The following is a 57671-nucleotide window of genomic DNA, read 5'->3' as shown; positions in this document are numbered from 1 at the left end:
TGGGCCACCGCCGCCAGGCAGGTGTCCCAGATATGCAGCACGGCCAGGCCCAGCCCTTCGCCCTTGGGCAGCGCCTTGCCCCAGCCGGCCTCGGCGGCGGCCTTTTGCAGCACCGCCCGTGCGCGCGGATCGGTGATCTGCGCCAGGCGCCAGGCCAGCGGGTCTTGTCCGGCGGCCAGCGCCAATTCGTCGGCAAAGCTTTCGATCACGAAGGTATTGCGCAGGCCGCCCACGCCACGCCACCAGCCGGTGGGCATGGCGCTTTCCACCTGTTTGAACGTGACCAGCCGCGCTTTGGCCGGGTAGAGCGGGGCAATCGCGCCATCCACGGCGTCATCATCCACGCCGTTGAACTTGTCGCCCAGGAAGCGCGCCATCACCGCCGATCCGGCGATGCGATGCTCCCACGCGGTGACCTTGCCCGCCTGGTCCAGGCTGGCGCTGATGCGATCGGCATAGGCCGGGCGCACCATGTCGTGCTGGATATCCTCCTCGCGCGTCCACACCAGCTTGACCGGATAGGGCACCTTGGCCGCCAGGCTGACCGTGCGCTCCACCATGTCGGTTTCCAGCCGCCGGCCAAAGCCGCCACCCATCAGGAAGTTGTGCACCTGCACCTTATCTTCGGCCACGCCCGCCATGCGCGCTGCTGCCGCGCGGCAGTCGCTGGGCACTTGCGTTCCGGTCCACACCTGGACGCCCTGCGGCGTGACATGGGCGGTGCAATTGCCCGGCTCCATCGTGGCGTGGGCCAGGAACGGCTGGTGATAGAGCGCTTCCACGGTCTTGGCGGCGCCGGCACGGGCCTGGGCCAGATCGCCCTCGGCCTTGGCCGTCACGCCCGGCTTGGCCACGGCGGCATCGAGTGCCGCCACCACCTGGGCCTGGTCCAGCCCGGCATTGGCGCCCTCGTTCCAGGTCGGCGCGGCAGCCTCGAGGCCCTTCTTGGCCGTCCACAGGCTGTCAGCCGTCACGAACAGGCAGTCATCCAGCGCGATCACGTCTGCCACGCCGGGCACGGCCTTGGCCGCTGCGGCGTTGTGGCCGGCCAGCTTGCCGCCGAACACCGGCGATTGCGCCAGCGTGGCAATCTTCATGCCCGGCACTTTCACATCGATGCCAAACTGCGCGGTACCGCGCACCTTGTCCGCCGAATCGAGCCGACGGGTATCCTTGCCGATCACTTTCCAGGCCGCTCGCGGCGTGGGCGTGGCATCGGTGGGCACATGCGCGGCGGCATCGGCGACCAGCGCGGCAAAGCCCAGCCGCTTGCCCGATGCCGGGTTGACCACCGCGCCATCGGCCAGAGTCAGGCCATCGGGCATGACTTTCCACTGCCGCGCCGCCGCATCCACCAGCGCGGCGCGCGCATTGGCAGCGGCCTGGCGCAGCGGCTTCCACAGCTCGCGGATGGAGGTAGAGCCACCCGTGGTCGTATCGACCGGCGCAAAGCGGGCGCGGTCTGCCGGCGGGATCGACACCTTGACCGCGCTGGGCGCCAGGCCCAGTTCCTCGGCCACCAGCATGGTCAGCGCGGTCATGATGCCCTGGCCCATTTCGGTCTTGGGCAGCGCCAGCGACACGGCGCCATCAGGCAGCACCGCAAGATAGCCATTGGCCGCCAGCTGGGCGGCGGGCACGCTGCTCAACGCACGGTGCAGCGGCACCACCAGGGCGCTGGCCAGCACGGCCGATCCAGCCAGAAATGCGCGGCGCGAAGGGGTGGCGATCGGCGTGGTCATCGGTCTTCCCCCCTCAGGCCTTGATCGTGTCAGCGGCGCGGTGGATCGCGGCGCGGATGCGGTTATAGGTGCCGCAACGGCAGATATTGCCGCTCATCCCTTCATCGATGGCGGCATCGTCGGGCTTGGGATTGGCCTTGAGCAGCGCGGCGGCCGCCACGATCTGCCCCGGCTGGCAATAGCCGCACTGCACCACGTCCAGCTCTTCCCAGGCGGCCGCCAGGGCCTGGCCCAGCGGCTGGCCAGTCAGTCCCTCGATCGTGGTGACAGCCTTGCCGGCCACATCGGCCACGGGTGTCTGGCAGGCGAACAGGCGCTGCCCGTCCACCAGCACGCTGCACGCGCCACACAGGCCCACCCCACAACCGAATTTCACCCCGGTCACCCCGGCGATATCACGCAAGGCCCACAGCAGCGGCATGTCTTCCGCCACGGCCAGGGTGCGTTGCTTGCCATCGATTGTCAGCGAAACGGGCATATGCGGTGCTCCGGTCTAATGGGCGTGGTCTGGCGTTCGCTCCCTCGTCGTCATCCCGGACTTGATCCGGGATCCCGCTTTTTGCTCATCCAGCCCCAAAGGGCAGCGGGACCTCGGGTCAAGCCCGGGGTGACGATGATGGGGCGCATCTTACGCCATCGCGGGCATCAGTGCAGGGTCTTGAGATAGGCGATCACGTCAGCGCGCTTCTTGGCATCGGGAATGGCCACGACCATGCGCGTGCCCGGCACCAGCTTGCCCGGCGCGGTCAGGAAGGTGTCGAGCGTCTTGGGATCCCAGGTCTTGCCCGAATTCTTGAGCGCGGTGGAATAGGCAAACGCGGTGGAACCGGCCTGGCGCCCGACCACGCCCCACAGGTTGGGCGCGGCAAAGCCCTTGGCGCCGGCGGTGTTGACATGGCACATCTGGCACTGCTGCTTGAACATGGCGGCCCCGGCAGCGGCATTCTGGGCATGGGCCACAGGCGCCGTCACGGCTGCGGCCAGGCCCACCAGGGCAGAAACGAACAGAGGGATACGACGCATTATCGATCGTCCTTCAGGTGTTGATCGCGGATATCCCGGCCACGGTGTGGCAGCGGGATCGTAACGTGGGATCGAAGGCGCTCGGCCGGACAGGACCGCCACCAACCCGGCGATTGTGCACGATAGACCCGCAAAGGTCCATCGATTCAGCCATCGATTCAGGCATCAATTCAGGCGCAACGCCGGCCATATGCGCGGCTCACACCCCCAGCCGATCGCGCAGCGTGTACCACAGCGATCCCAGGGTAGAGAGCGGCGCACGAAAGCGCTGCCCGCCGGGAAAGGGCGGGTGCGGCAGGTTGGCAAACACGTCAAAGCGCGCATGCTGCCCGGCGATCGCCTCGCCCAGCAGGCGGCCCAGCAATTGCGTGGTCGTCACGCCGTGGCCGCTGTCACCATGCGAATAGAACACCTTGGGCGAAAGCCGGCCGATCTGCGGCATGCGGCTCAGCGTCATGGCAAAGGTGCCGCTCCAGGCAAACTCCAGCTTCACATCCTTGAGTTGCGGAAAGGTCTTGATCAGGCCGGGGCGGATCTTGGCTTCCACGCTGGCCGGGTCCTGCCCGCCATAGACGATGCCGCCGCCATAGAGCAGGCGCCCGTCGGCCGTGCGGCGGAAATAGTCGAGGATGTAGTTGGCATCCTCCACGCAGGCATTGCTGGGCAAGAGCTGCGCGGCCAGCTCGCCCAGCGGCTCGGTCGTCACCACCTGGCTCGACACCGGCATGATCTGCCCCGATAGCCAGGGCAGCGTCTTGCCGAGATAGGCATTGCCGCACACCACCAGGGTATCCGCGATCACTTCGCCTTGCGCGGTGACCACGCGCGGGCGCGGGCCGCTGTCATCCACTCGCGTCACGCGGCTGTGTTCGAACAGGCGGCCGCCCAGCTGCTCGAACGCGGCGGCTTCGCCCAACAGGTAGTTGAGCGGATGGAAATGCCCCCGCAGCGGATCGAGAATACCGCCGACATAGCGATCGCTCTGGACATGGGCGCGCAGGGCCTCGCGGTCGAGCACGGTGATCCCGGCATGGCCATGTGCGGCCCAGACCTGCTGCTCGTCCTCCAGCGCGCGCATCTGCCTTGCATTCAGCGCCACGCCCAGCCCGCCATCGACCAGATCGCAGGCAATGCCATAGCGCGCCACGCGGTCGCGGATGATCGCGGCGCCTTCCAACGCCACCGCGCCCAGTGCGCGCGCCACGGCTGGCCCGTGCCGCGCTTCCAGCACGTCAAGCCCGCGCGAATAGCCGTTGATCAGCTGGCCGCCATTGCGGCCCGATGCGCCCCAGCCCACGCGCTCGCTTTCGAGCACGATCACGTCGATGCCCTTTTCGGCCAGCTCCAGCGCCACCGAAAGGCCGGTGAACCCGGCCCCGATCACGCAGACCGTGGCACGCTGCGCGCCCTGCAGCACGGGGCGCTGCGGCGCCGGGTTGGCGCTGGCGGCATACCAGGTGGGCATCCCGGCATAGGGCGCCGCCTGGTGCAGGCCCGGCACCGCCATGTCCATCACAGCAATCCCAGGTAGGTATCGTATTCAAACCGGTCGATCTGGCCCAGGAACGCGGCGCGGTCCTGCTGCTTGCACGCCAGGAAGATATCGCGGAAGCGCGCGCCGAACATGCCGGCCGCGCGTTCAGAGGCGGCAAAGGCAGCCTGCGCGGCGCCCCATTCCACCGGCAGCGGCGCGCCGGCACCAGGATGCAGCGGGTCTTGCGCCGGAGGCGGCATCACCGCGTCCTCGATTCCCTGCAGCATCGCACCCAGCATCGCCGCCATGGCCACGTGTGGGTTCACGTCAGCCCCGGAAATGCGATGCTCGATCCGCGTGGCCTTGGCATCGCCCACGATCACCCGCACCGCGGCCGAGCGGTCATCGATGCCCCAGCTGGCCGAGACCGGCGCATGGGCATCGGGCCGGAAACGGCGGAACGAGTTGTAGTTGGGCGCAAACGCCAGCATCGTTTCGGGCATCGCCGCCAAGAGGCCGGCCACGGCGTGCAGCAGCATGTCGGCCGGGCCGCCCTCGGGCTTGGCCAGCACGTTCTTGCCCGCTGCATCGTTGAGGCTGGCATGGATATGCATGCCGCTGCCCGAACAATCGCCATAGGGCTTGGCCATGAACGTCGCGCCCAGCCCGTGGTGCGCCGCCAGCGCGCGCACGATGCGCTTCATCAGCACGGTATCGTCGGCCGCGGCCAGTGCATCGGCGCGGTGCAGCAGGTTCAGTTCGTATTGCCCCGGCCCCGCCTCGCTGATCACCGCGTCGGCGGGAATGCCCATGGCGTGGGCCAGCGCCATGATCTCGTCGAACAGTGCGGCATGGGCAGACAGCGCCGTGGTCGAGAGCGTGTCGTTGCGGCGCAGATTGCCATCGGGCGGCACCGGCACGCCGTTTTCCAGGCGATAGAGGTAGAACTCCAGTTCGGTCGCCACCACCGGGGTCAACCCCCGCGCGGCATAGCGCGCCAGCAGGGCCTGCAACATCCCGCGCGGATCGGCCACCACGGGGCCGCCATCCTTGTCGACCATGCCCAGGAACACCTGCGCGCTATCCTCGCCCAGCCACGGCGCCTTGCTCCAGCGCCCGGCCACCGGCCAGCACAGCCCATCGGGATCGCCCGTGCCAAACGCCAGGCCCGCGCCCGCCACGTCACAGCCCCAGGCATCAAGGGCAAAGACCGAAAGCGGCATCGGCAGGCCCTTGGCCGCCAGGGACACGGCCTTGTCGCGCACCAGCCATTTGCCCTTGGGCGCGCCGTTCACGTCGGTGAGAAAGGCTTCCACCCGGGTCACTTCAGGATGGGCGGCAAGCCAGGCGGCAAAGGACGAGGCGGTTTCTTGTGTCATGGTGTGATCACATATGAAAAGCCCGCCGCGCTGTCCAGCCCGGATCGTCGGATTGCCACGTGCTTTTCCGCCCACAACCGCTCTTTCGACGCCGGGAAATACACAGACGCCATGGCTGCCAGACCTTGCACCACGGGCCACAATGACTATTAGTGATCACACATTGCACCAGCCGGATGAACCATACGATGACCAGTGCCGCGCCCACCCTGCCCAGCCGCCTGCCGGCCCACCACGTGATCGGCGGCGCCAGCGTTGCGGCCATGTCGGGCGCCACGCTGGACACCGTCAACCCCGGCACTGGCCAGGTCATCGGCACCCTGCCGGCGGGCGATGCCAGCGATATCGACCGCGCCGTGGCCGCTGCCCGCCGCCGCTTTGAAAGCGGGCAATGGCGCGACATGAAGCCGGCCCAGCGCAAGAAGCTGATGCTGACGCTGGCCGACAAGCTGGAGGCTGCCGCCGAAGAATTTGCTGTTCTCGAAACCATCGATTCGGGCAAGCCGATCAGCGACACCCGCAATGTCGACGTGCCGCTCGCGCTCGGCACGCTGCGCTTCTATGCCGAGGCGATCGACAAGATTCATGGCGAGGTTGGTCCCACCGGCCCGGACAAGTTCAGCTATGCCGTGCACGATCCGCTGGGCGTGATCGGCGCCATCGTGCCGTGGAACTTTCCCCTGCTCATGGCCATGTGGAAAATCGCGCCGGCGATCGCCATGGGCAATTCTATGGTGGTCAAGCCATCGGAACTGTCCTCGCTCACCGCGCTGCGCTTTGCCGAACTGGCGCTCGAGGCCGGCATTCCCGAAGGCGTGCTCAATGTCGTCACCGGCACCGGCCAGGACGCGGGCGCGGCCCTCGCCCTCCACCGCGACGTGGACATGATCACGTTCACCGGCTCGGGCCCGGTCGGCCGCCAGCTCATGCGCTATTCGGCCGATAGCAATTTGAAGCGTGTCAGCCTGGAACTGGGCGGCAAGAGCCCGCATATCGTCTTTGCCGATTATCCCGACCTCGATCGCGCTGCGGCCGCTGCGGCCTGGGGCATCTTCTACAACCAGGGCCAGGTCTGCACCGCCGGATCGCGGCTTTTGGTGCAGCGTTCGATCCACGCCGAATTCGTCGAAAAGGTGCTGGCCGTGGCCCGCACCATCCGCCCCGGCGATCCGCTCGATCCGGCGACGCAACTGGGCGCGGTGATCAGTGAAAAGCAGCTGGAAGGCGTGCTCACCCGCATCGCCCGCGCACAGCAGGAAGGCGCCGCGCTGCGCCTGGGCGGCAGCCGTGCGCGCGCCGAAACCGGCGGGTTCTACCTCGATCCCACGGTGTTCGATGCGGTGAGCAACGCCAGCAGCCTGGCCCAGGAAGAGGTGTTCGGCCCAGTGCTGGCGGTGGTGCCGTTCGATACGCCCGAAGAGGCGCTCGCGCTCGCCAACGATACCGAATATGGCCTCGCCTCGGGCCTGTGGACCGGCTCGATCGATATCGCCCACGCCTTTGCCCGGCGCCTGCGCGCCGGCCTGGTCTGGGTCAACGGCTGGGACGCGTGCGACATCACCATGCCGTTTGGCGGGTTCAAGCAATCCGGCTTTGGCCGCGACCGCAGCCTGCACGCGCTGTTCAAGTATGCCGACATGAAGTCCGTCACCATTTCCACGCCCACGCTGTCCTCGCTCGGAGTGCTGCCGGCATGACGCGGCCGCTGCTGGGCGTATCGTGCTGCCTGCGAAGCGGCGGGCCAGAACCGGTGCATGGCGTAATCGACCGCTATCTGCGCGCGCCCGCCGCCCACGCCGATTGCGATGTGGTGCTGGTGCCGGCCCTGCCCGGCCTGACCGACTGGGCCGCGCTGGCAGGCCGGCTCGATGGCCTGCTGCTCACCGGCAGCCCGTCCAACATGGAGCCGTGGCGCTATGGCGCCAGCACCGGCGATGGTCCGTTCGATCCCGCGCGCGATACCACCACTCTGGCGCTGGGCGACGCCATGCTGCGCGCCGGAAAGCCGGTGTTCGGCATCTGTCGGGGCTTCCAGGAACTCAACGTGGCGTTCGGCGGCACGCTGCAAACCCTGCCCGGCGATGGCCCGGTCAGGCACCACGCCCCCGATGGCGCCAGCCTGGAAGAGATGTTTGCCCAGACCCACCCGGTCGACCTCACCCCCGGCGGCAGCCTCGCCACCGCGCTGGGCGATGCGATCACCGTCAATTCCGTGCATTACCAGGCCGTGGCCACGCTGGGCCAGGGCTTGACCGTGGAAGCGGTGGCGCCCGATGGACTGGTAGAGGCCTTTTCGGCGCAAGTCGGCGCGGCGCAGGTGCTGGCGGTGCAATGGCACCCGGAATGGGATGCCGATCGCAACCCGGCGTCGGCCTGGTTCTTTGCCCGGCTGGGCCAGGTGCTGCGCGGTGGTTGACGAAAGCCGGCGCGGGCGGGCACATTCGCGCCACAGCGATTTGCGATTGACCGGGCCGGTTCCCGCGCATAAGTGTGATCGCAGATAACGGGGTCACCCCGCAATAGCATAAACCCGACGCACACCAAAAACGGGCGTCACGCAGGCAGGCATGTTCAACCACCCGCTTCGGGCGCCGTCTTGGCGTGCGCCCGCGGCGCCCGGCGGCCCTTCGCGGGGCCGCGCAAACTGGGGAATTGCCACCGATGAGGCCAGGACGCATGAGGCCACGAACCATGGGAACCGCCCGGCGATGAGCAGCGCATCGAACACCAGCAGGCGCGCCTTCTGGGCCGTGCTGACCGCGCCGGCCGCCTGGATCACCCTGTTCTTCGTCGTACCACTCAGCGTGATCTGGGCCTACAGCTTTGGCCGCACCCTGGGGCTGACCGAAGTGGCCGTGACCGGCACGCTCGACAACTACGTGCGCGTGTTCGATCCGGTCTATCTGCTGATCTTTGCCAAGTCGCTGGTCTTTGCCGGGGTGACCACGGCGGTGTGCCTGATGATCGGCTTTCCCTATGCCCTGGCGATGACCTTTGCCAGCGATCGCGGCAAGATCCTGCTGCTGCTGGGCATCATGCTGCCGTTCTGGACCAACCTGCTGGTGCGCACCTATGCCCTGATGGCGGTGATGCGCACCGAGGGCTACATCAACGACATGTTCGGCCTGTTCGGGTTTGGCCCGGTCGAGATGCTGCACACCAACTTCGCGGTGATCGTCGGCCTGGTCTACGTGCACCTGCCCTTCATCATCCTGCCGCTCTATTCCACGCTCGATCGCATGGACCGCTCGCTGATCGAGGCCAGCCTCGATCTGGGCGCCGGGCACATCGCCACGATCTTCAAGGTGATCGTGCCGATCGCCAAGCCGGGCATCCTCTCGGCAATCATGCTCACGTTCATTCCCGCGCTCGGCTCCTACCTCACGCCCGATCTGCTCGGCGGGCCTGACAGCCAGATGATCGCCAGCGTGATCGAGCGGCAGTTCAAGCGTGCCAACGACTGGCCGTTCGGCGCTGCGCTGTCGTTCATGCTGATGTATCTCACGCTCCTGGCCATGGGCCTGCGCGCGATCCAGGATCGCCGCGCCGCTCGCGCCCGCCCGCAGGGAGACGCCTGATGGCCACTGCCTCCAAGCCGCTCGATAGCAAGCCTGGCCCGCTCGAATACAGTCGCCGCTGGCCGCTGCGCCTGTGGGTGGGCGCGGTGATCCTGTTCCTCTATCTGCCGCTGGCCAGCCTGGTGGTGTTCAGCTTCAACGACAGCCGCCGCACCATCCGCTGGGAGGGCTTCACGCTCGATTGGTACGGCACGATGTGGAACGATTCCGCGCTGATCGATGCCTTTACCAATTCGCTGACCATCGCGTTCATCTCGATGCTGTTCAGCGTGGTGCTCGGCGCGCTCACCGCGATCGCGCTGTGGCGCTTCCGCTTTCCCGGCAAGGGCCTGTTCGATGGCGCGGTAACCCTGCCGATCGTGGTGCCCGAAATCTGCATGGGCGTGGCGATGCTGGTGTTCTTCGGGCAGATCGTGCCCTGGCCGCGCGATCTGGTCTGGCCGTTCGATCTGGGCGCGATCATCATTGCCCATATCACGTTCAGCTTCCCCTTCGTGGCCGTGGTGGTCCGCGCCCGCCTCGCCAGCTTCAACCGCGAGATGGAAGAGGCCGCGCGCGATCTGGGCGCCAGCGAATTGCGCGCGCTGTGGGACGTGCTGCTGCCGCATGTGCGCCCGGCGCTGGTCTCGGGCGGGTTGCTCGCCTTCACGCTCAGCCTCGATGATTTCGTGATCACGTTCTTCACCTCGGGGCCAAACACGGTGACGTTCCCGGTCAAGATCTATTCGATGGTGCGCTTCTCCGTCACGCCAGAGGTCAACGCCGCCTCGACCGTGCTGATGCTCATCACCATCGCGCTCACCGCCATCGGCATGAAGCTGCAGGGCCGCGACCTGGCCCAGGGCCACTGATTTCACACAGGACTTTCCCATGACCCAGCCTCTCATCCAGTTCGAGAACGTGACCAAGCGGTTCGGCTCGTTCATCGCGGTGGACGATGTCAGCCTCGATATCCAACGCGGCGAATTCTTCTCGCTGCTCGGCCCCTCGGGCTGCGGCAAGACCACGCTGCTGCGCATGCTGGCGGGCCTGGAAACCCCCACCGAAGGACGCATCCTGATCGACGGCGTGGACATGAGCACCACCCCGCCCAACCGCCGCCCGGTCAACATGGTGTTCCAGTCCTACGCCGTGTTCCCGCACCTCACCGTGGCCGAAAACGTCGCCTATGGCCTCAAGATCGATCGCGTCGCCAAGGACGAGCGCGACGCCCGCGTGGCCGAGGCGCTGCGCCTGGTAAAGCTCGACGAGTTTGGCCACCGCAAGCCCGATCAGCTCTCGGGTGGGCAGCGTCAGCGCGTTGCCCTCGCCCGCGCCCTGGTGAAAAAGCCCAAGGTGCTGCTGCTGGACGAGCCGCTGTCCGCGCTCGATGCCAAGCTGCGCGATGCAATGCGCGCCGAACTGGCGCAGATCCAGCACGATGTCGGCGTCACGTTCGTGATGGTCACCCACGATCAGGACGAAGCGCTGGCCATGGCCAGCCGCTGCGCGCTGATGAACCGGGGCCGCCTGCAGCAGGTGGCCGTGCCGGGCGATCTCTATGAATATCCGGCCAATCGGTTCGTTGCCGATTTCATCGGCACGATCAACATGTTCGAAGGCCGCCTCAGCGTCGACGAGCGGGATCACGCCGCGGTGACTTCGCCCGAACTCAATGTGCCGATCTTCGTCAGCCACGGCGTGACCGGCGCGCCCGATACGCCGGTGTGGGCCGGCATCCGCCCGGAAAAGATCACGATGACCCCGGCCAGCGAAGGCCGCCCGGCCGGCCCCGACGCCTGCCCGCAAGCCAATGTCGTGGCCGGCACGATCGTGCGCTCCGCCTATCTCGGCAGCCAGACACTCTACGATGTGGAAACGTCCAGCGGCGCAACCTTCAAGGTGGCCCGCGCCAACGGCGAACGCTCGCTCGTCTCCGCCCTGCCCGTGGGCGAGGCCGTGTGGCTGAGCTGGAACACCAAGGCACCGGTCATACTGCTGGGCTGATTGCGGTATTTGGGCAGCGCGGGTAGATAGAGATTTATATTTCTATCAACGATATAGGAAAAATTGTTTCGCGCAGAGGCGCTGAGGCACAGAGATTTAAGAGCGCCTCTGCGCGAGCCAAATATGTCGGCAATCGCCCAATTTCGGCCATGCTGGCGTTTTGCACAAACAGAACAGCTGGACCCCGGATCAAGTCCGGGGTGACGAGGAATTTGAGAGAATATATGTACTTATCGTCACCCCGGACTTGATCCGGGGTCCAGCTTGATAACTTGCACCTTGGCTGCCGTCATCGCGCATGCAGCAGCTACCCACCCATCCTCGCCGCTTGCCAGCCCCCCATCGGGCCAAGCAGCGCTAGGCAACGAAGCGCGGCTGCCGTAACACCGGCGCACCATGTTGCAGCTTGCTCTCAAGGCCGCCATTTCCGGCGTGCTGATCGCCACCGCCTCCACCCTTGCCAAGCGCTATCCCGGTTTTGGCGCTCTGATCGCGTCGCTGCCGCTGGTGTCGGTGATCGGCATGATCTGGCTGTGGCACGATCGCCCCGATGCCGAAAACATGGCGGCCCACGCTGGGGCCACATTCTGGTATGTGCTGCCCTCGCTGCCGATGTTCCTGCTGATCCCGGCCCTGCTGCGCCACGGCGCCGGGTTCTGGCCGGCGCTGCTGGCTGGTTGCGCGCTGACCATTGCGCTCTACAGCCTGATGGTCTGGACCGGCCCCCGGCTGGGCCTGCCGCTGTAACGCCGTTTTCGTAAGGAGGGAGCCAACGATGCTACGCCATGCCCTGACCGCCGCCGGCCTGTTTGCCCTGCCGCTGGCCGCCGTGCCCCTGGCCGCTCTGCCAACGCCCGTGCACGCCCAGGAAGCGGTGGTAGCGGTGCCCGATCCCGAAAGCCTGTTCACCAGCCCCGATCCGGTGCTCAACCGCAACAAGCAGGCCGCACTCCATATCGTCAAAGACCTTTTGGAATGCGGGCATTGGGACAAGGCGGATCAATACCTTACCCCGGCCTATCACCAGCACAACCCGATGGTGCCCTCAGGCCGCGATACCGTGGTTCATTTCTTCACCCAGGTAGTCAAGGTCCAGCCCAAGGCATGCCCGGCGCACATGGCCACCCCGGTCGCCGCGGTCACGGCCGAGGGCGATCGCGTGGTCGTGAGCATGGTGCGCACGCTCAAGGACCCCAAGAACCCGGGCAAGACCTATACCACCACCTGGTTCGACATGTGGCGCTTTGTCGATGGCAAGGCCGATGAACACTGGGATGGCGCCACCCTGGCTGACGCAGCCCCCTGAATTCCACGCGCCAGGCCGGTGCATGGCATGCACCGGCCTGGCAGCCAAACCCCCAGTGCTTCGCTTGTCGCCCCTTGCCGCATGGGGTACAACCACAGGCAATGTTGACGCCTCGATCCATCGAGCGGGCAGGACCAACCGGCGAGGATGTGCGGGCCTATCCGCCGTCCTATTACGCCGCCACCGCGCCCATGGCCTTTGCCGGCACGGCGCTGGACCAGGATGTGCAGGCCGATGCCTGCATCATCGGCGGGGGCTACACAGGTCTGGGTGCCGCATTGCGGCTGGCAGAGGCCGGGCGATCGGTCGTTCTGCTGGAAAGCGGGCCTGTCGGCTGGGGCGCCTCGGGCCGCAATGGCGGCCAGGTCCACCTTGGCTGGAACAAGGACCAGCACTGGCTGGCACGCCACCTCGGCAGCGACGGTGCGCGCGAAATGTGGGCTATGGCCCGCCACGCGCGCGACCACCTCGATCATCTGATCGCGCACGATCCCGACCGTTGCGATTTTCGCGCCGGGCTGATCCACGCCGATCACAAGCCCGGCCTGGTGGCGCAGACCCATGCCGAGGTGCGCTTTCTGCAAGAGGCCTATGGCCACCACGCGCTCACCCCGCTCGGTCGTGACGACATTCGCGCCATGGTCGGCAGCCAGGCCTATCATGGCGGCAGCCTGGATATGGCCGGCGGCCATCTCCACCCGCTCAAGCTGGCGCTCGCCATGGCGCGCGCTGCCCGCGCGGCGGGGGCAGTGATCCATCCGCACAGCCGTTGCACCGGCATTGCGCCCGATGGCCCGCCGGGCACGGCCCAGGCCTGGCGCGTGACCACGCCCGGCGGCACGGTGCGCGCGGGTCAGGTGCTGGTGGCAACCGGCGGCTATGCCACGGGCCTGGTACCGGAGGTCGATGCCCATGTCCTGCCGATCAACAACTTCATCGCCACCACCGCGCCTCTCGGGCCAGAGCGGGCGGCTGCGCTGATCGCTGGCGGCCAGGCGGTGTCGGATTCGCGCTTCGTGGTCTATTACTTCCGCATCACGCCCGATCACCGCCTGCTGTTCGGCGGCGGGGAACGCTATTCCTGGCGGCTGCCGGCCGATATCGCCGCGTTCGTGCGGCCGCATATGCTGCGGGTCTTTCCGCAACTGGCCGATGTGGCGATCGACCATGCCTGGGGCGGCACGCTGTCGATCACCCCGCATCGCCTGCCCCATGCCGCGCAGGTTGCGGCCGGCCTGTGGTCGCTCAGCGGGTTTTCCGGGCTGGGCGTGGTGCTGGCGCCGTGGCTGGGTGGCGAAATCGGCGCGGCCATGGCCGGGCTGCCCTCGCCCGCGCTCGATCTGGTACGCCGCCTGCCCACGCCCCGCTTTCCCGGAGGCACCCTGCTGCGCTGGCCGAGCATGGCCGCCGCGATGACTTTCTTTGCCCTGCGCGACCGTCTCTGAACCCCATCTTCCAAGCGAGTGATCCCATGACTGAAGCCTTTGCCGAATGGATCCGCGAAAAACGCATCAGCGAGGTCGAGTGCCTCGTCCCCGATATCAACGGCGTGGTGCGCGGCAAGGTCTGGCCGGCCGACAAGTTCATCGCCTCGGTCGGCAATATGAGCCTGCGCCTGCCCTCCTCGGTGTTTTCCGTCACCATCACCGGTGACTACGCCGATACCGACGAGGACGATTTCCTCTACCGCGATCCCGACGTTACCCTGCTGCCCGATATCAATTCGATCTGCGTGGCCCCGGGCTTTCGCACCCCCACGGCCTTTGTCGTGGCCGATGCCCTGCACCGCGATGGCAGCGCGTTTGAAGTGGCGCCGCGCCACGTGCTCAAGCGCATGCTGGCCAAATATGCCGCGATGGGCTGGCAGATGGTCGTGGCGCCCGAACTGGAATTCTACCTTACCGAGGTCAATTCCGATCCCGATCTGCCGATCCAGCCGCCGCGCGGACGCTCGGGCCGCGCGGAAAGCTCGCCCCAGCCCTATGGCCTGGAATCGGTGACCGAATACGAAGACATCATCGAGGAAATCTACGACAATTCGGAAATCGCCTCGCTCCAGCTCGACACCATGATCCACGAAGGCGGCACGGCGCAGCTGGAAATCAATTTCAACCACGGCGATCCCGTGGCGCTGTGCGACCAGGTGGTGATCTTCAAGCGCATCGTGCGCCAGGTCGCGCTCAAGCACGGGGTCTATGCCACGTTCATGGCCAAGCCGATGGAAAGCCAGCCGGGCAGCGCCATGCACCTGCACATTTCGGCGGTGGACGCGGGCGGCAACAACCTGTTCGGCACGCAGGCCGGGCTCACGCCGGAATTCCGCTGGTTCGTCGGCGGGCTGCAACGCTACCTGCCGCAGGTCGTCCCGCTGTTTGCGCCCAACGTCAATTCCTTCCGCCGCATCCGCCCGGCCCACAGCGCGCCGATCAACGTGCAATGGGGCCTCGACAACCGCAGCTGCGGCCTGCGCATTCCCGTGAGTGGACCGCGCAGCACGCGCATCGAAAACCGCCTGCCCGGCGCCGATGCCAATCCCTATATCGCCATCGCCGCCACGCTGGCCTGCGGCTATATCGGCCTTCAGGAGCGGATCGAGCCGCTGCCGCTGATGACCCGCAACGCCTATGACGAGGAGCGGACCCTGCCGCGCAATCTCGATGCCGCGCTCAAGCAGATGATCGATTGCCAGCCGGTGATCGATCTGTTGGGCGAGCAGTTCATCAAGGCGTTCTACGAGATCAAGCTCAACGAACTGGCCGCCTATGACGAGGTGATCTCGTCATGGGAACGTGATCACCTCTTGCTCAAAGCGTGATCGGGCGCCATCCCCCCGCCGTGTCGTCACGTCGCATGGGAAATTGAACGAAGATGGTCCATTCGCGCCGCATGTTCCTGCGCCAGGCTGGCCTTGCCGGCATCGGGCTGTCGTTTACCGGCGCGCTGGGCGCCTGTTCGCGCGGCAAGCCAGCGCGGGCGCTCAATCTCTACACCTGGGATACCTACATCGGCAAAAACACCGTGGCCGATTTCACCAAGGCCGCCGGCGCTGGCGTGAACATCAGCCTGTTTGCCAACAACGACGAACTCTTTGCCAAGCTGCGCAGCGGCAACCAGGGCTATGACGTGATCGTGCCCTCGAACGACTTTGTCGAGCGCATGCACGCGGCCGGCATGTTGACCGAGCTGGACCACGCCAAAATCCCCAATCTCAAGAACATCGCGCCCCAGTTCCTCAACCCGCCGTTCGATCCCGGCCGCCGCGTATCGGTGCCCTATACCTGGATCGTTACCGGCATCGGCTATCGCAAGTCCAAGGTCGATGGCGTGCCCGACAGCTGGAAATGGGTGCTCGATTCCGATCGCTACAAGGGGCGCATCGCCCTGCTCGCCGAAGCGAGCGAGCTGTTCGAGATCGGCGCGAAATACCTGGGCCACCCGGCCAATACCAACGATCCCGCCGTGATTGCCCAGGTCAAGGCCATGCTGCTCAAGCAAAAACCCAACATCGCCGCGTTTCATGACGACAATGGCCAGGACCTGCTGCTGGCGGGCGACGTTGACCTGGTGATCGAGTACAATGGCGATATCGCCCAGGTGATGCGCGACGATCCCGACCTGGCCTTCGTCGTGCCGCGCGAAGGTGGCATCCTGGCGAGCGACGGGCTGTGCATTCCCCGCAATGCGCCCAATCCCGATCTGGCCTATGCCTTCATCGATTTCGTGCTGGGTGCCAAGGCCGGGGCCGACATTGCCCGCACCATCCGCTATCCCACGCCCAACCAGGCGGCGCTGGCGCTGATGCCCGATGATTACCGCAACAGCCAGGTGATCTTCCCGCCCGCCGCAGCGCTCGCGGCATGCGAATATTCGCGCTATCGCGGGCAAGAGATGAACAGCCGCTATGAGCAGGCGATGACCCAGGTGCGGGCGGGCTGATTAGGCCCGCCAAATCCCGCCTTTGGCCACGTTTCCCGCAAAGTTTTCCCCCAGCCGGCCAATTCCGGCGTTGCATTCCCGGCCGCTTGCCGCCACTCAGCGTGGGTTAAGCCGGGGCAATGCAGGCCCGGGATCGACGCACCATTTCGCATGCAGCCCAATTCGCATGTTGCCTGACAGGAAGTTCGGATCGCCATGAAGTCCATCACCCGGCTGCCCCAGTTCCAGATGCGCCGTGATATTCGTATGGGTCACTGGTGCGGCCGGGCCGCCCTGGCACTGGGCCTTGCCGCCACGGCCGCCCTGCCGGTGGCCGGCAGCGTAGCCCAGGCGCAAACCGCCGGCGGCGCGCCCGATGCCTCGGGCCAGCTCAACATTCCCGCCAACGTGCAGATCTTTGGCAAGAGCGATCCCAACGTGCGCCGCGCCACCGCGATCGTGAACGGCGAAATCCTCACCGGCACCGATATCGACCAGCGCCTGGCGCTGATCGTCAATGCCAACGGCGGCAAGGTTTCGGCCGAGGAACAGGAGCGCCTGCGCCTGCAGGTGCTGCGCAACCTGATCGACGAAACCCTGCAGATTCAAGAGGCCAAGTCGGCCGGCGTCGACGTTGACGATGACGAGGTCAACCAGACCTATGAGCGCGTGGCCCAGCAGAACTTCGGCCAGAACCCGGCCGCGCTCGACAAGTACCTGACCTCGATCGGCTCTTCGGCGGCCTCGCTCAAGCGGCAGATCCGTGGCGAACTGTCGTGGCAGCGCCTGCTGCGCCGCAACGTCCAGCCGTTCATCAACGTGTCTGACGGCGAAGTGCGCGAAATGATGGACCGTCTCAAGGCGGCCAAGGGCACCGAGGAATATCGCATCGGCGAAATCTATCTCTCGGCCAATGATACCAACCGCCAGCAGGTCATGGCCAACGCCAACCAGATCGTTGACCAGCTCAAGAAGGGCGGCAGCTTCGTCGCCTATGCGCGGCAGTATTCCGAAGCCTCCACCGCTGCGGTGGGTGGTGACCTTGGCTGGATTCGCCTGGCCCAGCTGCCGCAGGATCTGGCCAACGTCGCCACCTCGATGCAGCCGGGCCAGCTTGCCGGGCCGGTGGAAATTCCCGGCGGCTATTCGATCCTCTACCTGATCGACAAGCGCCAGGTGCTCACCGCCGATCCACGCGACGCGGTGCTCAGCCTCAAGCAGATGTCGCTCAGCTTCCCCAAGGGCACCACGGAAAAGGATGCTGCGGCCAAGGCCGCGACCTTTGCCGCCACCGTCAAGACCATCCACGGCTGCGGCCAGGTCGATGCGGCCGCAGCCGGCATCGGCGCCTCGGTCGTCACCAACGACCAGGTCAAGGCGCGCGACCTGCCCGCCGCGCTGCAGGATTCGATGCTCAAGCTCTCGATCGGCGAGGCGACCCCGCCGTTCGGATCGATCGAAGACGGCGTGCGCGTGCTGGTGCTGTGCGGCCGCGACGATCCCAAGGTGGCCGATGGCCCGAGCTTTGAAGAAATGCAGTCGCAGATGGAAGACGACCGCGTGAACAAGCGCGCCCAGACCTATCTGCGCGACCTGCGCCGCGATGCGGTGATTGAGTATAACTAAGGTGCTTGCCCCCACCACCCCCAACCCCCTCCTCTAAAGAGGAGGGGGCTCCGGCTCTCCCCCTCCTCTTTAGAGGAGGGGGTCGGGGGGTGGTGGAGGCCAAGTGAAACCCATAAGCCCCCCTCCCCTCCACCCGCAAAGCCCGATAGCGCAAGCCCATGAACCCCATCGCCATCTCCCAGGGTGATCCTGCCGGCATCGGCCCCGAACTGATCGCGGCCGCGTGGATCTTGCGCGGCATGGCGCAGCTGGAGCCGTTCGTGGCCGTGGGCAGCCGCCGCGTGCTGGACCAGGCCGCGCGCCATCGCGGGCTCGATGTGCCAGTGCGCGCCGTGGGCAGCCTGGAAGAGGCGGCCGCGACGTTCGGTTCCGCCCTGCCGGTGCTCGACCTGGGCGATGCTGGCTATACCCCTGGCCGGCCCACCGACGAGGGCGCGATGCTGGCGCTCGAGTCGCTCGACGCGGCCACGCAATTGACCGTGGCGGGCGAAACCTCGGCCCTGGTCACTGCACCGGTATCCAAGAGCCGGCTGGCCAGCGTTGGCTTCAACCACCCTGGGCAAACCGAATTCGTCGGCCAGGCCAGCGGCGTGGCGCCCGAAGACGCTGTGATGATGCTGGCCGGCCCTTCGCTGAAGGTGGTGCCGGTCACGGTGCATGTGCCGCTGCACGCCGTACCCGGCATGATCACTGCCGAGCTGATCACGCGGCGCAGCGCGATCACCGCGCGCGCGCTGGTGCGCGATTTCGGCATCGCCCAGCCCCGCCTCGCCGTGGCCGGGCTCAACCCCCACGCCGGCGAAGAAGGCCGCATGGGGCACGAGGACCACAGCTATATCGCCCCCGCCGTTGCCGCGCTCCAGGCCGCCGGCATTGCCGCGCACGGGCCGCTGCCGGCCGACACGATGTTCCATGCCCAGGCCCGCACGACCTATGACGTGGCCATCTGCATGTATCACGATCAGGCGCTGATCCCGTTGAAGGCGCTGGATTTCGACGATGGCGTCAATGTCACGCTGGGCCTGCCGATCATCCGCACCTCACCCGATCATGGCACCGCCTTTGGCATCGCCGGCAGCCGCCAGGCGCGCCCGGGCGCAATGATCGCGGCGATCCGCATGGCCGGGGAATGCGCCGTGCGCCGCGCTGCGGCCGGGGCATGAGCCTGCCCGATCTTCCGCCGTTGCGCGATGTGGTCAACCGCCATGGGTTGCTCGCGTCCAAGGCCCTCGGGCAGAACTTCCTGTTCGACGAGCAGTTGCTGGCGCGCATTGCCGCCATTCCCGGCAAGCTCAAGGGCGCCAACGTTCTGGAAGTGGGCCCCGGCCCCGGCGGCCTGACCCGTGCCCTGCTCCGCGCCGGCGCCAATGTCACCGCGATCGAGATGGACAAGCGCTGCCTGCCGGCCCTGACCGAACTGGCAGAGGCCTTTCCCGGTCAGTTGCGCGTGATCGAGGGCGACGCCACCAAGATCGATCCCGCCACCCTGTTCGACGGGCCCTGGCACGTGATCGCCAACCTGCCCTACAATGTCGGCACGATGCTGTTCACCGGCTGGCTTTCCGGGCAGGACTGGCCGCCGCGGTGGCTCTCGCTCACGCTGATGTTCCAGCTGGAAGTGGCAGAGCGCATCGTCGCCGCCGCTGCCAGCGATGCCTATGGCCGGCTGGCGATCCTGTCGCAGTGGCGCGCCGCGCCGCGCATTGCCATGAAAGTGCACCGCAGCGCGTTCACCCCGCCGCCAAAGGTCATGTCGGCCGTGTTGCACGTGACCCCCGCGACCATGCCCGAAGGGGTTTCGGCGCGCATGCTCGAACGCGTGACCGAGGCGGCGTTCGGCCAGCGCCGCAAGATGCTGCGGCAGTCGCTCAAGGGCGTGCCCGGCGCACTCGCTGCCCTGGAAACGCTGGGCATCGATCCCTCCCGCCGCGCCGAAACGCTGGACGTGGCCGATTTCGTGGCGATTGCCCGCACCCTGTCCTGACGAAACGGAACGAGGGCGTTCAGTTCTTGTGCTTGCGGAACAGCACCCGGTCTTCCGGGCCAAAGCCGCGCCGCCAGATCACCAGGCCATAGACGCCCAGGATCGCCGGAATGCCCAGGCTGACCTCGATCCATTCGGGCAGCAGGCGCGCCAGCATGCCCATGCCCACCGCCGGCACTGCCGCCCACAGCAGCGCCCAGCGCCAGTTGCTGATCTTCTGGCCCAGGATGCTGCCCAGCAACCGCGACTTGAGCAGCGAGGCAAGGCCCAGTGAAATGACCAGGGCCAGCGCGGCGCCCATCGCCTCTACCGTGCCGTCATAGCCCAGTTCGCGCGCGGCCACGATCAGGCCCACGGTCAGCCCGGCCTGCAGCGCGATCGTGCCCAGGCTGATCCACCAGTTGCGCAGCCGCGCGACATAGATCAGCGCCGCCTCGCTCACCACGGCAGGCGCGGCCACCACTTCGGCCGCCAGCAGCAGCGCGAGCGAGCCGGTGCCAGCCACGAAATTCGGCCCGAACAGGCCCATCACGCCCTTGCCCGGCAGGCCCAGCGCCAGGGCGATGCCAGCCTGCGCGGCGGTGATCCAGAAGCCCACCTGGCACACCTGGCGGGCGATCGCGCCCAGGTTGTTTTCGCGCAGGTTGCGGGTGATCACCGGGCCCAGGATCGGCTCGAAACTGGTCTTGAGCTTTTGCGGCAGCGTGGTGACCTGCTGCGCCACGTAATAGATGCCGACCACGGCAGCCGGCGCAAACGTGCCGAGGATGAACAGGTCAAGCTTGCGCGTGCCCCACTCCACCGCGTCGGCGCCGGCCAGCGGCAGGTTGCGGTTGGCCAGGCGCAGCAAGGCGCCCGGGCGCGGCGCCCACTGGCGGGGCAGGCCATAGCTTTTGACCAAGGGCACGAAAGCAGTGATCATCGCCGCCAGCATCGCGGCGGCATAGGCCAGGATCAGCCCGCTTTCGCGCAGTGGCAGCCACCAGGCGCCGGCCAGCCACAGGCCACCGGCGGCCAGCGATTGCGTCCACGGTTCCACCACGGCGCGGGCGCGCACGGTGGCGCCCACGTCAAAGCGATAGGCCAGCGCAGCCAATGCCACGTCGCCCAGCGCGCGCGGCAGGATCGCCATGGGCAGCAGGCGTTCCACCGGGGTGTAATCCCCGCTGGGAAACATCATGATCGGCACCAGCCACAGCAGCAGCCCGCACAGCACCGATACCAGCGTGGTCAGCAGCAGGGCATCAGCCACGGTGGTGGCACTGGCACGATCTTCCTTGGCCAGTTGCTGGGCCAGGCCGCGCTTTTGCCCGAGCGTGGCAAGCTGCGCGGCCAGTTCCACCACCAGCGTGGCCGAGGCATAGCGCCCCAGCGTGGCTGCACCATAGAGGCGCCCGGCGATGAACAGGAACGGCACGCTGGCCGCCAGGCGCAGCACGAAGCCAAAGAAATTGGTCCGCCCACCCTTGGCCAGCGCGGCGATATCGGCCTGTTCGGCCTGCGCGTCGGTCGGGTTTGCGGGAAGAGCCGGATCAGCCAAGCGGGCGTTCCGCACGCAAGGGCCGCGCCAGCAGGCTGGCGACGACATCCCGGGCAGGCGCCTGGCCACGCACCAGGGTAACGACCGCATCGACGAGCGGCATGGCAATTCCCTTCTGGCGGGCAAGATCGGCGAGCACGGGCGCGGTATACGCCCCTTCGGCCACGGTGTTGCGGCCTGACAACGCCTCAGACGCGCTTTGGCCCTCGCCCAGCGCCTTGCCCAGCGAAAAATTCCGGCTCGACGCCGATGAACAGGTCAGCACGAGATCGCCCAGCCCGGAAAGCCCGGCCAACGTTTCGGCCTGCGCACCCATGGCCAGGCCAAAGCGCTGCATTTCGGCAAAGCCCCGGCTGATCAGCGCGGCACGGGCATTCTGCCCCAGGCCGAGCCCATCGACCACGCCACAGGCGATCGCCAGCACGTTCTTCACCGCGCCGCCGATTTCGGCGCCAATCACGTCAGCCGAATAATAGGGGCGGAACGTGGGCCGCGCCACGGCCGGGGCCAGGCGCTGCCACTGCGTTTCGCCGCCGGAACAGGCCAGCGTCACCGCCGTGGGCAGGCCGGCGGCCACTTCGTGGGCAAAGGTCGGGCCAGAGAGCACCGCGACATGCGCTGCAGGCGCGGCGGCATGCGCCACCTCGGCCATCAGGCGGCCGCTGCCCGCCTCGATCCCCTTGGCGCACAGCACCAGATCGCCGGCATAATCGGGCAGGCGGGACAGCACCTGGCCCAGGAATTGCGCCGGGGTAACCCACAGCAGCACTGGCAGGGTGGCCATGGTGGCCAGATCGGTGGTGGCGGTGATCGTTTCGGCCAGTTCGGCGCCGGGCAGATAGGTGGGATTGCGCCGCTCATGGTTGATCGTGGCAACCAGGCTTTCCTCGCGCGCCCACAGCGCCACGGGGCGTCCGTCGCTGGCCAGCATCTGCGCCAGGGCCGTGCCCCAGGCGCCCGCGCCGATCACGCCAATCGCTGGCGCGGTGGCAGGACCGCCGCTCATGCCTTGACCCCGGCGCCGCGCACGGGGGCGGCATTATCGTCAAGCGGCCAGCGCGGCCGGGCCGGCAGGTCGAGCGGATCGGCCTGCCCGAGGGCAAAGCGTTCTGCCCCCGCCCAGCCGATCATTGCGGCATTGTCGGTGCACAGCTTTACCGGCGGCGCTACCAGCGGCAGGCCGGCCTGCGCGGCCAGCCCTTCGAGCGCCGCGCGCAAGGCGGCATTGGCAGCAACCCCGCCGGCCACGACCAGCGCCGTCATCCCCGGCACGCACTGCGCTAGGGCGCCGCGCGTGCGATCGATCACGCAATCGATCGCCGCCTGCTGAAACGAGGCCGCCAGATCGGCCGGCGCATAGGCGCCCGAATCGCGGGCGCGCAGCACCGCGCTCTTGAGGCCAGCGAACGAGAAATGCGGCTCCCCGCTGCCCACCAGCGGGCGCGGCAGCGGCACGGCGCGGGGATCGCCCTCGCGCGCAAGGCGCTCTACCGCCGGGCCACCGGGATAGCCCAGGCCCAGCACCTTGGCCGTCTTGTCGAACGCCTCGCCCAGCGCATCATCGATCGTCGTCGCCAGGCGGCGATAGCGGCCCAGCCCCATGACTTCCAGGATCTGGCAATGCCCGCCCGAGACCAGCAGCAGGCAATAGGGATAGGCCAAGGTGGGCTCAGCCAGCCGCGGCGAGAGCGCATGCCCTTCAAGATGATTGATACCGATCAGTGGCTTGCCACTGGCCATGGCCAGCGCCTTGCCCGTCACCAGCCCGACCATCACCCCGCCGATCAGGCCCGGCCCGGCCGTGGCGGCAATGGCGTCCATGTCGTCCAGCGTCAGCCCGGCATCGGCCAGCGTGGCGGCCACCATCTGGGCGATAACATCGGCATGGGCACGGGCGGCAATTTCGGGCACAACACCGCCATAGGGCCGATGCGCGTCATCCTGCGAGGCGATGCGCTGGGCCACGATACGGGCGGCAAGCGTGGTGGCGCTGCCGTCGATAACGGCAACGGCGGTTTCGTCACACGAGGATTCTATGCCAAGGATCAGGGCCATGCGGAGCTTTCCCTTAGAGATAATCCCGTTTACGGCAAGCCACGCATGATCAACCCGTCTCACAACCCGTCGCAGGCGCCTGACAAACCATTGCGCCTTGGCACCCGCCGCTCGCCGCTGGCCATGGCACAGGCCGAGGAAACCCGCGCGCGGTTGTGCGCGGCGCACGGTTGGCCCGAAAGCGCGGTGGAGCTGTGCCCGCAGGTGGCCAGTGGCGATCGCATCCAGGACCGCCCGCTCGCCGAAATCGGCGGCAAGGCCCTGTGGACCAAGGAACTCGACGCGGCGCTGCTGCACGGCGAGATCGATTTTGCGGTCCATTCGATGAAGGATGTGGAAACCATCCGTCCGGAAGAGATCGCCATCGCCGCCGTGCTGCCGCGTGCCGATGTGCGCGATGTCCTGGTTGGTGCGGCCAGCATCGCCGCGATTCCGCCCGGCGCCAAGGTGGGCACCAGCGCGCCGCGCCGCGCCGCGCAGATGCTGCACGCCCGGCCCGATCTGGAAATCGTGTCGTTTCGCGGCAACGTGGCCACGCGCCTGGCCAAGCTGCAGGTGGGTGAAGCCGATGTGACGCTGTTGGCCGCAGCCGGGCTGCAACGTCTGGGCGAAACCGGCGTGGGCCATGTGCTGCCGGCTGAGGAATGGTTGCCCGCCCCGGCGCAAGGCGCGATCGGCATCGAATGTCTGGCCGCGCGCGCGGACGTGCGCGCGCTGCTCGCCGCGATCGACCATGGCCCGACCCATGCCGCCATCCGCGCCGAACGCGCGCTGCTGACCGGCCTTGGTGGCACGTGCCACAGCCCGATCGCGGTGCTGACCACGGCCGAGGGCGATGATCTGGTGCTGCGCGCCGCGCTGTTCAGCCCCGATGGCGCGCTGCGCGTGGAAGACAGCGCGCGCTTTGCCGCCAGCGACACCGCCACGCCGCTCGAACTCGCCCGCCGCCTGCTCGCCAGCGCGCCCGAGGGCATCGCCGCCTTTTTCCACGGCGGCTGATGCGCCCGCTGCTGGTCCTGCGGCCGCAGCCCGGCAACGCCGCGAGCGTGGCGGCTGCCCAGGCGCTGGGCCTGGAGGCACTGGGCGCGCCGCTGTTCGCGATGCAGGCGGTGGCGTGGCAGGCGCCCGATCCGGCCGGCTATGCCGCGATCCTGGCGGGCAGCGCCAATCTCTTTCGCCTGGGCGGGCCAGACCTGGCCGCCCTTGGCGCCCTGCCCGTGCTGGCCGTGGGCGCAGAAACCGCGCGCGAAGCGCAGGCCGCCGGCTTTGCCGTGGCGCAGACCGGCGAAGGAGGCCTGGCCGACGTGGCGCGGGGCTTGGCGCCAGGGCGCTATCTGCGCCTATCGGGCGCCGACCCGGTGCCGCTTGCCCTGCCGCCGGGCGTAGTGGTGGATACTGTCACGCTCTATGCCGCTCAGCCACTGCCCCTGGCGCCGGCCGCGCAGGACATGCTGCGCCGCCCTTGCGTGGTGGCGCTGCATTCGGGCGAAGCGGCGCGCCATTTTGCCGAGGAGTGCGGCCGGCTGGGCCTGGCGCGCGGCCATGTGGGCCTGGCCTGCCTGGCGCCGCGAATCGCGCAGATGGCCGGCGCCGGCTGGCAAGCCGTTGAAATTTCCGCAATGCGGCGCGATCAACCATTGCTGGCGCTGGCCCGGCAAATGTGCCAGAACCTGTGACTTCGGGGCCACGAACAAGCGAAAAAGATTGATGCAGGATACGCCATACGCACAAACAAATCCGCCGCGCCGCCGTGGCGGGGGACGGTTGCTGGTGGGGTTGGTGCTGATCGTGATCCTCGCCTTGGGCGGCGCCGGCGCCTGGCTTGCCGCCCGCGAAGGCTGGCTGCGGCTTGACCTCGGCCCGATGGCCAGTGCCAGTGGCGATGTACCCGCCGCCGTCGCCTCCGAAGCGGTCGTGGCCGCTGCCAGCAGTGCCGCCAGCGATGCCGTGCTGGCCAGCACATCGGCCAAGGTTTCCGCGCTGGAGCAGCGCCTGGCCGAACTGAACCAGCAGGCCAATGCCGCCGCCGGCCAGGCCAGCCGCGCCGAAGCGCTGCTGGTGGCCTTTGCCGCGCGCCGCGCCATCGAACGCGGCCAGCCGCTGGGCATCCTGGAAAACCAGCTGCGCGTGCGCTTTGGCGCCAGCCAGCCGGGCGCGGTGGACCGGGTGATTGCCGCCGCTGCCCACCCGGTCACGCTGGGCAACCTGTCGGAAGAGCTGGCGGGGATCGAGCCGCAGCTGATGGGCAAGACCCCGCGCGGCAATACCTGGGACTGGATTTCGGGCCAGATCGCCGGCCTGTTTGTGATCCGCCACGACGAAGGCCCCAACGCCACGCCCGAGGCGCGGGCCGATCACGCCCGCCTGGCGCTGGCCGGTGGCCGCGTCGACGCCGCGATCAGCGATGTGGAGCGCATGCCCGGCAAGGACGCCGCCACCGAATGGCTGGCCCACGCCCGCGACTGGGTGGCGGCGCAGCATGCGCTGGACCAGTTGGAAACCGCCGCGATGGTGCTGCCCGCGCCGCAGCCCTTGCCGCCGGTGGCAGCCCCTGCCGGCCAGGCCCCGGCGCAAGCCGCGCCGCAGCCCACGCCAACGCCCAGCCCAGCCCCACAGGCGGCGCAGACCGACACCGCCGCCTGAGCGGCGGCGCCGGCAGCGCTGATCAGACGATCAGCGCGCCGGTCAGGTCGCCCGGCGGCGGTCCGCCTGCGGCGATCATCGCCTTGTCCCGCTCGACCAGGCCCGGCAGGGTCTTGAGGCCAAAGCGCCGCACCAGGAAGCGCGCGATCGAGCCGGTATCATAGACAGTGTGATCGACGTGGCCGCGCCGCGCATGGGGCGAGACGATCAGCGCGGGAATGCGCGTGCCCGGCCCCCAGCGATCGCCCTTGGGCGGGGCGACATGGTCCCACCAGCCGCCGTTTTCATCGAAGGTGATGATCACCAGCATCTTGTCCCACTGCGGCGAGCGGCGCAGCGCATCGACGACCCCGGCGATATGGCGATCGCCGGCATCCACGTCGGAATAGCCGGCGTGCATGTTGAGGTTGCCCTGCGGCTTGTAGAACGTGACGGCCGGCAGCTTGCCCGCCGCGGCATCGGCCAGGAACAGGTTGGTGCGCGCGGTTTCGCCCATGCCGCCATCGCGCAGATGGCGTTCGCGCGCCGCCGTGCCGGGCGCCAGGTTGGCGAAATAGTTGAGCGGCTGGTGGTGCGGCTGGAAATTGGGGCGCGAGGGGAATGCCGCGCTGTTGGCACGCCCGGCCATCGCCTCGGCCCAGCCACCGGCGTACCACGCCCACTCCACGCCGGCTTCGGTCAGCCGATCGCCGATGTGGGCATGGGTCTGTGGCGGCAGGGTCTGCGCGGTGACCAGGGCCATCCCCGGCCGCGCCGGATCGGCCTGGTAGGTGGGCAGATAGGGCGGCAGCATGGTGTTGACCGCGCGGTGATCGGGCGTAATCGAATCCGCCACGAACTGCACCGGGCCGTCCATGGCGCTGGCTGGCGTACCGGGCTTGAGCAGCGGCCGCGGCGGATCGGTATAGGCCGGATCAAGCTTGACCACGCGGTCTTTCGCCGGGCTCTTGTCAGCGTCCGGGTAATAGGGCGGCGTGGCGGCGACCAGGTATTGGTGGTTGAGGAACGAGCCGCCGAACGCGCCCATGAAGAAATTGTCGCACAGGGTGAATTCGCGCGCCACCTGCCACAGCCGCAGGTTGGCCCGCACATCGCCATAATGGCCCATGACCAGCCCGCCGCTATCGCCCCAGGCGACAAAGCCATCGTTGCGCCCGCCGTTGATCTGCCACTGGTTGTTGTAGAAGCTGTGGATCAGGTCACGCGTCACCACGCCATGGGGCAGCGGATCGCCTTCGGGCGTCTTGAGCGCAAAGGGCGCATTGGGCAGGCCGGTGATGGCGTCTTCGTCGATATGGAACTCGGCGTGTTCCACCACCTGCTTGTCGGGCACCATGCCTTCCCAGACCTTGGGCAGGGTTTCCAGCACGCGGCCATCGCGATCGCGCTGCCGGGCCCGCTCCACCGGCACGGCGGCAAGCGGCTGCTGCAGCCCCGGAAAATCGGGGAAGAGATTGTTGAAGCTGCGGTTTTCGGCATAGATCACCACGACCGTATCGATCTTGGCGCGCAGCGCGGCATCGACCTTGGCGCGGCTTCCGGCCCCGGCGCGCGGGGCGGCAGCTGCGGCATCAACCCCGGCGGCAGCGCCGGTAATGGCAAGCCCGGCCAAAAGGCTGCGGCGATCGAGGGCGGGGCCGGCGGGCTTGTCGGATTGGTCGCTCATGCTGGGCTTTGTTCCATTGGGGGGAAGGAATCGGCCGCTGGAATAGAGACTTGGGCAGCGTCTGTCCAAGGATAGCTTGGGGCCAGATTTCCACCACCCCCAAACCCCCTCCTCTGAAGAGGAGGGAGCATAAGATATTGTAATTCCTCCCCCCCTACTCTTTAGAGGAACGGGTCGGGGGGTGGTGGAAGCCGCACGCTCACTTCACCACATCGCCGCCCTTGATCACGTGATCGACATGCTCCAGCACCGAAATGTCGGCCAGGGGATCACCCTTGACCGCGATCATGTCGGCATAGTGGCCGGGCGACAGCGCGCCCACGTCCTTGCTCCACCCGAGCAGGTCGGCCGACACCGTGGTGGCGGCCTGGATCGCCTGCATCGGGGTCATGCCATAGCGGACCATGTACTTGAACTGGCGGGCGTTGAGGCCGTGGGGATAGACCCCGGCATCGGTGCCGAACGACAGCTTGACCCCGGCCTTGACCGCCTTGGCAAAGCCATCGCGCTGGGCCTGCGTGGTATCGTCGTTCTTGCGCAGCATGTCGGCCGGCCAGTGGTGGGCCCGGCCATAGTCGGCGATATAGTCGCCATCGTAGATATCCATGTCGAGCCACACGCCCTTGGCCTTGGCCATGGCAATGCCCTCGTCATCGATCAGGCTGGCATGCTCGATCGCCTTGACCCCGGCGCGCATGGCCGATTTGATGCCGGTGGCACCGTGGGCATGGGCGGTAACCCACGATCCGCGCGCCTTGACCACGGTGACCGCGGCGCGCATCTCGTCCTCGCTCAATTCCTGCTGGCCCGGCTCCGTCCCCTGGGCGAGCACGGCACCCGTCGCGATCAGCTTGATCGAATCCGCGCCATGCTGGAACAGCGCGTTGACCTTGCGCGTGGTATCGGCGGCATCGGCCACCACGCCGGCGCGCATGTCGGCCGGCACTTCGACATCGGGGGCAAAGCCGGTCACTTCGCCGCCGCCGCCGGGAATCGTCACATAGGCGCCCACCGCGCTGATGCGCGGGCCGATCACATCGCCGCGGTTGATCGCATTGCGCAGTTCCACATCGGCATAGGCACGAAAATTGCCGCAATTGTGCACCGTGGTGAAGCCGGCCATCAGCGTGGTGCGGGCATTGCGCGCGCCGACATAGGCGATTTCCATGGCCGAATGCAGCAGCGGCTCGGCGACGTTTTCCGACTGGTCCATGTCGGCCAGGTGCACGTGCATGTCGATCAGGCCGGGCAGCACGGTATAGCCGCTCCAGTCGATCACCCGCGCGCCCGCCGGGATCGCCGCCGCGCCCGGGCCATCGGCAGTGATCGCCGCCACTCTGCCCTGCTCCACCCGGATCAGGCGGCTGGTCAGAACCTGGCCGGTTTCCGGATCGATCAGGCGCCCGGCGCGCACATAAACGGTGCTGGCTGGGACGGTGCTATCCGGCGCCGCTTGCGCCAGCGCGGGAGTGGCAGAGGCGCAAAGCGCGGCGAGCAGAAGCGAGCGGACGAGCATGGTCTGTGCCTAGCGCCTCTGGCATCGCAGCGGGAGTGCCTTTCGCGTCAGGTCATGCGGAAAACCTGGATCAGGCGCCCATTGGCATTGGGGCCGAAATCGGGCGCCTTGATCGATGGCGGAATGGGAAAGGTCAGCGTGGCGACGAACACGGATTCGCGCAGCCAGGCATACTTGGCGCCTGGCACTTCGAAGGTCGGCAGCAGGCGATACTTCTGCTCGGTATAGCCCAGGCCCTTGTTGTGGATGATGATCTGCTGCCCATCATCGGTTTTCAGGCGATAGAGCGCATCGACCACCACCACGCCATCGGGGCGCACCACCGGGAAATCGCCGCCGCCCGGGATCACCGTTCCCTTGATCCCCCGGCCCTGGAACACGCCGCCGATGATCGGCCAGACATCGTTGCGATAGCCGTCTGACGCCACCTGGTCCTGGGCGCTGCCCATGTATTCGGGCTGCGAACAGAACGGCAGGATATCCATCACCCATTCCAGGCCGACCTTGTCATAGATCGGCGGCACGCCGCCCGGTGGCAGCGGCGGGGCCGATGGTTCGTGGCCGGCCGCGCCCGCCGGCACCGGCAAGGGCGTGGGCGGCACCACGGGGGCAGCCAGCGCGCGCGTGGCTGCAGCTGCCAGCGGCAGGCCGGCACCGATCGCACCCAGGGCATTGCGGCGGGAAAGCGTCATCATGATCCTCCTTGGCCTGCGATCCCCACAGGCCTTGGGCCAAGTGGTGCACGCATGGACGCTGCCTACGCACCTTCAATTTGGGAGATGCCAGGCGGATTGTTTCGATGTTGCGACACCCGGCACACGGCACGTGCGTGCAAGCGCGCCCGGCCATCTCGCGCCTGCGGCATGGTAGACTTATATCCAACTGGCACAGAGGCGCCCAAGCGGCTAGCGTGAGGCAAGCATCACGTCGCCCGCACAGCGCACGACAAACACATCGAGAGGGTTCCGCATATGGCCGAAGCCATTTATCCCGTTCCCGCCGACTGGGCCCAGAACGCCCTGATCGACGAAGCGCGCTATCTGGAAATGCACCGTCGCTCGGTAGAGGAACCCGATGCGTTCTGGGCGGAGGAAGCGCAGCGGATCGACTGGATCAAGCCGTTCACCAAAGTGAAGAACACCAGCTTCCACGAGGAAGACTTCGGCATCCGCTGGTTCGAGGACGGCACGCTCAACCTTTCGGCCAATTGCCTCGATCGCCACCTGGCAGAGCGCGGCGATACCGTGGCGATCCTGTGGGAGCCCGACAGCCCGACCGATGCATCGCGCGCGATCACCTATCGCGAACTGCACGCCGATGTGTGCCGCCTGGCCAACCTGCTCAAGGCGCGCGGGGTCAAGGCCGGTGACCGGGTGACGATCTACCTGCCGATGGTGCCCGAAGCCGCCATGGCGATGCTGGCCTGCGCGCGGATCGGCGCGATCCATTCGATCGTCTTTGCCGGCTTTTCGCCCGATGCTCTGGCCGGGCGGATCGAGGATTGCGACAGCCGCGTGGTGCTGACCGCCGATGAAGGCCTGCGCGGCGGCAAGCGCGTGCCGCTCAAGAAGAACGTCGACGAAGCGCTGACGCATTGCCCTGCGGTCGATACCGTGGTGGTCCTGGCCCGCACCGGCGCCGATGTGCCGATGCAGGAAGGCCGCGATCTGCCCTGGGCGCAGGCCGTGGCGGCGCAGAGCGCGGATTGCGCGCCGGTGGAAATGAACGCGGAAGATCCGCTGTTCATCCTCTACACCTCCGGCTCCACCGGCAAGCCCAAGGGCGTGCTGCACACCACTGGCGGCTATGCCGTGTGGGCCGCGATGACGCACCAGTACGTGTTCGATTACCGGCCCGGCCAAATCTATTGGTGCGCGGCCGATATCGGCTGGGTCACCGGCCATTCCTATGTCGTCTATGGCCCGCTGGCCAATGGCGCGACCACGGTGATGTTCGAAGGCGTGCCCAACTTCCCCGATCCCAGCCGGTTCTGGCAGGTGGTGGACAAGTTCGGCGTGGAAATCTTCTATGGTGCCCCCACTGCCCTGCGCGCCCTGATGCGCGAGGGTGACGAATGGGTGCACAAGACCAGCCGCCAATCGCTGCGCCTGCTCGGCAGCGTGGGTGAGCCGATCAACCCCGAAGCCTGGGAATGGTATCACAAGGTGGTGGGTGAAGGCCGCTGCCCGATCGTCGACACCTGGTGGCAGACCGAGACCGGCGGCGCGATGATCACCCCCCTGCCCGGCGCCACGGCGTTGAAGCCGGGCTCTGCCAGCAAGCCGATGTTCGGCGTGCAGCCCGCCCTGCTCGACAACGATGGCCAGGTACTGGACGGCGCCACCGATGGCTGCCTGGTGATCGGCGATAGCTGGCCGGGCCAGATGCGCACGGTGTGGGGCGATCACGAGCGCTTTTTCCAGACCTATTTCACCACGTTCAAGGGCTGGTACTTCACCGGCGACGGCTGCCGCCGCGACGAGGACGGCTATTACTGGATCACCGGCCGCATCGATGACGTGATCAACGTATCGGGCCATCGCATGGGCACGGCCGAGATCGAAAGCGCGCTGGTGGCCCATCCCAAGGTGGCCGAAGCCGCCGTGGTGGGCATGCCGCACGCGATCAAGGGCCAGGGCATCTATGCCTATGTCACCTGCAATGCCGAGGTAGAGCCCGACGAGGCGCTGCGCCGCGAACTGGTGGCCTGGGTGCGGCACGAGATCGGCCCGATCGCCACGCCCGACGTGATCCAGTTCGCCCCCGGCCTGCCCAAGACGCGTTCGGGCAAGATCATGCGCCGCATCCTGCGCAAGATCGCTGAGAATGACCTGGGCTCGCTGGGCGATACCTCCACGCTGGCCGATCCTTCGGTGGTGGATAACCTCATCGCCAATCGCCCGGTGCTGGCCACGGCCTAAGCCCGCCGGTTAGCGCCGCGTTTGCCGCGCCCCCGCCACTGCACGGTGCCCCCAACGGGCCGGGCAGTGACGGGGGCGCTGGCATATGGCCTGACGCGATTGGCGCGGCGCCGATTCGCACAGCGCAAACGCCCCAAAGCATGAAGCGCGGGGCGTGCGGTAAACTGCAGATTTTGCGTAAAAAGCCCGATTTTCGCGCCACTATATGGCAATCGCGGCTTGATGGCAGGTTCACCCGGCGCAGGGATTTTTTACGGCGTCCTCTCCCACCGCCGCGCCGGGCTTATCCCGTCTTATGCCTTGTCATCATAGCGGCTCAAGCCAGACGTGCTAGTCCAAAAGTGCATACCTATTCTTTGACAAGATCTGATGCAGGGTTGCAACACTTCAGCCGGCTGAAATTTTCAGCGGGGCGGCAGCGGCTGTTGTGGTGGCGGCATGGGCTTGCCGGTCAACGGCAGCTTAATGCCGCCTTCCGCATTGCTGCGATGCGCGTTTCTGCGCAGCCCGGCATCCATCCAGGCTTGGCCGGCGATGCCGCAGACTGCGCGGCATGTGCAGATCCCTTCCCCCGGCGCGGCCCAGGCGCCACCGGCTGTCCCGCGCCACCGCGCTGCTTGGCCTGATGCTGGCCCTGCCGCAGACGGCTTGGGCAGCAGATACGCCACCGGCGCGGCTGATTGGCCTGGGCGCCAGCTATGTGGCCGATGCCCTGGATATTGCCGATGGCGGTGTGGCGCGCGGTGGCGGGCTGGCGGCGCGGGCCGATGCCTGGGTGGACGTGGATGGCGGTGCGCTGGGTGTGTCGCGGCTGACCGCGCATATCGACATGATCGCCGTGCATGGGCCGGTCTTTTCCGATTCGTGGGTGGGCGATGCGCAGGGCATCAGCAGCATCCAGGCGCCAGGGCGCCATCACCTGTATGAAGCCTGGGTGCGCTGGCAGGCGAGCGACAATGCCGCGCCGCTGGCGATTGCGACCAAAGTGGGCCTGATCGACGTGAACACCGAGTTCGACGTGCAGAGCGTGGGCGCCCTGTTCGTCCACGCCAGTCACGGCACTGGCGCCGAACTGGCGCAAAGCGGCCCCAACGGCCCCGGCATCTTTCCCATGGCAGTGAGCGGGGCGCTGGTTACCGCCAGCACCGCAGGCAAGACCACGCTGCGCCTGGGCGCGTTCGACGCGCAGGCTGGCAGCGTGGCCAACGACCATGTACCCGCCCTGCGCCTGCCCGGCACGACCGGCGCGCTGCTGATCGGCGAGGTGGAGTTTCCGCTGGGCCAGGGCGAAGTGCAAGTGGGGCTATGGCGCTATACCCGGCCGCTGCCGCGCGTGGACGATGCAGGGCACAGCGCCCACTCGCAGGGCGGCTATGTATTGATCGAAGGGCTGCTGGCACCGCGCTGGCACGGCTGGGTGCGGCTGGGACTGGCCGATGCGCGCAGCAATCCGATCAGCTGCTATCTTGGCACCGGCCTGGTGCGCGAGGCGGGCGCCTGGCAATTGGGCGTGGCCATGGCCCATGCCCGGCTCGGCAGCCGCGCGCGGGTCGCGCTGCTGCCCGATGCCGTGGTGGCGCGGGCCCATGAAACCGCGCTGGAACTGACGGCGGCGCGGCCAGTGGCGCGCTGGCTGACGCTGCAACCGGAACTGCAATACGTGATCCACCCAGGCTGGAATCCGGCGCTGCGCTCTGCCCTGGTCTGGGGCATGCGGTTCAAGCTCGCCTGGGCGCGCTAGGCAAAACTCGCCCTGCCCCTTGCGCATGGGGCAAGGGCGAGCAAAAGCGGGTGCGCCTGCGCCGGCCGGGGTGGAACGTTTCCGATCCTTTCGGGTAAGAGGCATGATAGCCTGAACGAACAAGGGATTGATCGACGCATGCCCCTGATGACGCGGCGCCGGGCGCTGGGCGGCATGGCCGCCACGCTGGCCCTGCCCCAAGTGGCGCATGCCGCCCGCGACACCCTGCGCGTGACCACCCGCAGCGGCGTGGTGCGCGGGCGCATGGCCGATGGCGTGCGCGTGTTCACCGGGATCCCTTATGGCACCGCCGCCCGCTTTGCCGCGCCGCGCCCGGCCCGGCCCTGGCAAGGCGAATGGGACGCCACCCGTCCGGCGCGCGCCGCGCCGCAACCGGCCGGAATGGACCCGCTGCCCGCCGTCCAGGCGGAAGATTGCCTTCAGCTCAACATCTGGGCGCCGGCAGCACCGGGGCGCTATCCGGTGATGGTGTTCGTGCACGGCGGCAGCAACGAAACCGGATGGAGCGGGTGGGAAGTGATCGCCGGCAACCGCTTTGCCGCGCATGGCGTGGTCTGCGTGACGCTGAACTATCGCCTGGGCGCGCTGGGCTTCATGGAACTGGGCCATCTTTTGGGCCGCGCCTATGCCGGCAGCGGCAACAATGGCCTGCGTGACCTGGTACTGGGCCTGCGCTGGGTGCAGGACAATATCGCCGCGTTCGGCGGCAACCCGCGCGCGGTAACGCTGGCGGGCGAATCATCGGGCGCGCGCAATGTCTGCGCGCTCCTCGGCACGCCGGCGGCCGATGGGCTCTATGCCCGCGCGATGGTGTTCAGCGGCGGGGCGCAGACTGTGCATATCCCCGCCACCGCCGCGATCTTTGCCAATGCCGTGGTGGCGCGGCTGGGCGGGGTAGAGCGGCTGCTGGTGGCGCCCTTTCCCACGCTGGTCGAAGCGCAAGTGGCCGCGCGCAAGGGCTGGCCACAGGGCCTGCCGTTCCGACCGACAGTGGATGGCGCATTCCTGCCCCAGGCGCCGCTGGCCCGCGTGATCGAGGGGCGCACGCCGCGCGTGCCACTGCTGACCGGATCGAATGCCAACGAAAGCCGTCTGTTCCTGAACGAGGCGCAGGCCAGCCGGCCGATCTGGTCGCAAAGCGTATCGACCGAGCCGATGGCCCGGATCACTGCGCTCAACCGCGCCTATGCCCACGCTTTTCCCGAATGGACCGATGCGCAGCGCCACTGGCGACTGCTGACGGCCGAGGAATATGGCATGCCCACGCTGCGCCTGGCCGAGGCCCATGCCGCACGCGGCGCGCCGGTGTGGCGCTATCGCCTGGCCTTGCCGGCGCCGGGCGGCCCCTACAAGGGACACAGCCCCCACGTGCTCGACCTGCCGCTAACGTTCGACCACGTGACACTGCCATCGATGGCGCAGATGTTCGGCCTTTCGGCGGCGGACCAGCCGATTGCCGAAGCCTGGCACGAGGCGATGGTGGCTTTTGTCAAAGGCGGGGCGCCAGCGTCATCGGGCATGCCGGCCTGGCCGCGCTTTGACGCCACCACCCGCGCCACCATGGTGTTCGACCGCGTCAGCACCGTCGAGAACGATCCCGACGGCGCCGAACGCCTATTGTGGCAACAGACCCCCATCGAGCCGGTCAGCGGGGCAAGGCGCCGCTGAACCCGCCCACCCCGGCAATCGCCAGCACCGCGCGATCGGGCAGTGCCGGCTGGGCAAACGCCAGGCGCAGATAGCGCGCCTGGACCGGGGCGGCAAAACCGATGCGCTGGGTGGCCAGGGCATAGGCGATGTTGGAAAACTCACCCTCGCCCTGCGCCTGCCAGGCCTGCCCGTCCAGGCTGGTCTCCACACGATAGCCGCGCGGCGGCGTGGCATCGGGTGCCAGGTGGCGCGGCGGGGTCAGGCTGAACCCGCCCAGCGTCACGGCGCGGCCGATATCGAGCGTGACCGTGGCCGGATGGCCGGCGGTGGGCACCGGCTGGGTCCACAGCGTTTCGACCTCGCCATCGAGCAGCGCCTGCGCGCCGGGCGCGCTGGCATCGACCACGCGCCAGCCCAGCGTGCTGAGTACATCGCTGCCGCGCGGCGCGGGCGCGGCCACCGGCACCGGTGCCTCGCTCTTGAACAGGGCAAACTCGCGGATCGCCGGGCACGCCGGGGCATCGAGGATCACCAGGCGCACGCGGCGTGGCGCAATCGGCGCGGGCAGGCGCACGACGCGTTGCGCGCCGATGCATTCCTTTTCCGCCAGGCGCTGCCACTGCCCGCCGATTTCGGCCTCGATGGCAAAGCGGGTGACACGCACGCCAAGCGGCAGGTATTCGGCCACGCGCACCAGATCGAACCGCGTGCCCGGCGCCAGATCGAGGGTAAGCGTGGGGGTGTGCACGGCATCGGGCGTGGACCAATAGGTTTCAGCCCGGCCATCGAGCACGGCGGCCGGGGCAAAGCGAGGCCCGCGCACCGCGCTGGCATGGGCCACCGCGCCCTTGGCCAGATCGCGGGCAAAGGTGGCGCGCATGGCATCGCCGAACGAGGCGAGCACCGCCACGTCATGATCAGCGAGGCGCCCGCGCTGGTCGGGCGGCAGGTTGAGGTTGAGATTGGTGCCGCGTCCCACGGATTCGTCGAACAGGCGCACCAGGCGCTCGGGGCTTTTCACCTTGGTATCTTCATCGGGGTGGTAGAACCAGCCGGGGCGGATCGACACGTCGGTTTCGGCCGGCCACCAGATTTCGCCGCCGCGCAGGCCGGAATTGCCCACGTCCTGTTCATAGGGCTTGTTGGGCATGGTCGGCCAGCAGGGATCGCCGGCCACGCCATCCTCGTTGCCCACCCAGCGGATATCGGCGCCGAGCGGATCGAACGTGCAGGCATCGGGCTGCAACTGGTGAACCAGGGCGATGATCGAGGGCCAGTTGTAGTAGCGCGGGGCATCGATGTGCCGGGTTTCGCGCGCGCCACCGTAATAGCCATCGCCGCCATTGGCACCGTCGAACCACACCTCGAACAGCTTGCCATAGCGGGTGCACAGCTCGGTCAGTTGCGCGCGGTAGTAATCGACATAGGCGGGCCGGCCATATTCCGGGTGGTTGCGGTCCCACGGCGACAGATAGAGGCCATAGGACAGGCCATGGCGGCGCGCCGCCTCGCCCATTTCCGCCACGATATCGCCCTTGCCGCCCTTGTAGGGGCTGTTGCGGATCGAATGCTCGGTCAGCTGCGTCTGCCACAGGCAGAAGCCATCGTGGTGCTTGGCGGTAAGGATCACCCCGGTCATCCCGGCAGACTTGGCGGCCAGCACGATCTGGTCGGCACTGAAATCGGTGGGGTTGAACCATTCCGGCTTTTCATCGCCATAGCCCCATTCCTTGCCGGTGAACGTGTTCATGGAGAAATGGACGAAGGCATACATGCCGCGCTGGTGCCACTTCCACTGGCGCGGCGACGGCGTGGCGCCCCAGGGCGTGGGCGCCGTGGCCGCCGGGGTGGCAGCGAGAGCCGGCGCAGCGGCCAGCGTGGGAGCAACCGCGCCCGCGGCAGCAGAGCGCGACAGGAAGCGACGGCGGGACAGGTCCATGGGCAATCCTTGGGGAAAGGCGCGGCGCGCGCGGCGCCGCGCGAAAGGTCAGAGCGGGTTGGCCAGCACCGCCGGCAGGCGATCAGCCAGGCCCACGATCATTTCGCCGAACAGGCCATTGGCCCAGGCAAACCAGCTGCGGGTGAACTGGGCCGGATTGTTGCAATCGACCGCCTCGTGCATGAAGCCGGTGCCGGCATCGGTATCGCGCAGCTGGCGCAGCAGCGGTGCGATCACCGCCGGATCGCTGGACGACATGGCGCGCACGATCAGGCTCATCGGCCAGACCTGGCCCAGGCCGACATGCGGGCCGCCAATCCCCTCGATCGCCGAACCCTTGAAGAAATAGGGATTGGCATCCGACCAGCAGGCCGCCGCCGTGGCCTGCCACAACGGATCATCGGCGGTGACACAGCCGGTATAGGCCAGGCCGAGCAGCGAGGGCACGTTGGCATCGTCCATGAACACCGCGTTGCCAAAGCCATCGACTTCATAGGCCCAGACCTGCCGCCCGTCGGGCAGGCGCATCGTGCCCCACTTGGCCAGCGCGGCGGCCACTTCATCGGCCAGCGCGCGCGCATCGGCGGCGAGCGCGGCATTGCCCGCCGCGCCTTCGGCCACCAGCGCCATTTCGCGCAAGGTGGTGACGGCAAAGTGGTTGGACGGGATCAGGAACGGATAGAGGCAGGCATCGTCAGACGGGCGGAAGCCGCTGTGGATCAGCCCGACCGGCCGCGTGGGCGCGCCATAGCCATCGAGGCCGAGCGTTTCGGTGGGCCGATCGCTGGTGCGGCGGAAGCTGTAGGGGCCGCGCCCATCCTTGCGCTGCTGTTCGCGGAACGTGCGCACGATCGCCTGCTGCGCCGAAACCCAGATGTTGTCGAACGGCGCGGCATCGCCGCTCGCCTGCCAATAGCGATAGGCCAGGCGCATCGGCCAGCACAGCGAATCGACCTCCCACTTGCGTTCGGCCACGCCGGTTTTCATCTGCGTCTGGTCTTCCAGGGCCCAGGGCAGGTTGGTCTTGGCCGTGGCATCGCGCATGAACGCATTGGCATAGGGATCGAGCAGGACCGAACGCGCCTGGCGGGCAATGGCGCCGCGAAACAGCGTGGCCAGGTGCGCGTCCTTGCGCACGAGGTGGATGTAGGACAGCAGCTGCGCGCTGCTGTCGCGCAGCCACATGCAGGGGATATCGCCGGTGATGACAAAGGCATCGACCCGGCCATCGACCAGGCCCAGTTCCACCGTGGTATCGAGCGTGTTGGGATAGCAGGCGGCAAACATCGCGCGCAGCTTGGGATCGGCGATCATCGCCGAAACGCGCGCGATCTCTTCCTCCACCGCCGGGCTGGTGAAGCGGCGCTGCACTTTGGGCGGGCGGGCCGCAAAGCCCAGCGGGGCCGGTGCCGTGCCAGGGGCGGGGGCGGCAGGCGCCTGGGCGGCGGGCGTGGGCGGCGCGGCGATCGGCGGAATGGCCTGCGCCGCCACGGCACCGCGCGCCGGCTGGCTGGCCACGAAGCCGGCCGTGGCCAGCGCCGCCGCACCCTTGACCAGCGAGCGGCGATCCAGCTCTGCGGCATGGGGGTTGGTGGCTTTGGTCACTTCGGCATCTCCTGCGCTTGGCCGGCCAGGGTGAATTCCACCCAGGTGCCCGGCCCGTCTCCCGGCTGGCCATCGCCGATCCACGCCTTGTACGCGCCGGGAAGAACCCGGCGGGTGCCCCGGCGATCAACCACCGACAGGCTGCGCGGATCGAGCGTCAGCGTCACCGTCTGCATCTTGCCCGGTGCCAGGTTAACACGGGCGAAACCAGCCAGCTGGTGTTGCAGCACGGGCTCGGTCAGCACCGCTTCGTGCGTGGGAATTGGCGGCACGACATAGGCCTGCACCACGTCTTCGCCAGCGCGGTTGCCCTGGTTGGTGAGGCGCACCGAGAGGGTGACCGGGCTCTTCGTATCGGCCGCCTTCACGGCCGGGTTGGCATAGGCAAAGCGGGTGTAGGACAGGCCATGGCCAAAGCCCCACAGCGGCGTGCCGGAGAAAAAGCGATAGGTCCGCTCTTTCATGCCATAGTCGACGAAGGCGGGCAGATCGGTGGTGTGGCGATAGAACGTGACCGGCAGCCGCCCCGAAGGATTGCTGGCGCCCGACAGGATATCGGCGAGCGCCGTGCCGCCGGCTTGCCCCGGATACCACGCCACCAGCACGGCATCGGCCAGGGTTTCATCCATGGCGATGGCGCTGCCGGTGGCCAATACGGCGACCACCGGCTTGCCCGTGGCGCGCAAGTTTGCCAGCAACCTCGCCTGCGGCTCGGGCAGTTCGATCTCTGACCGATCGCCGCCAACAAAGCCGGGCACCTGCACCTGCAGCGCCTCTCCCTCAAGATCGGGGGACAGGCCCAGCACCGCCACGATCACGTCAGCATCCTTGGCCACGGCCAGGGCCTTGGCCTCTTCCGCGCCGGCAGGCGGCACCCACATCAGGCGCAGGCCTTCATCGTCGCCATAGTGTTCCAGCTCCAGCCGGATCGGCTGCGGCGTGCCATCGCTGGTCAGCGCAAATTCCACGCGCGCCTTGCCCAGCGGGCCGGCGTGCAGTTGCTTGCCGCCCACCCACAGCGCCACGTCATCGTGGCGGTGGCAATCCTTCCAGCATTGCGGCGCATCGATCGCCAGGCGCCAGGCACCCGGCCCCGGCGGCACCAGCATGCCTTGCCAGCGCGCGCTGAACCGCGCCGGATCGAGGCCCGCCGGCGCGGCGCGGGTGAGGTTGAAATCGATGCGGCGATCCTGGCGGGCCAGCACTAGCTTGCCCATCGCATCGCGGTATTCGGCCGCCAGCCCCGGCTTGCCATCGGCAGCAAGCGCGGTTTCGGGCAGGACCACCGGCGCGCCTTCGGCCAGGACCGAGCCTTGCGCATAGACCACGTGATCGGCGCCAAAGCGCGCGCGCAGCCCTTCAAGCGGCGTAACGGGCGCGGCGGCGGTGCCATGGTAATTGGCCTCGAGCACGCCCAGGTCATCGGCATTGGCGCCGATCACCGCCAGTTTCACCCCCGGTTTCAGCGGCAGGACGCCGCCGTTGTTCTGCACCAGGACCATGGCCTTGCGCGCCGCTTCCAGGGCCAGGGCGCGGTGATCGGCCGTATCGACCTGATCGGGCTTGATCGCGCGCCAGGGATCGGGCTGGATGAAAGCAATGCCCAGCCGTGCGCGCGCGCTGAGCGAACGCACCAGCGCGCGATCAACCTCGGCCTCGCTCACCAGGCCGCGCCGCACCGCTTCGGGCAAGGCGGAATAGGCCGTGCCGCAGTTGAAATCGCTGCCGCCGCGGATTGCTGCTGCCGATGCCTCTGCCGCGTCATAGGCATGGTGGTGGAACTGCCAGATATTGCCAATGGCATCGCAATCCGACACGACGAAACCGGTAAAGCCCCAGTCCTTGCGCACGCGCTGGTTGAGCAGCGCATCGTTGGCGCAGGCCGGCATTCCGGCAAGGGAATTGTAAGCACACATCAGCGACAACGCATGACCCTGGGTTACGGCCATGCGGAATTGCGGCAGATAGGTCCATTCCAGATCCTGCGGGCTGGGATCGACATCGAAGCTGTCGCGCCCGGCTTCAGGCCCGGAATGGACGGCCAGGTGCTTGGCCGTGGCGATGACGCGCGGATGGGCCAGATCGGGTCCCTGCAAGCCGTGGATGAAGCCCACCGCCAGGCTGCCGGTCAGCAGCGGGTCTTCGCCATAGGTTTCCTGGCCCCGGCCCCAGCGCGGATCGCGGAAGATATTGATATTGGGCGACCAGATGGTGAGGCCCTGGTAGATGCGGCGATCGGCGCTGGCCGGCTGCGCATTGAACCGCGCCCGCGCCTCGGTCGACACCACCGTGCCGACCCGCTCCATCAGCGCCGGGTCCCAGGTGGCGGCCAGGCCGATGGCCTGGGGAAACACGGTGGCCACGCCGTTGCGCGCCAGGCCGTGCAGCCCTTCGTTCCACCAGTCATAGGCCGGCAGGCCCAGGCCCGGATCGGCCGGCGCCGTGCTTTGCAACTGCGCCGCCTTGCGTTCCAGGCTCACGCCCTTGATCGCGGCGGCCACTTGCTGCTCCACCGGATCGGCATGGGCCAGCGGCGCAGCCAGGGCCAGCGCCATGACCGACGCCAGGGCAGAGGAAACGGGCAACAAACGCATCAGTGGCTCCCGGCCAGAGTACGCAGCACCAGCGCGCGGCGCAGGGCGGCCACCGGCGCAGGGCCGGCAATGGTAAGAGTGCGGCTTTCCCCGGGCAGCAGGTCAAAGCCATTGTCATCGGCGGCTGCATCCAGCGTGCCGAAATCGAGCATCACGGCGCGCGCCAGGTTGCGCGCGGAAACCGTCACCTGGCGCCCATGCCAGACGACCGACAGGCCGGGGTCGGGATAGGCCATGGCCTTGGGCACGGCGCGCTCCACGATCTGGCGCGCGACCGGCTGGCCAGCGACCAGCAGTTCGGCCACGGCATAGGCCGCGCCGGGCGCCGCGCTGCCAAAGACCGTAGCATCGGGCACTTCGGCCGCCTCGGTCACGCCATTGGCGACCAGTTGCACATCGCCTTGCGCGGTGCCCAGCGTGGTGCCGTCCATGGCGCGCCCGGTCAGACGCCAGTGCGCCGCGAGCGGGCCTTGCGCGTCAGAGACCAGCGCCACGCGCGTCGCCGCGCCCTTGTGCTCGGCCACCACGGTCTGCGGCGCAAAGAACCGCCGCGCGGCATAGTGCAGCAGCTTCCACCGCCCGGCATAATCGATGCTCGACCACGAAATCGCCGGCCAGACATCGTTCAACTGCCAATAGAGCGAACCCATGGTGACCGGGGCACAGGCGCGATGGTGGCGCGCGGCCATATCGATCGCCTGCATCTGGTTGACCTGGGTAAGGTAATCGAAATCCGCCAGCCGCGCCGGGCCGCTGCCCTGTGGCGCGCGCAGCCGCGCATCGAGATAGAATTGCAGTCGGCTATTGCCTTCGCCGGCCAGGAACTTCTGGTGCGCCTTCATCACCGCGCTTTGCGGGTCTGACACGTTCGGCCCGGCAAAACCGGCGATCGTGGCCATGACCGGCATCGCCTGGAAGCCGTATTCCGACATGAAGCGCGGGCAGCTGTCGAGGTAGTTTTCCACCGGCTTGGAGCCCGACCAGACATCCCAGAAATGGCGATCGCCAGCGGCATCGGTATCGACCGGGCCTTCATAATCGGTCGATGGCGAACCCGGCCAATACGGCGTTTGCGGGCTATGCGCGGCCACCGCATCACGCAGCACGCGGTCGAACAGCACGGTCATTGCCGTGGCAATGCGCTCCTGCTCGTCAGGGCCGATGGCCTTCTTGAAATCCTTGCGGTCAGACCAGTTGGCCCAGCCCGACAGCACTTCGTTGCCGCCGGTCCACACCACGATCGAAGGATGGCTGCCCAGCCGGGCCAGTTGATCGTCCGCCTCGGCAGCAACGCTGGCGCGATAGGCCGGATCGGGTGGCGGCACGGCGCCGCCGAACATGAAATCCTGCCAGATCATCAGGCCCATGCGATCGGCCGCAGCATAGAACGCATCGTCGAGATAGGTGCCGCCGCCCCACACCCGGATCATGTTCATGTTGGCCGCCTTGGCATCGGCCAGCATGTGTTCCATCGTCGCGGCGGTCACGCGCGAGGGGAAGCTGTCGAACGGGATCAGGTTGGCGCCCTTGGCAAAGACCGGCACTCCGTTGATCTTGAAGCCGAACGCGCCATTGCCACGGATCAGTTCAACCGTGCGCAGGCCCACCGTGCGCTGCGCGGCCTGACCCTGCCCCGCCCCATCGATGATGTGCGCCGATACCTGGTAGAGCGGCTGTGCGCCCATGCCAACGGGCCACCAGCGCTGCGGCGCGGCGATGGTCAGTGGCACGGTGATCGTGTTGCTGCCGGCATCGACCGACACGCTGCGCGTGACCGGCGGCAGCGCCGTGCCATCGGGCGCGGTCACCGCCAGCTCGACGGTAAGCGGCGCGGTGGCATCGGCCTCTACCGCCAGGCGCGCGGTCAGCCGCGCCTGTGCGCTGCCCATGGCATCCTGCTGCACGTCCATCGCGCCGATCCGCGCGCCGTCCCAGCCTTCCAGCCGCACGCCGTGCCACAGCCCGATGTTGACGATGCGCGGGCCCCAGTCCCAGCCATACTGGTACTTGGGCTTGCGGATATAGGCAGAGGTCTGCACGCCCTTGGGCTCGTCGCCAAAGGCAGAATCGTACTCGGCCGGCAGCGGATGCGCCTGCTTGAGTACCATCGGCTGCAATGCGCGAATGGGCGAGGCAAAGCGCACCAGGATTTCATTGGCGCCGGCATGGAGCAGCGCGCGCACTGGCACGCGCCAAGTGCGATGGGCATTGTCGGCCGTGAGCACGTCATGCCCGTTGACGCTGACCGTGGCGAAGGTGTCGATCCCGTCGAACACCAGATCGAGATGGCCGTGCGCCAGCATCGCTGGCGTTACATTCAGCGTGCGGCGCATGTCCCAACCGGCCAGGCCTGCCCACTGGATCGCGCCTTCGTTGGTGCCGATGAAGGGATCGGGCACGCGGTGCTGTTCAACCAGGGCCTGTTGCACGGTGCCGGGCACGGGCACGCCAAACCAGCGCGCCTCGCGGGGATGGGCTTTTGCCGCACCGTCGTCAGGGGCGATGCGCGCCTGCCAGCCAGCGTCGAGCGACTGGCTTTCCGGCGCGGCCAGCGCGGCCTGCGCCACCCCGGCCAGCGCCAGGGCAGCCAGCGTGACCAGCCGCCTCACTTGGCGGCCCCGCGCGGGGTTTCATGCCACTGCACCTGCTCCACCGTGTAGAACGGCCCGGCCGGCGAAGCGGTGAACTGGAAGCAGACGTCGCTTTCATCCGCCAGGCCCAGCTGCGGCAGATTGGCGTCGAGCGCAAACTGCTGCGGCGCCTTGGCCGGATCGGGCAGCGGCCAGGTGGCCAGCACCCGCGCGCCGGGCATGGGATCGTGTTCCTTCTGCTGATCGTTTGCCGCCTTTTCCGCGGCGCGGCAGCCGGCCGACACCACCAGTTCGCCAAACGGACTGGTGGCATAGCGCGCGATCACCGCGTGCTGATCGTGCGCCAGGCCATAGTTGCGCGGCAGGCGCGCCACCTTGACGGTGATCGCCTTGGCATGGGCCAGCGGCGCATGGTCATCGGCCACGCAGGCATCGAAGATATTGACGTTGAACGCCGGCGCATTGCCCGTGGCATCGGCATTCAGCGGGACGCGCAGGCCCAGCGCGCCGCGCGGGCAGGCCGACAGCGCACCGTTGGCCGTGGTCAGCAGCGTATCGCGCGTGACATCGAACCGGCGCGGGGCAGACAGCGCGGCGCCATCGGCGGCAAAATCGGCGGCCATGATCACCGTGCCCGGCGCCACGGCGAGCGGCGCGGCATAGGCGCGCGAGCGGGCCGTGGGCGCCTTTCCATCCAGCGTGTAACGGATCGTGCCATAGGGGGCCTGGGTGGCAAGGGCCACGGTCAGGCGCTTGGCATCGAGCGCGGCACTGCGCGTGCCGGCGATCTTGAAATCGACCGCCAGGGCGCTGTCGGCCACTTCCAGCCCGGCCTCGCGCCAGCGGCGCATCTGCGGATCGAGCCGGGCGAGGAAGCCGGGATAATCCTTGGCCTGAGCCGGATTGCTCCACACGCTTTCCGCCAGCGCGCCGATGCGCGGAAAAATCTTGTGCTGCATCTGCCAGGGCGTGACGATGTATTCCGACCAGGCATTGGCCTGCGCGCCCAGCACATGGGCCGCCTTTTGCGCATCGATCCCCTTGGGCATGGGATCATAGTGATAGACCGCCTCCAGCGTCTGGATCGCGATGCGGCCCGGAGGCGCGTCACCGCGATCGGACTGGAGATTGTCGAGATAGAGATTGGGCGCCGGGCTGAGTACGACATCGTGCCCGGCATTGGCCGCATCGACCGCGCCGGCCTCGCCCCGCCAGCTCATCACCGAGGCCGAAGGCGGCAGGCCTCCTTCGAGGATCTCGTCCCAACCGATCAGGCGGCGGCCATGCTGCGCCAGATAGCTGCCGAGCTGATCGATCATCCAGCTTTGCAGGCCGTTCTCGGTATTGATGCCCAGGGCGCGCATCTGCGCCTGCACCTGCGGCGCGCGCTCCCACTGGTCCTTCACCGCCTCGTCACCACCGAGGTGGATGAACGTGGACGGAAACACCGCCATCAGTTCATCGAGCACGTCCTTGACGAAGGCCATGCCCTGCGGGCCGGGGTTGAACAGATAGGGATTGACGCCCCAGTCTCCCGAGACCGGCGGCGTACCACCCAGAACGCCAAGTTCGGGATAGGCCGCGACCAGCGCCTGGGCATGGCCGGGCAGGTCGATTTCGGGCACCACGGTGATGCCGCGCGCAGCGGCATAGGCCACCAGATCGCGCAGTTCCGCCTGGGTATAGAACCCGCCACTGCGCGCACCGGCTCCTTGCCCGGTATCAGGCTGGGTGCGCCAGGCGCCCACTTGCGTGAGGCGCGGATACTTCTTCACTTCAAAGCGCCAGCCCTGGTCGTCGGTCAGGTGCAGGTGCAGCACGTTGAGCTTGACCGCCACCATGCCGTCGATCACCGCCCGAATGGATTGGATCGGCTGGAAATGGCGCGCGGTATCGATCATCAGCCCGCGCCAGGCAAAGCGCGGCGCATCGGTCACGGCCACGGCCGGCACGCGCACCGCAGCGCCGCTCTTGCCCGGCACGCCGGCGAGTTGTTCCAGGCTCATCGCGCCATAGAGCAGGCCATGATCGCCCGAGGCGGTAATCACCGCTCCGCTGGCCGAGACGGCCAGGGCATAGGCCTCGTCACTGGCCTTGCCGCCGCGCACGAAGCGCACGGTGCCCTTGTCGCCTTCGACCACGCGCAGCGACAGGCCATGCTGCGCAGAAAGACGCGCGGCGAGCAGGGTGGCGGCCGCCTTGGCCGCGGCATCGCCCGGCGGCACGGCCAGCGTAGCGCCATTGGCGAGTACGAGCGCGCCCTTGCCCGGCACCACCTGGGCTGGCCAGGGCACCAGCGGCAGGGCGGCGGGACCGTGGCTGGGCGCGGCGAGGGCAACGGGCGAAACTGCCAGCGCCAGGCCCACGGCCAGCGCAGCCATTCCAGCGCGGGCGCGCGATCCCCGCCCGTTCGATCCTGCCACCATCATGCCTGATTCCCTCGCGCCTGCTTGTCTCTACCCTTGGGCAGAGAGGTAACCAAAATATATCCAATGCGACAACAGGTATTGTGCCCGCCGCAACAAAAAATCGTCAGCCGCCAAGCCGGAGCTTATACGCCTACGCTCCAACCGGCGCGCAAGCGTTGCCCGAACGACATTACCAATGTAAATCCTTTCGGACGTTACGCCGCAAGCCAGGATACCGCCATGCCGCCAGCCGACAATGCCTTGCCGCGCGCCGCCACGCTGGCCTCGCGCCGCGCCCTGCTGAAGGGGGCGGCGGGCTGGGCCATGGCCATGCGGCTGGGCTGGGGCGGCAGCGCGATGGCCCTGCCCAGCGCAAACAGCGGCGCGGCACTGCTGATCGCCCCGACGGACATGATGCCTGGCGGCTTGCGCATGCCAGCCCCCCTACCCGGCGCCGCGCCGCGCCCGCCAGTGACGGAGCCAGGGCGCCAGTCACTCGACCAGGGATGGCTGTTTCACGAAGGCGACATTCCTTTTCCCGTGCCGGCTGATCACAATGCCACTTATCTGTCGGTCAAGGCGGGCAACGCGGGTGGGCCGGCCGCGCTCGATTTCGATGCGTCAGACTGGCAGGCGGTTACGCTGCCGCACGATTGGGCCAGCGCGCAGGGCTTCGATCCCGCTGCCAATGTCTCGCAAGGCTATCGCCCGCGCGGGATCGGCTGGTATCGCCGCCTGATCCGGCTCGACCCGGCGCTCGAAGGGCAGAAGATCGAGCTGCGCTTTGACGGCATCGCCAGCCATGCCACGGTGTGGGTCAACGGCAGCGAGGTGGCGCACTCCTGGTCCGGCTATACCGGGGTGACGATCGATCTGACGCCCTTTGCCCGCTATGGCGACGACCTCAACTGGATCGCCGTGCGCGCCGATGCCACCGTGCGCGAGGGCTGGTGGTATGAAGGCGCGGGGATCTATCGCCATGCCTGGCTGGTGACCCGGCCGCCGCTGCACATTGCCGAACAGGGCGTGCATGGCCACCCGGTGCGCCAAGCCGATGGCACTTGGACGGTGCCGGTCAGCGTGACACTGGGCAATATCGGCGACGCACCCGCCAGCGCCGTGGTGCGCGCGATGGTGCGCGATGCCGCAGGGCGGACGCTGTGCCAGGGCAGTGCCACGGCGAAAGTGGACGGGCTGGACCAGGGCAAGGCGCAGATCACGCTGCGGCCTGATGGCGCAGTGGCGCTCTGGTCTCCCGATGATCCGGTGCTGCACGATCTGCTGGTGGAAGTGAAGCGCGATGGCGTGGTGATCGACCGCCGCAGCGTGGCGATCGGTTTTCGCGCGGTGGTGTTCGATCCGGCGCGCGGCCTGCTGCTCAATGGCATCGCCACCAAGATCAAGGGCGTGTGCCTGCACCAGGACCATGCCGGGGTGGGCGTGGCCGTGCCCGATGCCTTGGTGCTGTGGCGGTTGCAGCGCCTCAAGCAGCTGGGCTGCAACGCGATTCGCATGACGCATGGCGCCTGCGCGCCCGAAGTGATGGACTGGTGCGACCGGCTGGGTTTTCTGGTCATGGCCGAAAACCGCTTGTTCAACCCCGCGCCCGATTATCTGGCGCAGCTGGAATGGCTGGTGCGGCGCGACCGCAACCATCCATGCGTGTTCGCCTGGTCGGTGTTCAACGAAGAACCGATGCAGGGCACCCATGCCGGCAAGGAAATGGTGCGCCGCCTGCGCGCCGCCGTGCGCCGGCTCGACCCCGATCGCCCAGTAACCGCGGCGATGAGCGGCGGCTTCTTCAATCCCGAAAACGTCGGCCAGGCGGTCGACCTCATGGGCTTCAACTATTACCAGGGCGATTACGATCGCTATCACGCGCTGCATCCCGACCAGCCGATGCTGAGCAGCGAAGACACCAGCGCCTATGGCACGCGCGGCGCCTTTGCCAGCGATCCGCAGGCCCACGTGATCACCGCGCTGGACAAGGAAGCCGCCAGTTGGGGCGCCACCCACCGCCAATCCTGGCAGGCAATCGCGGCGCGGCCGTTCGTGGCGGGGGGCTTTGTCTGGACCGGGCTGGATTACCATGGCGAGCCCACGCCCTATGCCTGGCCCAGCGTCGGCAGCTTTTTCGGCATCATGGACCTGTGCGGCTTTCCCAAGACCGCGTTCGGCATCCGCCAGGCGCAGTGGCTGGACAGCGCGCCGATGGTGTGGATCGATCCGCACTGGACCTGGCCTGGCCGCGAAGGCCAGCCGATCGAGATGCTGGCGATCACCAATGCGCCGGCGCTGGAAGTGCGGCTGAACGGGCGCACCGTCGCCCGCATTGCCCAGGCCGATCGCATCATGGGCCACACGCTGCACATCCCCTATGCCCCCGGCCGGCTGGAAGCCCTGGCGATCGACAGCGGCAAGGTAGTGGCGCGCATGGTGCACGAGACCGCTGGCCCGGCCAAGGCGCTGCGGCTGACCCCAACGCATACTGCGCTGGGCAGCGAGAGCGATGATGCCATGGCCATTACCATCGATGCCATCGATGCGCATGGCCGCCATGTGCCGGTGGCGCAGGACATGGCGCACCTGGCGGTGCAAGGTGGGGCGATCATCGGGCTGGGCAATGGCGATCCCAATAGCCACGAAAGCGAGAAAGGCAGCGCCCGCAGCCTGTTCAATGGCCTGGCCCAGGCGATCGTGCAGGGGGACGCGGGCCTTGGCCCACTCGTGCTGGAAGCGCGCGCGCCCGGCTTGGCCCCGGCCCGGCTGGTGGTAGGCCGCGAGGGCAGAAGTGCCGCACCAACGGTGGCGGCCGAAGCGCCACGGCAACGCCTGAACCGCTGGCTGCGCTCCCCCGCCCTGCCCGCCCGGCCTGACCCGCGCCTGGCCCCCGCGGCGGGCGACAACAATTCTTGGGACAGCGTGGGCAGCAGCGAGGTGGCCACCCCGGCGGCCGGCAGCGGCGAGCAGTGGCATCTCTATCGCGCCACGATCACCCCGTGGCGCGCGGTGGCGGCGCGCGGCGGCAGCCTGCGTTTTGCCAGCCTGGCCGGCACGGCCGAGGTATGGCTGGACGGGGCGCTGCTGGGCCGCAAGACCAGCCCGGCGCCCGCCCCCCTTACCCTGGCCCTGCCCGCTGGTGCCGGCCCGCGCGAACTGGTGGTGATCGTGGCGGCGCGGGACGGGAGCGTGTCAGGAATTGCCGGGCCGGTGGACCTGACTCCCTGAAATTTCAATTCCTTTTCAATACCATTTCAACTTGTGGCGGCAACGAAGGCGGCCACGCGCGACACATCGGTCTGGCGCCCACGCCCGGCCTGGAAGCCAAGGTCGATCAACCGCGCATCGACGCAGGCCTTGGGCACCGGGCTGCGGCACGAGGCGTGGAATTCGTGCACGCCGGCCGCGCGCAAGGCGGCCACGGCGGCCGGTTCCAGGCCACCGCCGGCCATGATCGTGATGCGCCCGCTGGCCGCTTTCACCAGCGCGGCAAAGCGCGCCACGCCATCACCCGCGCGCACCGCGCCGGCCGAGGTCAGGATGCGGTCAAAGCCCAGCTCTACCGCGATTTCCAGGCCGGCGAACGGATCGTCGAGCAGATCGAACACGCGGTGCAGCGTAAGCGACAGCGGCCGCCCGCGTGCCTCGCCCAGCGCGCGGGCATGGTCGACCCATTCGGCCAGCGCCCCGCGATCCAGCCCCTGCCGCCCGCCGCAACCGATCACCGCACCGGCAAGGCCAGCCTTGGCAAATTCGGCCAGATCGGCCTGCACCAGCGCACAATCACGGGCGTTGTAGGCAAAATCACCAGGGCGCGGGCGCGACAGGGCATGGACCGGCAAGGGCTGGCGCGCTGCAAGATCGAGCAGGGACGATGGCGGCGTCAGCCCACCCAGGTCCAGCGCCACGCACAGTTCCAGCCGATCCGCGCCACCGGCCAGCGCCGCAGCCATGCCGGCACCGTCTTCCACGCACACTTCAAGCATCGCGGCCGGCCTTCTTCATGGGCTGATCGGCATTCATTGGCCTGCTCCTTTTGCGGTCCACCGCACCAGCGAATCACCTTTGCGCGATGTGGCTTTGTTTTGGTCCCTACCAAACCCGTGTAAATTTTTTTGGGACTGCGGCCAATATGCCGCACCCCTCAACCCGCAAAAAGACCGAAAAACGGCGGATTTCGTATATTTTTTCACATTGTTTCATTCTGTTGGCGGATGTGTCAGGCCAAGTTTTGGTGGACAGCCGGTTTCATTTAAGTGACATATTGCGTGGCGGTTGGACTTAGATTGGTTACAGACCACATCCGGGAAACAGCCGCGAGGGGTAAGCAACACCGTTTCAGGGTTCAACACATTCGTGCCCGGGATACGGGCGGGATTGAGGGTTAAAACATGTCATTCTTTCGTGCAGCATTGCTGGCAAGCACCTTTGCCACGATCGTGTCGTCGCCAGCCATCGCGCAGGATGCCCAGGCCACAGCGCCCAACAGCGCCGCCGCCGATTCCGCCGATCAGGGCAGCGATCCGGGCCAGGCGATTGTCGTGTCCGGCATTCGCGCCTCGCTCAAGAACGCGATCGACGTGAAGCGCAGCGCGATTGCCGTGATGGACGTGATCACCGCCGAAGGCGTGGGCAAGTTCCCCGATCGCAACGTGGCCGAATCGCTCTCGCACATTCCCGGCGTGTCGGTGGACCACCAGTTCGGCATCGGCGAACGCGTGTCGATCCAGGGCACCGATCCGGCGCTCAACCGCATCCTGATCGACGGGCACTCGATCGCCTCGGCCGACTGGGGTGGCAACCCCGGCGACGTGACCGGCCGCACGTTCAACTATTCGCTGCTCGCGCCCGAAGTGATTTCGCGCGTGGAAGTCTACAAGTCGCCCGAACCGTGGATCGACGAAGGCGCGCTGGGCGGCACCGTGCTGGTGCGCACGCGCAAGCCGCTCGACATGAAGGCGAATTCGCTGAACGGTTCGATCGGCGTGAACTACAACGATCGCTCCAAGATCGCCAACCCGCGCGGCTCGCTGCTCTACAGCTGGAAGAACAAGGACGAAACCTTCGGCATCATGGTGGCCGGCACCTATGACAAGGATTCGCTGGCCCGCGCCGGGATCGAATACTTCGGCTACTCAACCGGCAAGGACTTCCTCCAGAAGAACGCCAACGGCGACCTGCTGACCGACGGCAACGGCAACTATGTGCCGAAGAACTCGGCGCTCGCCATCAACGGTGGCACGACGCAGGACCTGGCCAATGCCCGCTATCCGGCCGGCATCAACCACGCCTATTTCAAGCAGACGCGCCAGCGCATCGGCGGCCAGTTTGCCGTGCAATATGCCCCCACCAGCGATTTCGAGCTGATCGCCACGGGCATGCACATACAGGGCACCTACAACAACTTCTCGCAGTCGGAATTCATCTATCCGAACTACAACCCGGGCAACATTTCGGCAGTCACGCTGTCGAACGGCCTGATCAGTTCGGCCTCGATGGCCAATGGCACCAGCACCCAGGCGGAGCTGGACATGAACTATCGCAAGACCAAGGTGACCAACGACAGCTATAACCTGGCGGGCACCTGGCATGTCAGCGATCGCTTCACCCTGTCGGGCAACGGCGGCTGGAGCAAGGCGACCGGCGGCACCAACCCCGAATACCTGATGTCGCTCTATTCGAACGGTGGCTACACCTTCGACTATACCGGCACGTCGACCAGCGTGAACTACAACACCGCGCCGACCGACGCGAGCCAGTGGGGCCGCTTCTCCACCTCGTCGCAGAAGCTGCCCGACGGCACCACCATCAACGGCTACCAGATCGGCGGCATCGCCCATTCGCGCCAGAAGGACGAAGAGTTCTACGCCCAGCTCGACGGCAAGTGGGAGGTGAGCGACGCGTTCTTCAAGGACGTGCGCATGGGCATCAAGGCCTCTACCCACCAGAACGCGCTGACCGTGACCGGCTCCAAGGTGTTCTACACCAACCCGATCTCGCTCACCGACTTCACCACCCACCTCACGCCCGGCGGCCTGTTCAACGGCCTCAACGACAATGGCAACGCCAACCAGTTCGCCACGCTGACCGAGCAGGGCGTGGTCGATGCGCTCAACAACGGCCTCTATGTCGACACCGGGATCGACAAGGGCTCGACGTTCAGCGTGCGGGAAAAGGTTGCCAATGCCTATGTCCAGCTGGACTTCGGCAGTGGCCCGATCCACGGTTCGGGCGGCTATCGCATGGTCTATACCAGCGACCGGTCGAACTACTTCAACTCGACCGACAACGGCTCGACCTATACCCCGATCGTCAGCAGCAAGGACTATCTCAAGTTCCTGCCCAGCCTGAACGTGTCGTGGGACATCAGCGATAATTTCAAGCTGCGCGGTGCCGTGGCCGAAGTGATCGCCCGTCCGCGCTATGCCCAGCTGGCCGGAGCATTCAGCCGCAATGACACCAACTTCACCGCGGCTGGCGGCAACCCGGATCTCAATCCCTATCAGTCGACCAACTACGAACTGTCTGGCGAATGGTATTTCCGTCCCGGCTCGCTGCTGTCGGTGGAATACTTCCGCCGCCAGATCAGCTCTTACATCGTGACCAAGACCGTATCGCAGATGCTCACCCCGCTCGGTGGCACCACGCCGGTGGAATACCAGGTCACCCTGCCGGTCAACGCCACCAACGCCACGGTCAACGGCGTGTCGGTCGGCTTCCAGACGCCGATCTGGGGCGGCTTTGGCATCCTGACCAACTATACCTATGCCGATGCCAAGAGCGGCGTGGATAGCGACGGCAACGTGGTCAACCTGCCCTACCTGTCCAAGCACACGGTCAACGTGATCCCGTACTTCGAAAAGGACGGTTTCCAGGCCCGCATCAGCTGGAACTGGCGCAGCGACTACTTCACCGGGATCGGCCGTCTGAACTCGGTGGACAAGACCGCTGGCTATCACCAGCTCGACGCCTCGATCGGGTACAAGATCACCGAAAATCTGACGGTTCAGGCCAATGCCCAGAACCTGCTGGATTCCACCTACTACTCCTACAGCGGCACCAAGAACGCGCCGACCGCCTTCTACAAGAACGGTCGCGTGTTTGCCGCCACCCTGCAGTTCGCCTATTGAGCGGACACGGCAAACCCTATCGGCGCATGGCATGTTTCCTCCCTTGCCATGCGCCAACCGCAATGCCTGCCGGATGCACCGCTCCGGCAGGCGTTGTCATGTCCAGACGGCACCGCCCAGCCAGGAGCCAGCCATGATCGCACTTGCCCGCCGCAGTCTTCTTCGCGCCTCTTGCCACATGGCCCTGGCTGCCGCCGCCGGAACGCCAGCCCTGGCCGCCACGCGCCGCAGCCCTGGGCGCACCACGGCAGGACAGCCAGATCTGTTCATCGGCACGGGCGGCGATGGCCACACTTTCCCCGGCGCCAGCATGCCGTTCGGCATGGTGCAGGTGAGCCCGGATACCGACACCGCGCGCTGGGATACCTGTTCGGGCTATCACCACGGCGATCCCTCGCTGCTGGGCTTTTCGCACACCCATCTGTCGGGCACCGGCATCGGTGACATGCTCGACGTGCTGGTGCTGCCGGCGCGCGGGCCGGTGCGGCTCGATCCCGGCCCACTCGATCCGGCCAAGCAGAACCCGGCCGCGCCCGGCTATCGCCTGCGCTATACCCAGGAGGAAGCGCGGCCCGGCTATTACCGCGTGGCGCTGGAAAACGGCGTGACCAGCGAACTGACCGCCACCTTGCGCACCGGCGTGCAGCGCCATGCCTTTCCGGCGGGCGAAGGCCATGTGCTGATCGACCTGTCGCATCTGGTGCTCGACAGTTCCGACTATCCGCCGCTGATCGATGCCGCTGCGCTGGAATGGCTGCCCGATGGCACGCTGGTGGGTCGGCGCCGGGTGTGGCGCTGGGCCAAGGGGCGCGAGATCTTTTTCGCGATGCAGTTCTCCCGGCCGCCCGCACGCGTCGACTTCTATGGCGACGACAACGCCCCGGCCCCTGCCGCCGAGGCAGGCGCCACCCATGCCATCAGCGGCAAGCGGCTCAAGGCCGTGGCCTGGTTCCCCGACGCCGGGAGCGCGCCGATCGTGATCCGCACCGGCATTTCGGCGGTGGACGTGGCCGGCGCCCGCGCCAACCTGGCAGCCGAAGCGCCGCATTTCGATTTCGACACCTATGCCCGCGCCGCCCAGGCCGCCTGGGATAGCGAACTGGCGCGGATCACCGTGCGCGGCGGCACCCCCGCGCAGCAGACCATCATGGCCACCGCGCAATACCATGTCGCGCTCGGCCCCACGCTGCTCAGCGATGTGGACGGGCGCACGATCGGGCTTGATCGCCAGGTCCACACCCTGGCGAAAGGCCAGGCGGCCTATAGCGCCTATTCGCTGTGGGATACCTATCGCGCATTCCACCCGTTGCAGACGCTGATCCGCCCCGATCATGCCGCCGTGATGATGGCCGACCTGGTGCGCCAGACGCAGCAAAGCCCCTATGGCCCGCCGGTCTGGCCGCTGCAGGGCGTGGAAACCGGCTGCATGATCGGCTGGCACGCCGTGCCGGTGCTGGCCGAGGCGATGGCCAAGGGTATTCCCGCCGATTATGCCGCCGCCTGGCCGGGCATCCGCCGCCGCGCGCTGGATTTCACCACGCCCACGCTCGACAATTCGCTGGGCATCCCGTTCTACGATCAGCTGGGCTATGTGCCGGCAGACCTGGTGTTCGAAAGCGTCAGCCGCACGCTGGAATACAGCTATGACGATTACGCCGCCGCCAAGATCGCGCGCGCGGCTGGCGCCACGCAGGATGCCGCCCACCTTAAAAAGCGCAGCGGCAACTGGCGCAATGTGTTCGATGCCAGTGTGGGCTTTGCCCGCCCGCGCCTGGCCGATGGCACCTGGACCAGCCCCTATGACCCGGTGCAGCTGGGCCATTCGTCCAAGTGGCGCGACTATACCGAAAGCAATGGCTGGCAGGCCACCTTCCTCAACCAGCATGACGTGCCCGGCCTGATGGCGGCGATGGGCGGCGACGCCGCGTTCGAGGCCAAGCTCGACGCGCTGTTTTCAGCGCCCTCCACCCTGCCCAAGGGCGCGCCGCCCGATATCTCGGGCATGCTGGGGCAATATGCCCATGGCAACGAACCCTCGCACCACGTGGCCTATCTCTATGCCTGGTGCGGCGCGCACTGGAAGACGCAACGGCTGGTGCGCCGCCTGCTGACGACGATGTACACCGCCAAGCCCGACGGCATCATCGGCAACGACGATTGCGGGCAGATGAGCGCGTGGTTCATCCTCTCGGCACTCGGTTTCTACCCGGTCGATCCGGTCAGCGCGGTCTATGTGCTGGGCAGCCCGCTGTTCGACAGCGCGCGGGTGCGCGTGGGAGGGGGCCGCGAACTGGTGATCGAGGCGCGCGGCCAGGGGCCGGACCGGCCCTATTACGGCAAGGTGGAATGGAACGGCCAGCCGCTGACGCGGTCATGGCTGCGCCATGCCGAACTGGCCGCCGGCGGCACATTGGTGTTCCACATGCAGGCAGAACCGGACAAGAACTTTGCCCGCGCCCCGGCAGACCGGCCCCAGGCTTCGGCCTGATGCCGCTGCCGGCACGCGTGGTGCGGGCTCTGCTGGTGCCGGCCCTAGCCCTGGCCGGGCCAGCGGCAGCGCTGGCGGCCCCTGATCTTGCCGGCGCCTGCATCCAGGCCGATGCCCCGGCCCGCGCCGGGGCAGACCTGCTGGCGCGCCGCCTGCACGAGCGGGGGATCGATCCGGCGCCCGCCTGCCCGCTGACCCTGCAGTTCATCACCAGGCCCGCGCTGGGTGAAGGCTTTGTGCTGGAACAGCATGGCCGCACCATCGCCATCGCCGTGGGGCAGCCCCGCAGCGCGGCCTATGCCGCCGGCTGGGTGCTGGGCCATCTGCACGGGACGCGTCTCGCACTGGCCGGGCCGATGCACAGCGCCCCGGCCCTGGCCGTGCGCGGTGACCAGATCGGCATACGCGCCAAGAACAACAGCTTTGACGCCTGGACCCCGGCGATGCTGACGCGGCAGGTGGAAGACCTGGCCCTGATGGGCGCCAACCGCGTGCAGCTGGTGGCGCCGGTATCCGACGATGCGGCTGCATCCCCCCTCGCCCCGGTGCCGGCGCGCACGGCGATCCTGGCCACGGCGCGTGCGGCCCACGCCCTGGGCCTGCAGGTGGCGCTCTATTATCCGCTGCTGCGCGATTACAAGCGGCCGGGCGATGTCACGGCCGAACAGGCCGACTTTGCCGCGCTGGTGGCGGATTTTCCCGCGCTGGATGCAGTCTATTTCCCTGGTGGAGACCCTGGCCATACCGCACCGGCACCGCTGTTTGTCCTGCTGGGGCACCTCGCTGCACCGCTGCACGCCCGCTTTCCCGCCGCCGAAATGCTGGTGTCAACGCAAGGGTTCGATGCCGCCGGGTTTGACGCCTTCGTGGCGCAAGTGCGCCAGCGCCCGCGCTGGCTTTCCGCCGTATTCGTCGGGCCGCAGACGCGCAGCCCGATTGCCGCGCACCGCGCGCTGTTTGCCGGGGTGGTGCCGCTGGAACTTTATCCCGACACCGCCCATGCCATGCACGCGCAGTTGCCGCTGCAACGCTGGCACCCGGCCTTTGCCCTGACCGAAGGGCGCGAACCGGTGAACCCGCGCCCGCGCGCGATGGCTGCCGCCTTTGCCGATCAGGCGCCCGGCACGCGCGGGTTCATCGCCTATTCCGA

General features: G+C 67.6%; 40 protein-coding genes (2 of these 40 running past the window's edge). 23 read left to right on the top strand and 17 right to left on the bottom strand.

Annotation, left to right across the window (positions count from 1 at the left end; genetic code table 11):
* From FHW97_RS01255 to FHW97_RS01235, 5 genes are all read right to left on the bottom strand, one after another.
* Positions 1 to 1742, bottom strand: partial view of a molybdopterin cofactor-binding domain-containing protein gene (locus tag FHW97_RS01255; protein ID WP_216647597.1) — the 5' portion only. 379 nt of this gene lie to the left of the window's left edge; 1742 of the gene's 2121 nt are visible here — the first part of the coding sequence; its start codon is at positions 1740 to 1742; the stop codon falls past the left edge of the window.
* A 13-nt stretch (positions 1743 to 1755) separates the two neighbouring features.
* A complete protein-coding gene (locus FHW97_RS01250) occupies positions 1756 to 2220 on the bottom strand; it encodes a (2Fe-2S)-binding protein (RefSeq protein WP_171797780.1) in 465 nt (154 codons plus the stop codon).
* A gap of 167 nt (positions 2221 to 2387) precedes the next feature.
* Positions 2388 to 2765, bottom strand: a complete 378-nt coding sequence (locus tag FHW97_RS01245) for a cytochrome c family protein (RefSeq protein WP_054130773.1) — start codon at positions 2763 to 2765, stop codon at positions 2388 to 2390.
* Positions 2766 to 2964: 199 nt separating this feature from the next.
* Positions 2965 to 4278, bottom strand: coding sequence for an FAD-binding oxidoreductase (locus FHW97_RS01240; RefSeq protein ID WP_253941514.1), 1314 nt, complete (start codon positions 4276 to 4278; stop codon positions 2965 to 2967).
* Complete coding sequence (locus FHW97_RS01235) at positions 4278 to 5618, bottom strand: glutamine synthetase family protein (protein WP_169041755.1); 1341 nt, start codon at positions 5616 to 5618, stop codon at positions 4278 to 4280. The genes FHW97_RS01240 and FHW97_RS01235 overlap by 1 nt, the downstream gene beginning before the upstream one ends.
* Positions 5619 to 5794: 176 nt before the next feature.
* On the opposite strand from FHW97_RS01235, the gene FHW97_RS01230 reads away from it, so the two are divergent.
* From FHW97_RS01230 to rsmA, 13 genes are all read left to right on the top strand, one after another.
* Positions 5795 to 7315, top strand: a complete 1521-nt coding sequence (locus tag FHW97_RS01230; protein WP_253941513.1) for an aldehyde dehydrogenase — start codon at positions 5795 to 5797, stop codon at positions 7313 to 7315.
* Positions 7312 to 8034: a gamma-glutamyl-gamma-aminobutyrate hydrolase family protein gene (locus FHW97_RS01225; RefSeq protein WP_171797779.1), complete on the top strand. Its 723-nt coding sequence runs from the start codon at positions 7312 to 7314 to the stop codon at positions 8032 to 8034. The genes FHW97_RS01230 and FHW97_RS01225 overlap by 4 nt, the downstream gene beginning before the upstream one ends.
* Positions 8035 to 8326: 292 nt before the next feature.
* Positions 8327 to 9196: an ABC transporter permease gene (locus FHW97_RS01220; RefSeq protein ID WP_171797778.1), complete on the top strand. Its 870-nt coding sequence runs from the start codon at positions 8327 to 8329 to the stop codon at positions 9194 to 9196.
* The gene (locus FHW97_RS01215) at positions 9196 to 10047 is read left to right on the top strand and encodes an ABC transporter permease (protein ID WP_171797777.1); all 852 of its coding nucleotides are present in this window, start codon (positions 9196 to 9198) and stop codon (positions 10045 to 10047) included. The genes FHW97_RS01220 and FHW97_RS01215 overlap by 1 nt, the downstream gene beginning before the upstream one ends.
* 19 nt (positions 10048 to 10066) lie before the next feature.
* The gene (locus tag FHW97_RS01210) at positions 10067 to 11182 is read left to right on the top strand and encodes an ABC transporter ATP-binding protein (protein ID WP_171797776.1); all 1116 of its coding nucleotides are present in this window, start codon (positions 10067 to 10069) and stop codon (positions 11180 to 11182) included.
* Between the two features lie 396 nt (positions 11183 to 11578).
* The gene (locus tag FHW97_RS01205; protein WP_171797775.1) at positions 11579 to 11929 is read left to right on the top strand and encodes a DUF3147 family protein; all 351 of its coding nucleotides are present in this window, start codon (positions 11579 to 11581) and stop codon (positions 11927 to 11929) included.
* A gap of 28 nt (positions 11930 to 11957) precedes the next feature.
* Entirely contained in the window at positions 11958 to 12488 is a 531-nt protein-coding gene (locus tag FHW97_RS01200) for a nuclear transport factor 2 family protein (protein ID WP_171797774.1), read from the top strand.
* Between the two features lie 101 nt (positions 12489 to 12589).
* Complete coding sequence (locus FHW97_RS01195) at positions 12590 to 13933, top strand: FAD-binding oxidoreductase (RefSeq protein ID WP_171797773.1); 1344 nt, start codon at positions 12590 to 12592, stop codon at positions 13931 to 13933.
* Between the two features lie 26 nt (positions 13934 to 13959).
* Positions 13960 to 15303, top strand: a complete 1344-nt coding sequence (locus FHW97_RS01190; protein WP_062787274.1) for a glutamine synthetase family protein — start codon at positions 13960 to 13962, stop codon at positions 15301 to 15303.
* A gap of 53 nt (positions 15304 to 15356) precedes the next feature.
* Complete coding sequence (locus FHW97_RS01185) at positions 15357 to 16424, top strand: spermidine/putrescine ABC transporter substrate-binding protein (protein ID WP_171797772.1); 1068 nt, start codon at positions 15357 to 15359, stop codon at positions 16422 to 16424.
* 246 nt (positions 16425 to 16670) lie between these two features.
* On the top strand, positions 16671 to 18029 hold the full coding sequence (locus FHW97_RS01180; RefSeq protein ID WP_043611039.1) for a peptidylprolyl isomerase: 1359 nt from the start codon (positions 16671 to 16673) through the stop codon (positions 18027 to 18029).
* Between the two features lie 158 nt (positions 18030 to 18187).
* Positions 18188 to 19192 carry a 4-hydroxythreonine-4-phosphate dehydrogenase PdxA gene (gene pdxA, locus FHW97_RS01175; RefSeq protein ID WP_171797771.1) on the top strand — a complete coding sequence of 335 codons (1005 nt, stop codon included), beginning with the start codon at positions 18188 to 18190 and terminating at the stop codon, positions 19190 to 19192.
* A 2-nt stretch (positions 19193 to 19194) separates the two neighbouring features.
* On the top strand, positions 19195 to 20013 hold the full coding sequence (rsmA, locus tag FHW97_RS01170; RefSeq protein ID WP_171798163.1) for a 16S rRNA (adenine(1518)-N(6)/adenine(1519)-N(6))-dimethyltransferase RsmA: 819 nt from the start codon (positions 19195 to 19197) through the stop codon (positions 20011 to 20013).
* 19 nt (positions 20014 to 20032) lie between these two features.
* On the opposite strand, the gene FHW97_RS01165 is transcribed toward rsmA, so the two are convergent.
* The 3 genes from FHW97_RS01165 to tsaD are packed head-to-tail and all read right to left on the bottom strand — an operon-like array spanning position 20033 to position 23608.
* Positions 20033 to 21568 (bottom strand): lipopolysaccharide biosynthesis protein, encoded by a 1536-nt coding sequence (locus tag FHW97_RS01165; RefSeq protein WP_370526613.1) that lies wholly within the window; start codon positions 21566 to 21568, stop codon positions 20033 to 20035.
* Positions 21546 to 22559, bottom strand: coding sequence for an NAD(P)H-dependent glycerol-3-phosphate dehydrogenase (locus FHW97_RS01160; protein WP_171797770.1), 1014 nt, complete (start codon positions 22557 to 22559; stop codon positions 21546 to 21548). Before FHW97_RS01160 ends, FHW97_RS01165 begins: the two co-directional genes overlap by 23 nt.
* Positions 22556 to 23608 (bottom strand): tRNA (adenosine(37)-N6)-threonylcarbamoyltransferase complex transferase subunit TsaD, encoded by a 1053-nt coding sequence (gene tsaD, locus FHW97_RS01155; protein WP_171797769.1) that lies wholly within the window; start codon positions 23606 to 23608, stop codon positions 22556 to 22558. Before tsaD ends, FHW97_RS01160 begins: the two co-directional genes overlap by 4 nt.
* 45 nt (positions 23609 to 23653) lie before the next feature.
* On the opposite strand from tsaD, the gene hemC reads away from it, so the two are divergent.
* The 3 genes from hemC (at position 23654) to FHW97_RS01140 (ending at position 26251) form a co-directional block, all read left to right on the top strand.
* The gene (gene hemC, locus FHW97_RS01150) at positions 23654 to 24607 is read left to right on the top strand and encodes a hydroxymethylbilane synthase (protein ID WP_171797768.1); all 954 of its coding nucleotides are present in this window, start codon (positions 23654 to 23656) and stop codon (positions 24605 to 24607) included.
* Positions 24607 to 25284, top strand: a complete 678-nt coding sequence (locus tag FHW97_RS01145) for a uroporphyrinogen-III synthase (RefSeq protein WP_171797767.1) — start codon at positions 24607 to 24609, stop codon at positions 25282 to 25284. Before hemC ends, FHW97_RS01145 begins: the two co-directional genes overlap by 1 nt.
* 94 nt (positions 25285 to 25378) lie before the next feature.
* Positions 25379 to 26251 (top strand): hypothetical protein, encoded by an 873-nt coding sequence (locus FHW97_RS01140; RefSeq protein ID WP_370525295.1) that lies wholly within the window; start codon positions 25379 to 25381, stop codon positions 26249 to 26251.
* A gap of 22 nt (positions 26252 to 26273) precedes the next feature.
* Here FHW97_RS01140 and acpA read toward each other — a convergent pair whose 3' ends face one another.
* The 3 genes from acpA to FHW97_RS01125 form a co-directional block, all read right to left on the bottom strand.
* On the bottom strand, positions 26274 to 27917 hold the full coding sequence (gene acpA, locus FHW97_RS01135) for an acid phosphatase (RefSeq protein WP_171797766.1): 1644 nt from the start codon (positions 27915 to 27917) through the stop codon (positions 26274 to 26276).
* A gap of 199 nt (positions 27918 to 28116) precedes the next feature.
* Entirely contained in the window at positions 28117 to 29433 is a 1317-nt protein-coding gene (locus FHW97_RS01130) for an amidohydrolase family protein (protein ID WP_171797765.1), read from the bottom strand.
* Positions 29434 to 29480: 47 nt separating this feature from the next.
* Positions 29481 to 30128, bottom strand: coding sequence for a DUF3237 family protein (locus FHW97_RS01125; RefSeq protein WP_171792830.1), 648 nt, complete (start codon positions 30126 to 30128; stop codon positions 29481 to 29483).
* Positions 30129 to 30404: 276 nt separating this feature from the next.
* On the opposite strand from FHW97_RS01125, the gene acs reads away from it, so the two are divergent.
* The 3 genes from acs (at position 30405) to FHW97_RS01110 (ending at position 35784) form a co-directional block, all read left to right on the top strand.
* On the top strand, positions 30405 to 32354 hold the full coding sequence (acs, locus tag FHW97_RS01120) for an acetate--CoA ligase (RefSeq protein ID WP_171792831.1): 1950 nt from the start codon (positions 30405 to 30407) through the stop codon (positions 32352 to 32354).
* A gap of 553 nt (positions 32355 to 32907) precedes the next feature.
* Positions 32908 to 34095, top strand: coding sequence for a carbohydrate porin (locus FHW97_RS01115; RefSeq protein WP_171792832.1), 1188 nt, complete (start codon positions 32908 to 32910; stop codon positions 34093 to 34095).
* Between the two features lie 138 nt (positions 34096 to 34233).
* Positions 34234 to 35784, top strand: coding sequence for a carboxylesterase/lipase family protein (locus FHW97_RS01110; RefSeq protein ID WP_171792833.1), 1551 nt, complete (start codon positions 34234 to 34236; stop codon positions 35782 to 35784).
* Here FHW97_RS01110 and FHW97_RS01105 read toward each other — a convergent pair.
* The 5 genes from FHW97_RS01105 to FHW97_RS01085 form a co-directional block, all read right to left on the bottom strand.
* Complete coding sequence (locus FHW97_RS01105; protein ID WP_171797764.1) at positions 35762 to 37705, bottom strand: alpha-L-fucosidase; 1944 nt, start codon at positions 37703 to 37705, stop codon at positions 35762 to 35764. The genes FHW97_RS01110 and FHW97_RS01105 overlap by 23 nt on opposite strands.
* A 48-nt stretch (positions 37706 to 37753) precedes the next feature.
* Positions 37754 to 39172 carry a glycoside hydrolase family 125 protein gene (locus FHW97_RS01100; protein ID WP_370525310.1) on the bottom strand — a complete coding sequence of 473 codons (1419 nt, stop codon included), beginning with the start codon at positions 39170 to 39172 and terminating at the stop codon, positions 37754 to 37756.
* 134 nt (positions 39173 to 39306) lie between these two features.
* Positions 39307 to 41904 (bottom strand): glycoside hydrolase family 3 C-terminal domain-containing protein, encoded by a 2598-nt coding sequence (locus FHW97_RS01095; RefSeq protein ID WP_370525296.1) that lies wholly within the window; start codon positions 41902 to 41904, stop codon positions 39307 to 39309.
* Entirely contained in the window at positions 41904 to 44513 is a 2610-nt protein-coding gene (locus FHW97_RS01090; protein ID WP_370525297.1) for a glycoside hydrolase family 2 protein, read from the bottom strand. The genes FHW97_RS01095 and FHW97_RS01090 overlap by 1 nt, the downstream gene beginning before the upstream one ends.
* Entirely contained in the window at positions 44510 to 46924 is a 2415-nt protein-coding gene (locus FHW97_RS01085; protein WP_253941512.1) for a beta-N-acetylhexosaminidase, read from the bottom strand. The genes FHW97_RS01090 and FHW97_RS01085 overlap by 4 nt, the downstream gene beginning before the upstream one ends.
* 219 nt (positions 46925 to 47143) lie before the next feature.
* Here FHW97_RS01085 and galA point away from each other — a divergent pair, with 219 nt between their 5' ends.
* Positions 47144 to 50131 carry a beta-galactosidase GalA gene (galA, locus tag FHW97_RS01080; RefSeq protein WP_253941511.1) on the top strand — a complete coding sequence of 996 codons (2988 nt, stop codon included), beginning with the start codon at positions 47144 to 47146 and terminating at the stop codon, positions 50129 to 50131.
* 26 nt (positions 50132 to 50157) lie between these two features.
* On the opposite strand, the gene FHW97_RS01075 is transcribed toward galA, so the two are convergent.
* The gene (locus FHW97_RS01075) at positions 50158 to 50889 is read right to left on the bottom strand and encodes a copper homeostasis protein CutC (protein WP_107716733.1); all 732 of its coding nucleotides are present in this window, start codon (positions 50887 to 50889) and stop codon (positions 50158 to 50160) included.
* Positions 50890 to 51294: 405 nt separating this feature from the next.
* On the opposite strand from FHW97_RS01075, the gene FHW97_RS01070 reads away from it, so the two are divergent.
* From FHW97_RS01070 to FHW97_RS01060, 3 genes are all read left to right on the top strand, one after another.
* Positions 51295 to 54033 (top strand): TonB-dependent receptor, encoded by a 2739-nt coding sequence (locus tag FHW97_RS01070; RefSeq protein WP_171792835.1) that lies wholly within the window; start codon positions 51295 to 51297, stop codon positions 54031 to 54033.
* A 133-nt stretch (positions 54034 to 54166) separates the two neighbouring features.
* A complete protein-coding gene (locus FHW97_RS01065) occupies positions 54167 to 56521 on the top strand; it encodes a GH92 family glycosyl hydrolase (RefSeq protein WP_171797763.1) in 2355 nt (784 codons plus the stop codon).
* Positions 56521 to 57671, top strand: the 5' portion of a protein-coding gene (locus FHW97_RS01060) for a hypothetical protein (RefSeq protein WP_171797762.1). It continues 1156 nt past the right edge of the window; 1151 of the gene's 2307 nt are visible here — the first part of the coding sequence; it begins with the start codon at positions 56521 to 56523; the stop codon falls past the right edge of the window. Before FHW97_RS01065 ends, FHW97_RS01060 begins: the two co-directional genes overlap by 1 nt.

Origin of the sequence: Novosphingobium sp. SG754 (assembly GCF_013149315.1) — a bacterium.
Lineage (GTDB): Bacteria > Pseudomonadota > Alphaproteobacteria > Sphingomonadales > Sphingomonadaceae > Novosphingobium > Novosphingobium capsulatum.
The sequence above is the reverse complement of the archived record's forward strand: the minus strand, read 5'-3'. Positions and strand labels throughout refer to the sequence as shown.

What these genes read in the sequence shown, in the direction of transcription:
- FHW97_RS01095 (WP_370525296.1), bottom strand. Translation starts at nt 41,904, where the DNA reads ATGCGTTTGTTGCCCGTTTCCTCTGCCCTGGCGTCGGTCATGGCGCTG.
- pdxA (WP_171797771.1), top strand. Translation starts at nt 18,188, where the DNA reads ATGAACCCCATCGCCATCTCCCAGGGTGATCCTGCCGGCATCGGCCCC.
- FHW97_RS01075 (WP_107716733.1), bottom strand. Translation starts at nt 50,889, where the DNA reads ATGCTTGAAGTGTGCGTGGAAGACGGTGCCGGCATGGCTGCGGCGCTG.
- tsaD (WP_171797769.1), bottom strand. Translation starts at nt 23,608, where the DNA reads ATGGCCCTGATCCTTGGCATAGAATCCTCGTGTGACGAAACCGCCGTT.
- FHW97_RS01245 (WP_054130773.1), bottom strand. Translation starts at nt 2,765, where the DNA reads ATGCGTCGTATCCCTCTGTTCGTTTCTGCCCTGGTGGGCCTGGCCGCA.
- FHW97_RS01110 (WP_171792833.1), top strand. Translation starts at nt 34,234, where the DNA reads ATGCCCCTGATGACGCGGCGCCGGGCGCTGGGCGGCATGGCCGCCACG.
- FHW97_RS01130 (WP_171797765.1), bottom strand. Translation starts at nt 29,433, where the DNA reads ATGCTCGTCCGCTCGCTTCTGCTCGCCGCGCTTTGCGCCTCTGCCACT.
- FHW97_RS01180 (WP_043611039.1), top strand. Translation starts at nt 16,671, where the DNA reads ATGGGTCACTGGTGCGGCCGGGCCGCCCTGGCACTGGGCCTTGCCGCC.
- FHW97_RS01225 (WP_171797779.1), top strand. Translation starts at nt 7,312, where the DNA reads ATGACGCGGCCGCTGCTGGGCGTATCGTGCTGCCTGCGAAGCGGCGGG.
- FHW97_RS01185 (WP_171797772.1), top strand. Translation starts at nt 15,357, where the DNA reads ATGGTCCATTCGCGCCGCATGTTCCTGCGCCAGGCTGGCCTTGCCGGC.
- FHW97_RS01220 (WP_171797778.1), top strand. Translation starts at nt 8,327, where the DNA reads ATGAGCAGCGCATCGAACACCAGCAGGCGCGCCTTCTGGGCCGTGCTG.
- acs (WP_171792831.1), top strand. Translation starts at nt 30,405, where the DNA reads ATGGCCGAAGCCATTTATCCCGTTCCCGCCGACTGGGCCCAGAACGCC.
- FHW97_RS01125 (WP_171792830.1), bottom strand. Translation starts at nt 30,128, where the DNA reads ATGATGACGCTTTCCCGCCGCAATGCCCTGGGTGCGATCGGTGCCGGC.
- FHW97_RS01085 (WP_253941512.1), bottom strand. Translation starts at nt 46,924, where the DNA reads ATGATGGTGGCAGGATCGAACGGGCGGGGATCGCGCGCCCGCGCTGGA.
- hemC (WP_171797768.1), top strand. Translation starts at nt 23,654, where the DNA reads ATGATCAACCCGTCTCACAACCCGTCGCAGGCGCCTGACAAACCATTG.
- acpA (WP_171797766.1), bottom strand. Translation starts at nt 27,917, where the DNA reads ATGAGCGACCAATCCGACAAGCCCGCCGGCCCCGCCCTCGATCGCCGC.
- FHW97_RS01200 (WP_171797774.1), top strand. Translation starts at nt 11,958, where the DNA reads ATGCTACGCCATGCCCTGACCGCCGCCGGCCTGTTTGCCCTGCCGCTG.
- FHW97_RS01105 (WP_171797764.1), bottom strand. Translation starts at nt 37,705, where the DNA reads ATGGACCTGTCCCGCCGTCGCTTCCTGTCGCGCTCTGCTGCCGCGGGC.
- FHW97_RS01250 (WP_171797780.1), bottom strand. Translation starts at nt 2,220, where the DNA reads ATGCCCGTTTCGCTGACAATCGATGGCAAGCAACGCACCCTGGCCGTG.
- galA (WP_253941511.1), top strand. Translation starts at nt 47,144, where the DNA reads ATGCCGCCAGCCGACAATGCCTTGCCGCGCGCCGCCACGCTGGCCTCG.
- FHW97_RS01145 (WP_171797767.1), top strand. Translation starts at nt 24,607, where the DNA reads ATGCGCCCGCTGCTGGTCCTGCGGCCGCAGCCCGGCAACGCCGCGAGC.
- FHW97_RS01205 (WP_171797775.1), top strand. Translation starts at nt 11,579, where the DNA reads ATGTTGCAGCTTGCTCTCAAGGCCGCCATTTCCGGCGTGCTGATCGCC.
- FHW97_RS01195 (WP_171797773.1), top strand. Translation starts at nt 12,590, where the DNA reads ATGTTGACGCCTCGATCCATCGAGCGGGCAGGACCAACCGGCGAGGAT.
- FHW97_RS01240 (WP_253941514.1), bottom strand. Translation starts at nt 4,278, where the DNA reads ATGGACATGGCGGTGCCGGGCCTGCACCAGGCGGCGCCCTATGCCGGG.
- FHW97_RS01115 (WP_171792832.1), top strand. Translation starts at nt 32,908, where the DNA reads ATGTGCAGATCCCTTCCCCCGGCGCGGCCCAGGCGCCACCGGCTGTCC.
- FHW97_RS01215 (WP_171797777.1), top strand. Translation starts at nt 9,196, where the DNA reads ATGGCCACTGCCTCCAAGCCGCTCGATAGCAAGCCTGGCCCGCTCGAA.
- FHW97_RS01230 (WP_253941513.1), top strand. Translation starts at nt 5,795, where the DNA reads ATGAACCATACGATGACCAGTGCCGCGCCCACCCTGCCCAGCCGCCTG.
- FHW97_RS01160 (WP_171797770.1), bottom strand. Translation starts at nt 22,559, where the DNA reads ATGAGCGGCGGTCCTGCCACCGCGCCAGCGATTGGCGTGATCGGCGCG.
- FHW97_RS01235 (WP_169041755.1), bottom strand. Translation starts at nt 5,618, where the DNA reads ATGACACAAGAAACCGCCTCGTCCTTTGCCGCCTGGCTTGCCGCCCAT.
- FHW97_RS01065 (WP_171797763.1), top strand. Translation starts at nt 54,167, where the DNA reads ATGATCGCACTTGCCCGCCGCAGTCTTCTTCGCGCCTCTTGCCACATG.
- FHW97_RS01190 (WP_062787274.1), top strand. Translation starts at nt 13,960, where the DNA reads ATGACTGAAGCCTTTGCCGAATGGATCCGCGAAAAACGCATCAGCGAG.
- FHW97_RS01070 (WP_171792835.1), top strand. Translation starts at nt 51,295, where the DNA reads ATGTCATTCTTTCGTGCAGCATTGCTGGCAAGCACCTTTGCCACGATC.
- FHW97_RS01210 (WP_171797776.1), top strand. Translation starts at nt 10,067, where the DNA reads ATGACCCAGCCTCTCATCCAGTTCGAGAACGTGACCAAGCGGTTCGGC.